This window comes from Lysinibacillus sp. NPDC056959, from assembly GCF_042674095.1.
Classification (GTDB): domain Bacteria; phylum Bacillota; class Bacilli; order Bacillales_A; family Planococcaceae; genus Lysinibacillus; species Lysinibacillus zambalensis.
Window position 1 is genome coordinate 1 of the sequence record NZ_JBHURE010000013.1, and the last position, 57,671, is coordinate 57,671.

The window sequence follows — 57,671 nt, forward strand, 5'->3', positions numbered from 1 at the left end:
CTGTAGTCGGTCCCAAGGGTTGGGCTGTTCGCCCATTAAAGCGGTACGCGAGCTGGGTTCAGAACGTCGTGAGACAGTTCGGTCCCTATCCGTCGTGGGCGTAGGAAATTTGAGAGGAGCTGTCCTTAGTACGAGAGGACCGGGATGGACACACCGCTGGTGTACCAGTTGTCTTGCCAAAGGCATCGCTGGGTAGCTATGTGTGGACGGGATAAGTGCTGAAAGCATCTAAGCATGAAGCCCCCCTCAAGATGAGATTTCCCATTACGCAAGTAAGTAAGATCCCTCAAAGACGATGAGGTAGATAGGTTCGAGGTGGAAGTGTGGTGACACATGGAGCTGACGAATACTAATCGATCGAGGACTTAACCAAAATGTTTGAAACATTCAATGCACCGTTTATCCAGTTTTGAAAGAACAATTCTTTCATCAAGGGTTTCAAGATACGAGTAGTTCGAGGAAGCGATGGAGAGAGGGAAGGAGCGTACTCAAGTACGTGACTGACTGAACGACTGAAGCTGACGAAGAAATGCGATGTATATTGAAAGCCGAAGAGAGCTTCAAGACACAAGTAGTACAAGGAAGCAAACGAGTGAATGAGGGAGCGTACCACTGTACGTGACCGATTGAACGAGAGAAGCTGACGCAGTAATACGCCGTGTATTGGAGGTCGACAATAGTCTAGTGATGATGGCAAAGAGGTCACACCCGTTCCCTTACCGAACACGGAAGTTAAGCTCTTTAGCGCCGATGGTAGTTGGGGGCTTCCCCCTGTGAGAGTAGGACGTCGCTAGGCACCTAGAAAAGTCGAGGATTAATTCCTCGGCTTTTTTGTTTTATAAAATAATAATAAAATGATATACTCATTTAAATGTTAAAATTTACATAATGTTAGGTTATATAATATATTAACGAATCGACATACCCGCCGAAAAAATGGGCAAAGCAGACTGATTGTGGAATGTTTCAGCGGGAGAACACATTTGTGCCCGTAGAAACAAAAACGACTGATAGAATCAACTAAGAGGCGGATAGAACACCATCAAGAGAGATTCTTACAACTTGCTGGAATGTCTAAAAATAGAAATGGGTAGCCGCCAGAACGTTTCGGGCGGCTGCTTCACATTGTATATTGCCTCAACATTTGATATATCCATCACTTTTTGCTTAAAGAATAAAGTAGGACGAGCTTTATTAGCGAATTTTAGATTGAAATTAGATCTATAACACACATCGTGATCTAATAAGGGAGAATAAAAAATGAGGCGTAACATTTTTTCTGCTATATCTATATTTCTCTTAATGATTGCATTCTTTATGTTTGGCTATGACTCATCAAAATGGTATGGTAGTTTTTTTAAATTTCTTTATGATCTAAGTATATTTACGCCATTTATATTAGTAGGACTAGGAGTAATTAGCGCAATTTTGGGCATTAAAGGCGATATCCGTATGATTTTGATTGTACTCAATGCTTTTTTAATGTTCCTGTTCCTAGGTGCATATCTAATTGGAGTCTACGGATTTCAAAATCCTTAATAAAGAGCTGCAGATTTTATCTCTGCAGTTCTTTTAATTTGTCTTCGAATAGTACCGTTAAAGGAACAATTACTTTTTATTAGGGTGAGCAGTAGTGGAAAACCATCACTTCCTGTAATAACGCCATAGTGGCCAACATCGTGCCGCTACGTAGCACTACGCTTTCGCACAGAGAACATTTGTCGTTACCACTTCGCTTTCGCGCTAAAAACATCTGTTGGCCCAAGTGGCTCACCGGATACCCCAAAAAAGCACCTAGTCGGAACGAAAATCAACCTCACGTTATGGTGAAGAGCATATTATTAATGAATCATACATACTAAAGGAACAAACTAAAGGTATAATGGAAATCATACGAGAGAAAATAATTGGATATAAGATCGAAAGGAAGAAAGATTTGGGAAAAAAACAAATTTGGTATGAAGTAGAAGAAAATGAGTCAATTGAAGATTGTTTGGAAAGAATGCGTCAAGATGGCTATATGGCAGTTGGAAGAAAAGAAGAACCTATTTTTCACTTAGTCAATGGAGAACCAACGTATTTACGTCAAAAAATACAATTCAAAGCGATGAATTGCCAAGATTCTGAGTGGTTTTGACTAAAATCCGAACATTTATAAATGACTAAAATAAATTGTTCGCATTTTTGCATTGACGATAGTGAAATGACTTGTTAAAATGTGAGAAGGAAAAACAAATAAATCCCACATATATGCTAGAGGATTGGCTCTAGTGTCTCTACCCGGCACCGTAAATGCCGGACTATGCGGGAAAGCACTTTTGGCATGTTACGGAAGGGTGTGTGTACAGAAATGTACATTTGCATATTCTTTTATAATAAGTCCTCAAGTAAGCTGCTTTCACGTGTATGGTAGGGAGTAGTTTATTTGAGGATTTTCTTTGTTATAAAAAGAAAAAGTAAAGAATTGTAGTAGCTTTTATATATTTGATCATTTTTCTAACGTTAAAAAGGAGCGACAATCATGAATCCGAAAATCGGTGTCATTATGGGGAGTTCAAGTGACTGGGAAACAATGAAACATGCATGTGATATTTTAGATGAATTACAAGTACCGTACGAGAAAAAGGTAGTGTCTGCACATCGTACTCCTGACTTAATGTTTGAGTATGCAGAATCAGCACGTGAGCGAGGAATTCAAGTAATTATCGCTGGTGCAGGTGGAGCTGCACATTTACCAGGAATGGTAGCAGCTAAAACAACGTTACCGGTAATCGGAGTACCTGTGCAATCTCGTGCTCTTAACGGTCTTGATTCACTATTATCAATCGTTCAAATGCCTGGAGGTGTACCTGTAGCAACAGTAGCGATTGGCAAAGCAGGAGCGACGAATGCAGGCTTGCTTGCAGCACAAATTTTATCGACAACAAATGCACAGCTTGCTAATAAACTAGATACTAGACGTGAAGCCACGAAGCAACAAGTACTGGAAAGCACAGGTGACTTAGTGTGACAAAGATAATTTATCCAGGGCAGACGATAGGCATTATCGGAGGAGGGCAACTTGGACGTATGATGGCACTTGCTGCAAAAGAGGCCGGCTTTAAAGTTGCTGTTCTTGAACCATTAATGGATTCACCATGTGGACAGGTTGCGGATGTTCGTATTGTAGCACCATATGATGATGAGGCAGCTTTAGAAGAACTTGCTGAGGTAAGTGACGTTATAACGTATGAGTTTGAAAACATCGATTATGATGGCTTAAAACGTTTAACACAAATGGCTTACGTACCACAAGGAGCAGAGCTAGTACGCATTACACAAAACCGTGTGACTGAGAAAGAAGCGATTATGAACGCAGGTTGTCCGGTAGCCCCTTATTTGGTTGTAAATACATATGAAGAATTACTAGCCAATATCGATAGGATTAGTTATCCTTGTATAGTCAAAACAGCAAGAGGTGGTTACGATGGCAAGGGGCAGCAGCTTTTAAGATCTGCAGAAGACCTAACGTTAGCAAATGGGCTTTTCACTCATTCACAATGTATTGTTGAGGGATTTGTACCTTTCGTTAAAGAGGTGTCTGTCATTGTTCAAAGAAACGGTAATGGTGAATCATATTGTCAGCCAGTTGGAGAAAATATTCATGTTCATCATATTTTACATGAAACGATTGTGCCAGCTCGTATAAAAGAGGAAACAGCACAGGCTGCAGAGCACGAAGCTTTGAAAATTGCTGATTACTTAAATTTAGTGGGCACATTAGCAGTAGAAATGTTTGTATTAGAAGATGGTGGAATTGTTATTAATGAATTAGCACCAAGACCTCATAATTCAGGTCACTATTCAATAGAAGCATGTAATGTTTCACAGTTCCATCAGCATATACGCGCTATTTGTGGTTGGCCATTACGTAAACCACAACTATGGGCACCATCAATTATGATAAATGTTTTAGGGCAGCATGTCATGCCACTTAGTAACTCAATTGCTAAATATCCTGAATGGTCTATACATCTTTATGGGAAAGCTGAAGCTAAGGTTAACCGTAAGATGGGCCACGTAACGATTATGACGAAAAACTTAGAAGAAACACTACAACAAATCGAGAGTTCTGGTATTTGGCCAGAATAGAAGGAGAAACGCAATGATCGAACGTTACACAAGACCCGAAATGGGCGCAATTTGGACAGAACAAAATAAATATCAAGCTTGGCTAGAGGTTGAAATTTTAGCATGTGAGGCTTGGGCAGAATTAGGCGACATTCCAAAAGAAGATGTAGCTAAAATCCGTGAAAATGCTTCATTTGATGTGGATCGTATTTTAGAGATTGAAAAAGAAACACGTCATGATGTTGTAGCATTCACTCGTGCCGTATCTGAAACACTTGGTGAAGAGCGAAAATGGGTGCACTATGGTTTAACTTCAACGGACGTAGTTGATACAGCCCTTTCTTTTTTAATTAAGCAAGCGAATGATATTTTACGTAAAGACATCATGAATTTCATTGACATTATCGCAGCGAAAGCGAAAGAGTATAAGCATACGGTCATGATGGGACGTACACACGGTGTTCATGCTGAGCCAACAACTTTCGGTTTAAAATTAGCTTTATGGTATGAAGAAATGAAGCGTAACTTAGAACGCTTTGAAGCAGCAGCAAAAGTAATTGAAACAGGAAAAATGTCTGGTGCAGTTGGAACATATGCCAATATCGATCCTCGAGTTGAGCAATATGTATGCGATAAATTAGGACTTGCAGCATCACCTATTTCAACACAAACATTACAACGTGATCGCCATGCACAGTATTTTGGGGCGTTGGCATTAATCGCAACATCAATAGAGAAATTTGCAACAGAGATTCGCGGCTTGCAAAAATCTGAAACACGTGAAGTTGAGGAAGGATTTTCAAAAGGACAAAAAGGCTCGTCAGCGATGCCTCATAAACGTAATCCAATCGGATCTGAAAACATGGTTGGTATGTCACGTTTAATGCGTGGCTATATGCTAACGGCTTATGAAAACGTAGCATTATGGCATGAGCGTGATATTTCACATTCATCTGCAGAGCGTGTTATTTTACCGGATGCAACAATTACCCTTAACTATATGTTAAATCGCTTCGGTAACATTGTGAAAAACTTAACAGTATTCCCTGAAAACATGAAACGTAATATGGGTCGCACTTTTGGTCTAATTTACTCTCAACGCATCTTATTAGCACTTATCGATAAAGGGTTAGTGCGTGAGGAAGCGTATGATACAGTACAACCTTTAGCGATGCAGGCGTGGGATGAGCAAGTTCAGTTCCGTACGTTAGTCGATGCAAGTGAAAAAATTACATCGTATTTAACGAAAGAAGAGCTAGATGAGTGCTTCGACTACAACTACCATTTACAGCATGTGGATATGATTTTTGAGCGTCTTGGACTTAACTAACGATCTTCTATTTCAGTAGGTAACCAAACACCTACTGAAATAGAAGAACTCAGTCTAAAAACGCCACGTCCTGTGGCAACGACTGAGTGACCAACATCATGTTGTTGCTGACGCTACGTTAGCACTGCGCTTTCGCACAGAAAACATTTGTTGGCCTAAAGCCTCCGGCGGATGTCACGGATTTTGAAAGGAATGAATTGTGCCAGCACAATTCAAAATCCGGACGCAATTACGCCAAGGCGAAATTGATAGAGTAAGCCACTAGCGGATGTTACAGAATTGAATCGTATACGACGATTCAATTCTGAACAATACGCGTGTATTTCATAATATCAGGGGGAGTAACGAAATGACTACAGGTCAACTTTTGTATGAAGGTAAAGCAAAAAAATTATATACAACAGAGGAGCCAGATGTGTTACTCGTTGAATACAAGAATAGTGCAACAGCATTTAATGGTGAGAAAAAAGAAGAAATTGAAGGTAAAGGCGTATTAAATAATCGCATTACCTCTCTAATTTTCGAAAAATTGCAAGCTAACGGAATTGCGTCACATTTCGTAAAACAATTATCTGATACGCAGCAGCTTGTAAAAAAGGTAGATATTATTCCAATAGAGGTCGTAGTTCGTAATATAGCAGCAGGTAGCATAGCGAAACGTCTCGGTTTGGAAGAAGGCACACCATTAAAACGCCCAATCGTTGAGTTTTATTATAAAGACGACGAACTAGGCGATCCGCTCATTACGACGGAGCATATTGACGTACTTGATCTTGCAACACCTGAGGAAGTGACAGCCATTTATGATGGAGCACTTGCAGTTAACGAAGTTATGCAACCTATATTTGCAGATGTCAACGTTACACTAATTGACTTTAAATTAGAGTTTGGACGTGACAATGATGGAAATGTACTGCTGGCAGATGAAATATCACCAGATACATGCAGACTATGGGATGCAACTACAAAGCAAAAGTTAGACAAAGATGTCTTTCGTAGAGACCTTGGTAATTTAACTGAAGTTTATACTATTATACTTTCTAGACTCGGAGGCAAATAACAATGAAAAAAGTTAAAATTTACGTAACATTACGTGAGAGCATTCTTGATCCACAAGGTTCAGCTGTACAAGGTTCTTTAGTGAAAATGGGTTACGCTGAAGTAGAAGATTTACGTATTGGTAAATATCTTGAACTAGCAATTAAAGATACAGAACGTGATATTGATACTCTAGTAAAAGAAATGTGTGAAAAGGTTTTAACTAACGTTGTGATCGAAGACTACCGTTACGAAGTCGAGGAGGCTAACTAATCATGAAATTCGCAGTACTCGTGTTCCCTGGGTCAAACTGTGATATCGATATGTATCATGCGATTAAAGACGAGCTAGGTGAAGAAGTAGAATATGTATGGCATACAGCAACTGATTTAAGCGGCTTTGATGGTATTTTAGTACCGGGAGGCTTCTCTTATGGAGATTACCTTCGCTGTGGTGCGATGGCCAATCAATCTAATATTATGGCAGAGGTCAAAAAGGCAGCAGATGCTGGTAAGCCGGTATTAGGAGTATGTAATGGATTCCAAATCCTAACTGAAGCAGGTTTATTACCAGGTGCATTACTTCGAAACAAAAATTTGAAATTCATGTGCCGCACAATTCAGCTTAAAGTTGAAAACAATAATACATTATTCACAAACCAATATGAGCAAGGTCAAGTAATTAATATTCCAATTGCACATGGTGAAGGTAACTACTACTGTGACGAGGAAACATTACAAGCATTAAAAGATAACAATCAAATCGTGTTAACATACTCAGGAGAAAATCCAAACGGTTCTTTAGAAGATATCGCTGGGATTATAAACGAGCGCGGCAATGTCCTAGGTATGATGCCTCACCCAGAGCGAGCTGTTGATGCACTGGTGGGCGGAGCAGACGGTCTAGCAGTATTTAAATCAATTGTGAAGCAGTGGAGGGAAAATCATGTCAACAACTAAGTTTGAGCCAACAGCACAGCAGATTAAAGATCAAAAGCTATACGCTGGTATGGGAATGTCAGACGAAGAATTTGCAATGGTAGAAGGTATTTTAGGACGTCTACCAAACTGGACAGAGACAGGTCTTTTCTCAGTAATGTGGTCTGAGCACTGCTCATACAAAAATTCAAAACCAGTGTTACGTAAATTCCCTACGAAGGGTCCACAAGTTTTACAAGGTCCAGGTGAAGGTGCTGGTATCGTAGACATTGGTGATGAACAAGCAGTTGTATTTAAAATGGAATCGCATAACCATCCTTCAGCAATCGAGCCTTATCAAGGTGCTGCCACAGGTGTTGGTGGTATTATCCGTGACGTTTTCTCAATGGGTGCACGTCCAATTGCTATGCTGAACTCACTACGCTTTGGCGAATTAAAGTCAGCGCGTGGTAAATATTTATTCGAAGAAGTCGTTGCTGGTATCGCAGGTTACGGTAACTGTATCGGAATTCCTACAGTAGGTGGCGAGATTCAATTCGATCCTTGCTATGAAGGCAATCCATTAGTTAATGCAATGTGTGTAGGTTTAATTGACCACAAAGATATTCAACGTGGAATCGCAGCTGGTGTAGGGAATACAGTCATGTATGTTGGTGCGAAAACAGGTCGTGACGGTATCCATGGTGCAACATTTGCCTCTGAGGAGTTAACTGAAGAATCTGAGAACCAACGTCCTGCAGTACAAGTAGGAGATCCATTTATGGAGAAACTTTTACTTGAAGCATGTTTAGAAGTTGTAAAATCTGACGCTCTAGTAGGTATTCAAGACATGGGTGCTGCTGGTCTTACTTCTTCATCAGCAGAAATGGCTTCTAAGGCTGGTTCTGGTGTAGAAATGAACTTAGACTTAGTACCTCAACGTGAAACAGGTATGACAGCATATGAAATGATGCTATCTGAATCTCAGGAGCGTATGCTACTTGTTGTGAAAAAAGGTCGCGAAGATGAAATTAAAGCGATTTTCGATAAATATGATTTAGATGCTGTGGCAATTGGTCGCGTGACTGATGATAAAATGCTTCGCCTTTTACATAATGGTGAAGTTGTAGCGGAAGTACCTGCTGATGCACTTGCAGAAGATGCACCAGTTTATCATAAGCCATCTGCAGAGCCTGCTTACTATGTAGAGTTCCAGGCGATGGAAAACACAGAACCAGCGGTAACAGATTACAAAGAAACATTAAATGCACTTTTAAAAGCACCAACAGTTGCTTCAAAAGAGTGGGTTTATGATCAATATGATTATCAAGTTCGTACATCAACAGTCGTTGCTCCAGGTTCTGATGCAGCCGTTATCCGTGTGCGCGGTACGAACAAAGGATTAGCGATGACTACAGACTGTAACTCTCGTTATATTTTCCTAGATCCAGAAGTAGGCGGTGCCATTGCAGTAGCTGAGGCAGCTCGTAATATCGTAGCAACTGGTGGTACTCCATTAGCGATTACTGACTGCTTGAACTTCGGCAATCCTGAGAAACCAGAAATCTTCTGGCAAATTGAAAAATCAGCTGATGGTATTTCAGCGGCTTGTACAGCACTGAATTCACCAGTAATCGGTGGTAACGTGTCTCTTTATAACGAACGTTCTGGTGAAGCGGTTTACCCAACACCAACAATCGGTATGGTTGGACTAATTGAAGATTTAGCACATGTAACAACTCAAGAAGTAAAAGCTGCTGGTGATGTAGTATTTGTGATCGGCGATACAAAAACTGAATTCGGTGGTTCGGAGCTTCAAAAGTTATTCAATAATGGGGTTATTTCAGGGAAAGCACCAGCGATTGACCTACAGATTGAAGCTGCCCGTCAACAAGCATTACTTAAAGCAATTAAAGCAGGAATCGTACAATCTGCACATGATGTAGCAGAAGGTGGTCTTGCGGTGGCGCTAGCTGAAACAACATTTGGCGCTAATGACTTAGGTCTTGAAGTGACATTAACAGGCTCTGCTACAACAGCATTATTCAGTGAAACACAATCTCGTTTCGTTGTAACAGTGAAAGAAGAAAATGCATCTGCATTTGTAGAAATTGTAAAAGACGCAAAGAAAATCGGTGTCGTAACAAACGATGCGCTTGTTAAAATCAACGGTGACAACGGTGTGCTTGTAGAAGGTACAGTGGAGGAATTCCGTTCTAATTGGAAAGGAGCAATCCCATGCTTGCTGAACTCAGAGGCTTAAACGAAGAATGTGGGGTGTTTGGTATTTGGGGTAACCCGAATCCAGCACACCTTAGTTATTACGGGCTTCATGCTCTTCAACATCGTGGCCAAGAAGGCGCTGGAATCGTCGTTTCTGACGGTCAGCATCTTCGCGCGGTGAAAGGCGAAGGACTAGTTAATGATGTTTTCAACGAAGACAAATTAAAGGCAGTGGACGGAAAAGCAGCAATTGCCCATGTCCGTTATACGACTGCTGGAGGTGGCGGTATTGAAAATGTACAGCCGTTATTATTCCACTCGTCAACTGGTAGCCTTTCAATTGCTCATAACGGTAATTTAGTCAATGCAACGCACTTAAAACAGTATTTAGAGCGCCAAGGGAGTATTTTTCATTCTAGCTCCGATACTGAAGTGCTTGGGCATCTTATTAAGAAAAGCTCGCTTTCACCATTCCGTGCAAAGGTGAAAAATGCCCTTTCATTATTAAAGGGTGCTTACTCGTTCTTAATTATGACTAAAGATGAAATGCTTGTCGCACGTGATCCACATGGTTTACGTCCATTATCTCTTGGGAAGCTAGGAGATGGTTGGGTTGTAGCCTCTGAAACTTGTGCATTTGATTTAATAGGTGCAGAATTTGTTCGCTCTGTTGAACCTGGTGAGTTATTAATTATTAACGATGAAGGTGTAAAATCTGATCGTTTTGTAGAGATGGATAAACGTGCAATGTGCGCGATGGAGTACGTATATTTAGCGCGTCCTGATTCTGATATTGATGGTATTAACGTCCACATGGCGCGTAAACGTATGGGAAAACAGCTTGCTCGTGAATGTGCACATATTGAAGCTGATGTTGTTACAGGTGTTCCTGATTCAAGTATTTCAGCAGCAATCGGCTTTGCAGAGGAAAGTGGAATTCCGTATGAACTAGGTCTTATTAAAAATCGTTATGTAGGCCGTACATTTATCCAACCGACACAGGAATTACGTGAACGTGGTGTGAAAATGAAGCTTTCTCCAGTTGTTCAAGTTGTAAAAGGTAAACGAGTAGTGATGGTGGACGATTCGATTGTTCGAGGTACAACTTCACGACGTATTGTAAAAATGTTAAAAGATGCAGGGGCAGCAGAAGTTCATGTTGTGATTTCTTCGCCACCGATGACGGATCCTTGCTATTATGGCATCGATACTTCAACACATGAAGAATTGATTGCCTCTAGCCACAATGTAGATGAAATCCGTGAAACTATCGGAGCCGATTCACTAACATTTCTTTCCGTTGAGGGCATGGTGGAGACGATTGCAAGACCTTATGAAGATGAAAACCGAGGATTATGCCTAGCATGCTTTACAGGTAAATATCCAACAGAAATTTTCCCAGATACAATCTTACCGCATGAAAAAGAACTATTACGTTAAGAAAAACATCTAAATACATCTAGCCATGATGACAGATCTAGATTTGGATGATAAGGAGGAACTCTGCGTGTCAAAAGCATATGAACAAGCAGGTGTAAATATTGAAGCAGGCTACGAAGCCGTAAAACGAATGAAGTCTCACGTTGAACGTACAAACCGTCTAGGTGTGATGGGCACGTTCGGTGGTTTTGGTGGTATGTTTGACTTGTCAGAACTAAATCTTAAGGAACCTGTTCTTATTTCAGGTACAGATGGTGTTGGGACAAAGCTAAAGCTAGCGTTTATGGTGGACAAGCACGACACAATTGGTGTGGACTGTGTAGCGATGTGTGTCAATGATATCGTAGCGCAAGGTGCAGAACCATTGTACTTTTTAGATTATGTAGCCCTTGGCAAGGCAGAGCCAGCGAAAATTGAGCAAATTGTAAAAGGCGTTGCAGATGGCTGTGTGCAATCTGGCGCAGCATTAATCGGTGGAGAAACTGCAGAGATGCCAGGTCTTTACGAAGAAGATGAGTATGATTTAGCTGGTTTTGCAGTAGGAGCTTGTGAAAAATCAGCCATCGTAACAGGTGAGAACATCGTAGAGGGTGACGTGCTTGTTGGTATTGCTTCAAGTGGGGTGCATTCAAACGGTTATTCATTAGTGCGAAAAATTGTCTTTGCAGATAATCAGTACGCTGTTGATTCGATTGTGGAAGGCTACGAGGATCTCGGCCATATCGGGGAAGCCTTGTTAGTGCCAACAAAATTATATGCGAAACCTGTACTTGCAGCTTTAAAAGCAGCAGACGTTCATGGCTGTGCCCATGTAACGGGCGGTGGCTTTTATGAAAACCTACCACGTATGATGCCAGAAGGTTTAGCAACTGAAATTGACTTAGGTTCTTGGCCAGTCTTACGTATTTTTGAGTTTTTAAAAGAAAAAGGACAGTTAGAGGACAAGGATTTATATAATGTCTTTAACATGGGCATTGGCTTCGTGTTAGCTGTACCAGCAGCTGAAGTAGATAAAGTCCTTGCTACAGTAGAGGAAAATGGTGAAAAAGCATACAAAATTGGTCGCGTTGTGAAAGGCGAAGGTGTTGTATTCAATGGCTCACATGATGGGAGTTTAGTGTAATGACCGCTCCGACTAAAATTGCCGTTTTTGCTTCAGGTAGCGGCAGTAACTTTCAAGCTATTCAAGAGGCCATTGAACGTGGCGAACTACATGCAAAGATTGAACTTGTTGTGACAGACAAGCCTAGCGCATTTGTAGTGACACGTGCTGAAAACTATAGTATTCCAGTGCTAGCTTTAAGTCCGAAAGAGTTTTCATCAAAAGCAGATTACGAAACTGCTATTATCGAGGCTCTTCACGAACGTCATGTAGAATGGATTGTGCTTGCAGGTTATATGCGCTTAATTAGTGAAGTATTGCTAACTGCCTACCCACAGCGCATTGTGAATATTCATCCTTCACTATTACCGTCCTTCCCAGGTAAAGATGCCATTGGTCAAGCGATGGAACACGGAGTTAAAATAACAGGTGTAACCGTCCATTTCGTAGATGAAGGTATGGACACAGGGCCAATTATTGCCCAATCGGCAGTTCAAGTTGTTGAAGGTGACCGTGAGGCAACAGAAATGGCTATTCATAAAGAAGAGCATGGACTATATACAAAAGCTTTACAGCAATTATTAAAGTAATTCAGTGGTGAGGAGTTAGGTCTTCTGGAACAATACAGCCTAACTCTACTCTATCAATAATAGCAAGACATATTCGTGGCAAACACGATGAAAATTGGTTCATCACCAAAAGTTGTGGATGACTTTTGATAAAACGTCTACTATGAAAATAAGTTGATTGGAGTGGAGGCTGGGCGACTCCTTGGGGATTAGCGTCATAGATGAGACCCTGGAGCGAGCAGGCAGAGGAACGAAGGCTAAAAACATCACATCCTGTGATAACGCCTTCGTGACCAACATCATGTTGGCCCAAGCGGCTCATCGGACGCCCCCAGGAAAACGCCCAGCCGGAACGGAAATCAACTACATGATTTGGTGGTGATCCCAAAAATTAGGAGGATATTGTTGTGACAAAACGTGCATTAATCAGTGTTTCCAATAAAGATGGTATTTTAGAATTTGCAAAAGAACTAGTAGCATTAGGTTATGAAATTTTATCAACTGGTGGTACGAAAAAAATGTTACAAGACAATAATGTTGCCGTAACAGCAGTAGATGAAGTAACTAAATTCCCTGAAATTTTAGATGGCCGTGTAAAAACTTTAAATCCAATGATTCACGGTGGACTATTAGGAAAATTTGACGATGCTTCTCATCAAGCACAAATGAATGAGCATGGAATTGAGCCAATCGAGATTGTTTGTGTCAATCTTTATCCGTTTGTTGAAACAATTTCAAAGCCTAATGTAACATGGGATGATGCGATTGAAAATATCGATATCGGTGGTCCAACAATGTTACGTTCTGCAGCAAAAAACCATCAATATGTAACAGTAATTGTGGATAGCAATGACTATGCGAACGTATTAGAGGAACTGAAAGCTAATGGTGCAACGACTATTGAAACACGTCGTAAATTAGCTGCAAAAGTTTTCCGTCACACAGCCGCTTATGATTCATATATATCAAACCACTTAACAGAAGAAGAATTCCCAGAGAGCTTAACAATGACATATGAATTAAAACAAAACTTACGCTATGGTGAAAATCCTCATCAAAAAGCAGCGTTCTATCAAAAACGTCTAGGTTCTGATTTTTCATTAGCTTATGCAACGCAATTGCATGGTAAAGAGTTATCATACAACAATATTCAAGACGGGAATGCAGCATTGCAAATTGTGAAAGAGTTTGAAATGCCTGCTGCTGTAGCTGTAAAGCATATGAATCCTTGTGGTGTTGGAACAGGCGCAACATTAGAAGAAGCGTTTGATAAAGCATATGAAGCAGATTCAACGTCTATTTTTGGTGGCATTATTGCTTTGAATATGGAAGTTGATGCAGCAACTGCTGAAAAATTAAGCCATATATTTTTAGAAATTATTATTGCACCAGCTTTCTCTCAAGAAGCACTTGATATTTTAACGAAGAAGAAAAATATTCGTTTATTAACAATTCCTTTCGGGCAAGCAAAACAAGACAAATTCAATGTTGTTTCAGTTGAAGGCGGCCTTCTTGTACAAGAACCAGATCGCTACGGTTTTTCTAATGCAGATATTAAAGTTGTCACAGACCGTGAACCGACAGCACAAGAGTGGGAAGCATTACAACTAGGCTGGGCAGTTGTGAAGCATGTTAAATCTAATGCTATCGTCGTTACAGATTCTCAAATGACACTGGGTGTTGGCGCTGGCCAAATGAACCGTGTTGGAGCAGCTAAAATCGCATTTGAGCAAGCTGGCGAAAAAGCAAAAGGTGCAGCGCTAGCATCAGATGCATTCTTCCCAATGAGCGATACTGTAGAAGCAGCTGTAGCGGCTGGTATTACAGCCATTATTCAACCAGGCGGCTCTATCAAAGATCAAGATTCAATCGATAAAGCAAATGAATACGGCATTGCAATGGTATTCACTGGCGTACGTCATTTCAAACACTAATCAGAACACGTTAAAAATTAGACCGAGATGTTAGTTCATCTCGGTCTTACTTACAAATAGGAGGATTCCCTGAAATGAAAGTATTAGTTATTGGAAGCGGCGGTCGAGAACATGCTATCGCCAAACAATTTAGTATTTCACCATCTGTGAATAAAGTATTTGTAGCTCCTGGTAATGATGGCATGAGAAATGATGCGGAAATCGTTGCAATAGATACGATGGATTTTGCAGGTCTTGCACAATTTGCAAAAGAAAATGCGATAGATTTAACATTTGTAGGACCTGAGCAACCACTTGCTGAAGGTATAGTAGATTTCTTTACTGCTCGAGGTTTACGAGTATTTGGTCCAGCAAAGGCAGCGGCACAAATCGAAAGCAGTAAATCATACGCGAAAGATATTATGAATAAATTTAATATCCCAACTGCGGCCCATGAAACGTTTACTGAGGCTGCAAAGGCTATCGCTTATATTAAAGAGCAAGGTGCACCAATTGTGATCAAAGCAGATGGATTGGCAGCTGGTAAAGGTGTAGTTGTTGCAATGACCGAAGATGAAGCAGTTGAAGCTGTGGAGGATATGATTGGGAACCAACGTTTTGGTGAATCATCTTCACGTGTTGTCATTGAAGAATTCCTGGACGGAGAAGAATTCTCCTTTATGTCATTTGTCCATAAAGGTCAGATATATCCAATGGTCATTGCTCAAGATCATAAACGTGCTTATGATGGCGATAAAGGACCGAACACAGGTGGTATGGGCGCCTATTCGCCGGTGCCTCAAATTTCACAATACGTAGTGGATGAAGCTTATAAGACAATTGTCGAACCGACCGTGAAAGGTATGGAGGCAGATGGTGTATCATTTACAGGAATTTTATATGCAGGATTGATCTTAACGAAAAACGGTCCAAAAGTGATTGAGTTTAATGCACGCTTCGGCGATCCAGAAACACAAGTAGTTTTACCACGTATGGCATCTGACTTTGGCGCATTTATGATGGCATTAATGGATGAAAAGCCATTTGATTTGCAATGGTCTGAAGAAGCAATGCTTGGTGTAGTTATTGCCGCTGAAGGCTATCCAGGGGACGTTGAAAAAGGAAATACATTACCTAACTTAGAAACTCTATCAGCTTCACATGCAGTATTCCATGCAGGTACAAAGCTCGTAGATGAGAAGTTTGTTGGTAATGGTGGCCGAGTTTTATTAGTTGGAGCAAAAGCCTCCACTTTAAAGGAAGCACAAGAAAAAGTATACGCAGGCATTGCAACAGAAAAATGGTCCAATTTCTTCTTCCGTAAAGATATCGGCTGGCGTACGTTTAAGTAGTAGTTGAGTAACTGATAAATAGAGTAGGGAAATATAGAGATCTATAATTGCCCGATAAAAGGATAACTTTTTTACATTTTGCTTTATTACCATAGCGTGTGGTTGATTTCCGTTCCGACTGGGCGCTTTCCTGGGGGCGTCCGATGAGCCGCTTCGCTACGCTGCAGGTCTCATCTGTGACGCTGATCCCCAAGGAGTCGCCCAGTCTCCACTACAATCAACTTATTTACATCGCGAATGTTTTAATAAATGTCCCAAAGTTTTATTATTGAGGGATAAAAGGATTTTTTATTGCTATTTTGGCAAATATATTTCCATTTTTAACTGATTGTAGCGTAGGACTACTCGACTCCCGCGGGAAAGCGAGATAGACGAGACCCTGAGGCCAAAACGATGTTGGTCAAGAAGGCATTGTCACAGGACGTGACGCACTTAGCCTTCGTTCCTGTAGCGTAGGAAGCGGCTCGACGTTCTCCCGCAGGAAGCCTTGCTCTTGTGCGAAAGCGAAGCGGCAGCAACAAAGCGAGTAGCCCGTAGCGGAAATCAACCCTTCGTTATGATGATGGTCACTATAATTTAATATTTTAATCATACTATGAAACTTCTTGTTGTTTTTAAACGTATGATTTACAAGGGTGAAAGCCGTCTCAACTGTATAGTTGAGACGGCTCCTTTGACTAAGAAGGATTTTGTGCATTATTTGTGGAACTTTTACTTTCTGAGGAAGTTTGATTGGAAGTGCTGGAGTCAGATTGCTTTGACGCAGTTGCGGTTGATCCTGACATATTTCCAGTTATAACAGAGGAGAAATCCTTCATGAGTTTTTCGATTTGTTCAGATGACATAGAATTTTGGCCACTGAGCATACTTTGCATAAAAGAGTTGCTATTATTGTTGCTATTGTTCATAGCACTCTCCATGCTTGAGCTCAGTAAAGATTTAGTTGGGCAATACTTAAAAATACCCTCAGCCATTTTCATGGCACCAAAAGCAATCATCAATCGACCTGCCGTACAGTTAGGATTTCTTGAGACCTTAGCGATACCAAATGCCGTTAAGCTCGTACCCATTGCAAAGCGACAGAAGGCATTTTTTTCGCTTAAATTCGTTTCCTGCATCATCATATTTCCTCCTTTAGTCATTGTGGAAAAAATAAAGCGGGGGGCACTTTGCTTTATGAAAGTGCTGTGTTACGATTGAAACAAGATGATTGCATAAAGCACTAAATTTATGGAAGAAAGCGTTTATGCAGTAGTAGTATGTGATTTCAAATAGGATTTACACGATGAAATTTTACGTAATTTAGGAAGGGGCGAATAGAATGGAACCAGTATGGAAAATTACAGAATTACGCCAACAATTAGCTGTAATTGATGGTAAAAAAGCACCTGATATTGTATTAAAAAATGCGCGTTATTTACATAGCATGCTCAAACAATGGGTAGTAGGGAACATTTGGATTTTAGGAGATCGTATTGTCTATGCTGGTGATAGAATGCCTCCGTTATCAGAGGGAACAGAGGTGGTCGATTGTACGAATAAAACAATTGTGCCAGGATATATTGAGCCACATGTTCATCCGTTCCAGTTATACCATCCACAATCTTTTGCTGACTTTTGTGGACAGTTAGGCACTACAACTTTTATTTCAGATAATTTAAGCTTCGTTTTATCTTTAGAAAATAAGAAAGCGTTTTCAGTTTTGGATGATTTGAAAAAGCTACCGTTTTCATTTTATTGGTGGACTCGTTTTGATTCGCAAACTGAAATGGAGCAGGAGGAAGAGATTTTTTCTAATACGTCCATTTTAGAATGGTTAGAACGAGATGACGTTTTACTTGGTGGAGAATTAACAGGCTGGCCAAGGTTGTTACATGGAGATGACCAAATGCTTTATCGCATGCAAATGGCTAAGGACTACGGAAAAAAAATAGAAGGGCACTTCCCTGGCGCATCAGAACGAACTTTAGCACGTATGAAGCTACTTGGTGCAGATGGTGATCATGAAGCTATGACAGTGGAAGAAGTGGAGCGACGTATTATGCAAGGATATGCTGTAACGTTGCGTTATTCTTCAATACGTCCTGATTTACCACATCTATTAAAAGGAATTGTCGAAAAAGAACTGCCTATTTTTGATCATTTAATGATGACAACAGATGGCTCAACACCATCTTTCCATGAAGATGGCGTGATGGATAAATGTATTCAAGCAGCTTTAGATGCAGGTGTAGCACCAATCGATGCTTATCAAATGGCTTCCTATAATGTGGCACGCTATTATAATATGACCAGCTTACATGGCTTTATCGCAACTGGTCGATTTGCTTCCCTAAATATTTTACAAGATGAATGGCACCCAGTTCCTGAGAGTGTACTATCGAAGGGTGTTTGGTTAAAACGCGATGGAGAGCAAGTGCAAAGACTTGCTGCAATTGACTATTCAGCGTTACCTGCGTTTGACTTAGATTTTTCTTTAACGTCTCATGATTTTCAATTTTCGATGCCGTTTGGAATTGAGTTAGTAAATGATGTTATTACCAAACCATATAACTCCTTAATTACTAGAGAAGGGCAGCTTGCAGATCATGATGAATGTTATTTAATGCTTATTAATAGAGATGGCAATTGGCATGTTAACACGATGATTAAAGGTTTTGCTACTAGTGTACAAGGCTTTGCTTCATCTTATTCGAATACAGGCGATATTTTGCTAATCGGGAAAAATAAAGATGATATGATTACAGCTTTTGAAGAAATGAAGGCAATGCGTGGTGGGATTGTACTTGCTGAAAAGGGTGAAGTAATTGCAACTATTCCGTTAACGATTGGTGGTCTTTTACATGATGGAGATGTTAAGGAACTATCGGAAAAAGAGAAGGTCTTAAAACAAGCATTAGCGGAACGTGGTTATCACTTAGGAGACGCAATTTATTCGTTATTATTCTTACAATCTACACATTTACCATATATTCGGATAACACCAAAAGGGATTTTTGATGTTATGAAGAATAAGTTATTATTACCAGCAGTGATGCGCTAGTTGAAGCTTCCTTATGGTATAGCCACAACAATTACAGTTAGATGTAATTGATTAAAGGAGAGTAATGCTTGTGTTCAAATCGAAGAAACTATTTATCGCAATGGCTTTTAGTACTTTGTTGATAGGAGGATGTTCTAAAGATTCGTCGGAAGTAAAGGAAGACGATACGAACAAGGTTGATGAAGAAACTGCTATTGAAGAGCCTGCTCAAAAGGGGGATAAGGTTGCTCCATTAACAGGTGAAGCTGTGAAGGAAGAAATTACGCAACGCCCAATTATGGTTACAATTAATAATCATCCGAAAGCACGTCCGCAATCAGGAATTGAAGCGGCGGATATTATTTATGAAATGCTAGCTGAAGGCGATGTTACGCGTTTATTAGCGGTGTATCAAAGTGAACTGCCAGAAACTGTAGGGCCAGTTCGTAGTGCTCGTTCTTATTTTATTGATCTTGCAAAAGGCTTTGATGCATTTTATGTAGCACACGGCTATAGCCCTGAGGCAAAATCGATGCTTATTAATAATGTAGTCGACAATATAAATGGCATGGATTATGATGGGACACTTTTTAAACGTTCAAAAGATCGTGTTGCTCCACACAACTCATATATTACGTCTGAAAATATAGTAAATGGAGCGGAAAAAGTGAACGCTTCAATGAGTTACCGTGAAAAAGTAAGTCAGGCTTTTTATGAACCCGATGAACGTGGTAAAATAGGCATTGAAACAAGTCGAGTTGACGTTACCTACGGAAATAGTGAGTATTTCCATAATTCGTATTTGTATGATCATCAAAGTAATCGTTATGGACGACAATCGGCTGGCGTAGACACAAAGGATATGTTAACAGGCGACACATTATCAATTGCAAATGTTCTATTTTTTGAAATGAAACATCGAACGATTGATAATGAGGGGCGCCAAGAAATTGATTTAACTTCTGGTGGAAATGCGTATGTATTTCAAAATGGCTATATGAGAGAAGTCAAATGGGCTAATATTGATGGAATACCAATGGCTGTAGAAGAGTCTGGGGAACTTGTGAAGCTAGTACCAGGGAAGTCTTGGGTCCACTTCATACCAACCTCACCAGGGTTAAAAGCAATGGTGAAAACGCAGCCTTAAAGGGAGGAAGATTGCATGCAAATCGAAAAAATTCGTGGGCATCAAACAGATCAATTATTTAAAGCAGTGTTAGAGCTGAAAGACATCGAAGAATGCTATAAGTTTTTTGATGATTTATGTACGATTAGTGAAATTCAATCGTTAGCACAACGCTTTGAGGTTGCGCATTTACTACGATTAAAGAAAACCTACGAATCCATTAAAAAGGAAACAGGTGCAAGTACAGCAACTATTTCGCGTGTACGTCGTTGCTTTGATTATGGGAACGATACATATGATGAAATGTTAGGTCGTTTGTATCCAGATGAAAAGCCATTTCAAGCACCAAAAGAATAGTAGGTAAAGAGGCTGGGTAGAGGTTCTGCTCAGTCTTTTTCATTTTTTTGTAGACAGTCATAAGCTATACTTGTAAACGAATAGATAGAAAATGATAGGTGGTAAAATAGATGGATTATTTAGAATGGAGACATGTGTTCAAGCTCGACCCAGCTAAGGAAATCTCAGATGAGGCACTAGAAAGAATTTGTGAATCAGGGACAGATGTTATTATAGTTGGCGGAACAGACAATGTAACTTTAGATGGCGTATTAGATTTGCTTGTTCGTGTAAGACGCTTTGGAGTACCGATAGCGCTTGAAATTTCTAATATTGATTCGGTAACACCAGGTTATGACTATTATTTCATTCCAACCGTGTTAAATAGTGATGATCCAAAGTGGATTAAAAATCTACACCATGAAGCAATTAAAGAATATGGAGATATTATGGTATGGGATGAACTAGTAGCTGAAGGTTATTGTATTTTAAATCCGACTTGTAAAGTAGCGGAAGTAACGAAGGCGAAAACCGATATTTCCATTGATGATGTTGTTGCCTACGCACGTATGGCTGAAAATTTCTTTAGATTACCTGTATTTTATGTAGAGTATAGCGGTACTTATGGTGATATTGAGGTTGTAAGTGCTGTTAAAAATGAACTGAAAAATACCCGACTGTTTTACGGTGGCGGCATTACATCTGCTAAGCAAGCAGCAGAAATGGCAAAATATGCAGATACAGTAGTAGTTGGTAATATTATTTACGAAGATTTAAAAGCTGCACTTGCGACTGTTAAGGCTGTAAAAAATACGATATAATTTAACTTTTTGAGCAGGTGTCCAAACACCTGCTCAAAAAGTTAAAGCCTCCGGCGGATGTCACGGAATCGGAAAGGAGTTCTTTGTGCAAGCACAAAGCCGATTCCGGACGCAATTATGCCGAGGCATAATTGATAAATAAACGTTTGTAAGGCGGTGCGAAATGGAGCAGTTAACGAAAAACTTATTAGCAGGTATGAACACAGAGCAGGAAAATGCGGTTAAAACAACTGAAGGACCGCTTCTAATTATGGCGGGTGCTGGATCAGGGAAAACACGTGTATTGACACATCGTATTGCATACCTAGTCATCGAAAAAGAGGTATATCCATCAAAGATTTTAGCAATCACATTTACAAATAAAGCTGCACGTGAAATGCGAGAGCGTATAGATGGCATTCTCGGTAATGGAACTGGCGATAGTATGTGGGTATCGACCTTCCACTCCATGTGTGTGCGAATTTTACGACGCAATATTGATCAGCTAGGGATATCACGTAACTTTTCAATTTTAGATTCGACTGATCAGCTATCAGTTGTTAAAAATGTTATGAAGGATGAAAATATTGACACGAAACGTTTTGAACCGCGTGCGATTTTAAATGCGATTAGTTCGGCAAAAAACGAATGTATAGCTGCAGACGATTATGCGGGTCAAATCAATGAAAATAATCCTTACGAAAAAACGATCGCCCGAGTTTATAAAGGGTATGAAAAAAGACTACGCCGCAATCAATCACTCGATTTTGATGATTTAATTATGACGACTATTACATTATTCAAGCGTGTACCAGAAGTACTTGAATACTATCAAAATAAATTCCAATATATCCATGTAGATGAATATCAAGATACGAATAAATCTCAATATTTACTTGTTCAGATGCTTGCCAAGAAATTTAAAAATATTTGTGTTGTAGGTGATTCTGACCAATCGATTTATCGTTGGCGTGGTGCGGACATTGGCAATATTCTTTCATTCGAAAAGGATTATCCAAGTGCTAAGGTCATTATGCTTGAGCAAAATTATCGCTCAACAAAACGCATCCTACAAGCAGCAAATGACGTCATTCAAAATAATACAACACGTTATCCAAAAGAACTGCGTACAGAAAATGCTGAGGGTGAAAAAATCGTATTGTACAAAGCGTATAACGAGCAAGAGGAAGCACAATTCGTTGTACAAACAATCCAACAGCATATTCAAGAAGAAAATCGTTCATTTGATGACTTTGCAATACTCTATCGTACAAATGCGCAGTCTCGTGTGATGGAGGAAGTGCTTGTTAAGTCTAATATGGCTTATCAAATAGTTGGTGGTACTAAGTTCTATGATCGTAAAGAGATTAAGGATTTACTTGCCTACTTGCGTCTTATTGCCAATAATGATGATGATTTATCACTTGCTCGTATTATTAATGAACCAAAGCGTAGTATAGGTGCAACTTCCTTTGAAAAAATGGCGCGCTATGCGATTGATCAAGAGCGCTCAATTTTTGATGCCATGAATGATCTTGTATTCATGGGGCTTACAGGGAAGGCTGCTAACTCAGCTGATCAATTTTATGCGATGATTAAAGGTTTTACAGAGATGCAAGAATATTTATCGGTGACAGAAATTGTAGAGCAGGTCATTGACAAATCTGGTTATCGTGCAATGCTACAAAACGAAAAGACGATTGAAGCAGAAAGCCGCTTAGAAAACATTGAAGAATTTTTATCTGTAACAAAGGCTTTCGAGGAGCGTAGTGATGATAAGAGCTTAGTTGCCTTTTTAACAGATTTAGCGCTAATTGCAGATATTGATGCACTTGATAAAGATGATGCATCGAAGGGCAATATTATTTTAATGACAATGCATGCTGCAAAGGGCTTAGAATTCCCAATCGTCTTTATCATTGGAATGGAGGAAAATATCTTCCCGCATTCTCGTTCACTTGATGATATGGATGAAATGGAGGAAGAACGTCGTTTAGCGTACGTAGGTATAACACGTGCAGAAGAACGTTTATATTTAACGAGTGCACAAAGTCGTACGATTTTTGGTCGTTCTAGCTATAACAATGTCTCGCGTTTCTTAGGTGAAATTTCGGAGGATATTACACAATCGATTTCCAAAGGTGGTGCGAAGCCAGAAGTTCCGTTTGCCTCTAGCAATCGTTCAGCAGGCGGCTATCAAAAGCGTACACTTGGAGCAATTCAGAAAACACAGCCTGCAACAGCTCGTTTACAAACAACTGGTGGAGACCAATTTGGCTGGAAGGCTGGAGACAAAGCAATCCATAAAAAATGGGGAACAGGTATGGTTGTTAGTGTAAAAGGTGAGGGTGATAGTACAGAGCTAGATATTGCCTTTCCACAACCTATTGGTATTAAGCGATTACTAGCACAATTTGCGCCTATTGATAAAGGGTAACCGGGGGAACTTAAATGAACGAAATTGAACAGCGCGTTGTTGAATTAAATAAATTGTTACATGAATATGGTCATGCCTATTATGTGTTGGATAAACCTGTCGTAGCAGATAGTGTTTATGATCAATTATTACATGAACTTATTGCGTTAGAGGAAGCGAATCCGTCACTTATTTATCCAGATTCACCGACACAGCGTGTTGGCGGAGCGGTGGTAGAAGGCTTTAAAAAAGTGACGCACGATTACCCTATGCTAAGTCTATCAAACGCTTTTAATGAAGAAGACTTACGTGAATTTGACCGTAAAGTGCGTCAAGCAATCGGTGATAAATTCTCCTATGTTTGCGAGCTGAAAATCGATGGTCTTGCTATTTCTTTAAAATACGAAAACGGCGTTTTTGTACAAGGAGCAACACGAGGAGACGGTGTTGTAGGGGAAGATATTACAGCAAATTTAAAAACGATTCGAGCAATACCACTTCGATTGAAGGAGCCACTTACAATTGAAGTACGTGGTGAGGCGTATATGCCTAAAAAATCATTTGAAAAATTGAATTCTCTTCGTTCTGAAAATGGAGAAGAATTATTTGCAAATCCGAGAAATGCGGCTGCGGGCTCTTTACGCCAGTTAGATCCTAAAATAGCAGCGAGTCGTCAACTATCTACCTTTATTTATGCAATTGGGGGAGATGGTGAGGCATATGGTATTGACGGTCATGCAGAGATGCTTGATTATTTAGAGGGACTAGGTTTCCCATCAAACAAAGAGCGTCAACGCTGCTCAACGATTGAAGAGGTACTAGCATTTATCGGAAAATGGACTGAAAACCGTCCGAATTTAGCCTATGGAATTGACGGTATTGTCATTAAGGTGGATCGTTATGCCCAGCAGGATGAGCTAGGTTATACAGCAAAGAGTCCACGTTGGGCAATTGCTTATAAATTCCCTGCTGAGGAAGTAGTCACAACATTACTTGATATTGATTTAACGGTTGGGCGAACAGGGGTTGTTACACCAACTGCTATATTATCGCCTGTTCAAGTGGCAGGTACGACGGTTCAACGTGCATCATTACACAATGAGGATTTAATTCGTGATAAAGATATTCGTCTAGGGGATACAGTCATTATCCGAAAAGCCGGAGACATTATTCCACAAGTTGTCGGTGTAATACTGGAGCAGCGACCAGAGGACTCAGTACCGTATGTAATGCCTGAAAATTGTCCTGTTTGTGATAGTGAACTTATTCGAATTGAAGGGGAAGTGGCCTTACGTTGTGTAAATCCTGCATGTTTTGCACAAATCGCGGAGAGCATTAAATATTTTGTATCGCGTAATGCGATGAATATCGACGGACTTGGTGATAAGGTCGTTGAGCAATTATTACGTGCAGATTTAATTCATGATATTTCTGATTTGTATCACTTAACTGTAGAACAGCTTGTCGAGCTTGAGCGTATGGGAGAAAAATCGGCAACGAATTTAGTCAGTGCTATTCAGGCTTCCAAGGAAAATTCGATGGAGCGTTTACTAATTGGATTAGGGATACGACATGTTGGTGAAAAAGCAGCGAAAATTGTTTCAGAGGAGTTTGAAACGATGGAAGCGGTGATGGCAGCAACAGAGGAGCAATTAGTGGCAATTCATGAAATTGGCGATAAAATGGCTTCATCACTTGTCGAGTATTTTTCAAATGAGGATGCACGTGCAGTCATCGGGCGCCTTGCTGAAGTAGGCGTCAATATGACGTATAAAGGTAAAAAGGTAGAGGTAGCTGTAGGGGATAATCCTCTTGCAGGAAAAACAGTCGTATTAACTGGTAAACTTGAGCAATTGACACGTAACGAAGCAAAGGCGAAAATAGAAGAGTTAGGTGGTATTGTTACAGGCAGTGTCAGCAAAAAAACTGATCTTGTTATTGCAGGAGCAGATGCGGGTTCTAAACTAACAAAAGCCGAGCAGTTAGGTATTGAAGTTTGGAATGAAGATCGCCTGATCGAACAATTTAACTTTGTCCAATAATGGATACTATTAAAATTGAAAAAGATGAATTAACTTATTTACTTGATGGAAAGTAGAGGCATTTTATAAATGTCTCCTTCTGTCCACAGGCAGGTATGAACAATTCGTCAAGCAAAATCTGAACATCAGTAAAGGAGTACTAAAATAATGAAGTCATTTCGACTCATTCCAGCAATTATCGCTGCTGCAATGCTAGTCGGCTGTGTGCCTTCTGATAAGAAGGAGACAGAGCTAACACAGGAGACGCAACAGGAAAAAGCGGAAACAACAATTATTCCAAGCTTACAGATTGATAAATCATATTATAGAACGCTAACACCCTATAAAGAAAGTGCTAGCAGAGGATTAGTAGTTTCAAATATTTTTACAAAATATGATATGAAGGAAGTTGAAACAGGTTTAATGCGTCTTTCTCAAAATGAGTTCGACACAGAAAATTATTTCTTCCAAGAAGGGCAATATTTAGCGAAAAACACAGTAGAAAATTGGCTTGCCCGTAGTTCACAAAAGAAGGATGGCTTAAATCCTCCAACGACGGACTCAATGCCGGCAGAGGAACGTGCAACAAAGGCCCCAATCTATTTATCACATATTGTTGAGCAAAATTATTTAACAAAAACTAGTGATAACAAAGTTAAATTAAGCGGGATTTCGATTGGACTTGCCTTAAACTCTATTTATTACTATCAAAAAGAACAGTATGGGGAATACTATGAGAAACCAATTTCGGAGGCAGAACTGATTGAGCAAGGGAAGAAGATGGCCTCAGAAATTGTGTCTCGTCTAAGAACCCAAGATGAATTGAAAGATGTACCGATTGTAGTAGGTTTATTTAAACAAAAAGCGCGTAATGATATTATTCCAGGAACGTATTTTAACTATGGCGTAGCTAAAGCTGGACAAAACGAGGTAACTGACTGGAAAGCTATGGACGAAGAATATGTACTGTTCCCTACGAGTGAATCACAGGATGTATATCGTGATGATAGTAAAAACTTTGAGAATTTTAAACAAGATGTAGATAAGTATTTTTCAAACTATACTAGTGTAGTAGGAACAGGCTTCTACCAAAACAAAAAAATTCAAAAGTTATCGATTGAAATACCCATCCAATTCTTCAGTAAACTTGAAATTATTGGATTCACTCAATATTTAACAGGTGTTCTAATCAATCAATTTAATAACATTCATGTTGAAGTAAGCGTCACTTCAATGAATGGTCCAGAGGCATTAATCGTAAAGAATGCCAACGAAAAAGAACCATACGTTCATATCTATTAAAAATATAGTCAGCCTTGTGCTGACTATATTTTTTTTATGGGATGAATATGGGTTAAAAGCGACGGAAAGAACAATCGAAACGACGGAAAGCCTCCCCGAAATGATGGATAGAAAAGCAAAAATGGATAGACTCCTCAAAGTGACGGATACATAAGAAAGCACAACAACGCGATCGTTGCTCTGCTCACAAAGAGCAAAGTCTTAATGGAGGACTCTAAAAACAGTCCATAAAGACGACACTTCGTCATAGTAGTGAAAGTTTCTTTATTTTTGGTGAAAGTTGTGATTTTTAATATGAAAAATGTTATGATTATTTGCATGGTTAACTTTATTCAACCCTATTGTTATCGACAAAAGCAATGAATTGAATGAGTATTCGGAGGTGTGAAAAATGGCAAAATTAACAAAAGAAGAAGTTAAGCACGTGGCAAACTTAGCACGTCTTGCAATTACGGAAGAGGAAGCAGAGAAATTTGCTGAACAGCTTGGTAAAATTACTGACTTCGCAGAGCAACTAAACGAGTTAGATACAACGAATGTTGAACCAACAACTCACGTTTTACCACTAGTAAACGTAATGCGTGAAGATGTGGCAACAAAAGGTTTAGACCGTGAAGTAATGATGTTAAACGTAAAAGAACAAGAAGATGGTCAAGTAAAAGTACCAGCTATCATGTAAAACTAAAACATAGGAGGATTCCTCATGACGTTATTTGAACGTTCAGCGAAGGAGCTACAAGCTGATATTAAAGCGGGTAACTTAACAATCGCTGATTTAACAAAAGAAGCATTCGAACGTGTGGCGAAGCTTGACGGCGATGTACAAGCTTTCCTTGCTTCAAATGAAGAAAAAGCAACTGCACAAGCAGCTGAAATGGATAAAGTGCCATTTGAAGAGCGTGGACCACTTTTCGGTCTTCCTATCGGTGTTAAAGACAACATTGTGACAGAAGGCTTAGAAACAACTTGTGCTTCTAAAATTTTAGAAGGCTTTATGCCAATTTACGATGCAACAGTAGTTGAAAAGCTACGTGACGCAGGTATGGTCACTATCGGTAAATTAAACATGGACGAGTTTGCAATGGGTTCTTCAAATGAAAACTCATACTATAAAACAACAAAAAATCCATGGAACTTAAACCACGTACCAGGTGGATCTTCAGGTGCGTCTGCAGCAGCAGTAGCAGCAGGTGAAGTACCATTCTCACTTGGTTCTGATACAGGTGGTTCAATCCGTCAACCAGCTGCTTATTGCGGTGTTGTAGGGATGAAGCCTACATATGGCCGTGTATCTCGTTTTGGTCTAGTTGCATTTGCATCTTCTTTAGATCAAATCGGACCAATTACACGTAATGTTGAAGACAATGCCCTTTTACTTGAAGCAATCGCAGGATTAGATGCTAACGATTCAACTTCTGCAGACGTAGAAGTACCAAACTACGCAGCAGCACTTACTGGTGACGTAAAAGGATTACGTATCGCTGTGCCAAAAGAATTCCTTGGTGAAGGTGTTGGCGAAGCAGCACGTCAATCAGTGCTTGATGCATTAGAAGTATTAAAAGGCTTAGGTGCTACAGTAGAAGAAGTATCGCTTCCTCACTCGAAATATGCACTTGCAGCTTACTATATTCTGTCTTCTTCTGAAGCGTCTTCTAACCTTTCTCGTTTTGACGGTATCCGTTATGGTTTCCGTGCAGAAAACGTTAATAATTTGATGGACCTTTATAAAGAAACACGTGCACAAGGCTTTGGCGATGAAGTAAAACGTCGTATCATGCTGGGTACTTACTCGCTAAGTGCAGGTACGTATGATGCTTACTACAAAAAAGCTCAACAAGCACGTACACTTATCAAAGCAGACTACGACAAAGTATTCGAAGACTTTGACGTAATCATTGGACCAACTTCTCCTACACCAGCATTTAAAATTGGTGAAAACGTTGATGATCCAATGACGATGTATGCAAATGATATTTTAACGATTCCTATGAACTTAGCTGGTGTACCAGCCATCTCAATCCCATGTGGTATTGAAAATGGTCTACCACTAGGCTTACAAATTATCGGTAAATATTTCGATGAAGCAACAATTTACCGTGTAGCTCATGCTTTTGAACAAGCAACGGAGTTCCATAAACAAGTTCCTCAAATTTGGGAGGGAAAATAACATGAACTTTGAAACAGTCATTGGTTTAGAAGTACACGTTGAGTTAAAGACGAACTCAAAAATCTTCTCACCAGCACCAGCTCACTTCGGTGCTGAACCAAATACAAATACTACAGTTATCGACCTAGGCTATCCTGGTGTCCTACCTGTACTTAATAAAAATGTTGTAGATTTCGCAATGCGTGCAGCACTTGCACTAAACATGGAAATCGAACAAGAAACAAAATTTGACCGTAAAAACTACTTCTATCCAGATAATCCGAAAGCTTATCAAATTTCTCAATTCGATAAACCAATCGGTAAAAACGGCTGGGTTGATATCGAAGTAGATGGTTATACAAAACGTATTGGTATTACACGTCTTCATATGGAAGAAGATGCTGGTAAACTGTCTCACAGTGGCGACCACTCTTTAGTTGACTTTAACCGTCAAGGTACACCACTTGTAGAAATCGTTTCTGAGCCAGATATTCGCACACCAAATGAAGCGTATGCGTATCTTGAAAAAATAAAATCAATCATCCAATATTCAGATGTATCGGACTGTAAAATGGAAGAAGGTTCACTTCGTTGTGACGCCAACATTTCAATTCGTCCATATGGTCAAGAAGAATTTGGTACAAAGACAGAGCTTAAAAACCTTAACTCTTTCAACTATGTTCGCCGTGGTTTAGAGCACGAGGAATTACGCCAAGCTGATGTCCTTCTTTCAGGTGGGGTAATTGAGCAAGAGACTCGCCGCTTCGATGAAAAAACAGGTAAAACAATTCTTATGCGTGTTAAAGAAGGAACAGACGATTATCGTTACTTCCCAGAGCCAGATCTAGTTCGTCTATCAATCGATGATGAATGGTTAGAACGAGTAAAAGCAGAAATTCCAGAACTTCCAGATGCTCGTAAAAAACGCTATGTTGAAGAATTAGGCTTAACGCCATACGACGCAGGAGTTCTTGTTATTTCAAAAGAAATCTCAGACTTCTTCGAGGCGATGGTAGCTAAAGATGCGGATGCAAAACTTTCAGCAAACTGGCTTATGGGTGATGTTTCTGCATACTTAAATGCAGAACAAAAAGACCTTAAAGATACTGCATTAACGCCAGAAAACCTTGCGGAAATGGTGAAACTAATCACTGACGGTACAATTTCTTCTAAAATCGGTAAAAAGGTATTTGCTGAATTAGTAGAAAATGGCGGTTCTGCAGGAGAAATCGTTAAAGCAAAAGGTTTAGTTCAAATTTCTGATGAAGGTGCATTACTTGCTATCGTTACAGAAGTTCTAGACAACAATGCACAATCGATCGAAGACTTCAAAAACGGTAAGGATCGCGCTATCGGCTTCTTAGTTGGTCAAATTATGAAAGCAACTAAAGGTCAAGCGAACCCACCTATGGTCAATAAATTATTACAACAAGAAATTGCAAAACGTTAATTGCAATTGCAATGGAAGGTCAAGAAAGTAAATTTGCTTTCTTGGCCTTTTATATTTAAAAATTAATACATACTAAAGAATCTTTAGGGGCATCTATACCAAGATAAAATGCTCATTACCATAAAGTATCAACAGGTAGTAGCTTAGAAAGGTTACATATGACCTTTCCGATGCAGAGTTATTTTAAAAAACGGCTCATTGAACTTAATTTTATGGTTCATCACCAAAAGTTGTGGATGACTTTTGTTAAAACGTCTACTATGTAAATAAGTTGATTGGAGTGGAGGCTGGGCGACTCCTTGGGGATTAGCAATAGAGGAACGAAGGCTAATAGCATCACATCCTGTGATAACGCCTTCGTGACCAACATCGTGCTGTGTTGCTGTCGCTTCGCTTTCGCACAGACAAAAACACGTTGCTGCCGCTACGTTGCACTCATGCTTTCGCGCAAAAGACATCTGTTGGCCCGAGACTCTGGAGCGAGCAAATAGGGGAACGAAGGCTAATAGCATCACATCCTGTGATAACGCCTTCGTAACCAACATCATGCCGCTGTCGTTACGTTAGCACTACGCTTTCGCGCAAAAAGACATCTGTTAGCCAAAGTGGCTCATCGGACGCCCCCAGGAAGCTCTGCTCTGCGCGAAAGCGAAGCGTCAACGGCAAATGTTTTAACTGTGCGAAAGCGAAGCTACAGCAACAAAGCGCCCAGCCGGAACGGAAATCAACCACACATTATGGTGATAATCTAATCTAATTTTATCGTATTAAGACTAAAAAATACCAAATTAGCACTTTATAGTTGTCTAAATGGAGTATTCATAGCAAAATATAGAATAGAACATGATAAAAACTTAAGGAGGTCTATCAATGAAAACTGAACAACAATATTTCAATGATGCGATTTCAATTCAACAATATATGGATCATATGACGACGTTAAAAGAGGAAAGCTTCCGTATTTATGATGGTTTCGAAGTGTCATTAAACGATGGCTTTATCGAACTATTGAAGAATAAGCAACCAAAAATATTAACAATTACTGAGGACTGGTGCGGGGACGCGATGTTAAACAATCCAATCATTCGCCGAGTTGCAGAGGCAGCAGAACTAGACATGCGCGCAGTATTACGTGATGCGGATACAGATTTGATTGATCGTTATTTAACAAACGGTGGCCGTGCAATTCCAGTTTATATTTTATTAGATGATGCTGGTCAGGTCGTTGGAAAATGGGGACCACGAGCACCAGAATTACAGGAACTAGTAGTTAGTAAACGAGCTACTTTGCCTGATAAAGAAGATCCTACATTTGAAGATGCACAAAAAGCGCTATATGCAGAAATTCGTGAAGAGAATATGACGAATAAATCATATTGGACATATGTTTACGAGGATTTTAAAAAGCAAGTAAAAGCTGCATTGCAATAATTGTAAATCACAAGGCTGCATGTCAGAAAAATGAGGACATGCCTTGCTATTGTTGACTTCAATGCAACATTTAAAAGAATAATTCGTTGGAAGAAATAGAATCTTATGAAGCAGGAAGGTATGTTATGAAACGAGCAAGAATCATTTATAATCCTACATCTGGGCGTGAAGTGTTTAAAAAGCATCTACCAGAAGTATTGGCAAAATTAGAGGTAGCAGGCTATGAGACATCTTGTCACGCAACAACCTGTGAAGGCGATGCGACCATTGCTGCAAAAAATGCAGTAGAACGTGGCTTTGATATAATTATTGCAGTTGGTGGAGATGGCACATTAAACGAAGTTGTTGCAGGTGTAAGTCCATTTGAGAACCGGCCGAAAGTAGGTCTAATTCCGATGGGCACAACGAATGACTTTGCCCGTGCTGTGCACATTCCTCGAAATATTGAAGCTGCCGTTGACATTATTATTAAAGGGGAATCGTTACCAGTAGATGTTGGTTTATTAAATGGGGAACGCTATTTCATCAATATTGCTGCTGGCGGACGTATTACAGAATTAACTTATGAAGTGCCAAGTAAAATGAAAACAATGCTAGGACAGTTAGCTTATTACTTAAAAGCAGTGGAAATGATCCCATCGATTAAAGCTTCTCACATGCGTATTGAATACGATGGCGAAGTGTTTGATGGGGATGCTATGATGTTTTTATGTGGTTTAACAAATTCGGTGGGAGGCTTTGAAAAACTTGCACCAGACGCAAGTATTAATGATGGCTACTTTACTTTAATCGTATTGAAAAAAGTAAACCTGCCTGAATTTATTCAGCTTGCTGCGATGGCATTAAGAGGCGAGCATTTAAATGATGATCGTGTAATTTATAAAAAGGCAAGTGTCGTCAAAGTATCTACTGAAGATGAAATTCATTTAAACCTAGATGGTGAGTATGGTGGGGACGCGCCTGCAACATTTGAAAACTTAAAGCGTCATATTGAAATTTTTGTTCCACTAGCAGATATGCGTGAGGAAGACCGTATCCAATAAACATAAAAAGGACTCTGCTTAATTTTAGGTATAGTCCTGTTTATTTTTGTGGAGATTAATGGTTCATCACTTAAAGTTGTGAGTAACTTTTGATAAAACGTTTACTATGTAAATAAGTTGATCTTCGTTACGGGTGGACGCCCTCAGGAAGCTCTTCGCGAAAGCGAAGCGGCAGCTATAAAGCGCCAAGTCGGAACGGAAATCAACCACACGTTTTGGTGATGATTCATATTAATGGGTTAAAATCCATATATATGAACATTATTATCCTTTAAATGGTATTGTGAATGAATTAAGAAAAATGTTTGGCAAATGTGAGTATAATACTTGAACAAAATTTGAAACCTTAATAATAGGCCGAAAATCCGGTCCATTATTAAGGTTTTTTTCGTTGCAATAGTGGAAAATGGGGGTATGGATAAGGGAAAGGAAGTGTTGCCGTTGTATAAGTCACAGGAAAGAAAGCTTATTTGGCTAAGCTTTGGTGTTGCAATTATCATGCTACTTTCCATACTAGGAAGAATATTTGGAGGTTAGGGGGGCAATGAAATGGTGAATGAATCAGCAGTCTTTTGGAGTAGAGCATTAACGGAGCTAACTTTATCGTTCCATATTATTTATGCAACGATTGGTGTTGGTGTCCCATTAATGATTATGATCGCACAATGGACTGGGTATAAAAAGAATGATGAGCACTATATTTTAATGGCAAGACGTTGGGCGCGCGGCTTTGTTATTACAGTTGCCGTCGGAGTTGTAACAGGGACAGCAATTGGCTTACAGTTGTCTTTACTATGGCCGAATTTTATGCAACTTGCTGGCCAAACGATTGCATTACCACTTTTCTTGGAAACGTTTGCATTTTTCTTTGAAGCCATCTTCCTAGGCATCTACTTATATACTTGGGATCGCTTCGATAGTCAGAAAAAGCATATGCTACTATTAATTCCGGTAGCTGTCGGTGCATCAATGTCAGCTGTGTTTATTACAATTGTCAATGCGTTTATGAATGCACCACAAGGATTTGACATTGTAGACGGACAGCTTGTAAATATTCAACCTTTTTTAGCGATGTTTAATCCAGCGATGCCGACAAAGGTGGCACATGTACTCGTTACAGCCTACATGACGGCCGCATTTGTGTTAGCATCCATTGCAGGATACCGTTTACTTAGAGGTTCAAAGCATGTATACCATAAAAAATCTTTATACCTACTTATGAAGATTGGTCTGATTTTCTCTATTGCAGCAGCGATTATTGGAGACTTTTCAGGGAAATATTTAGCTGAATATCAACCAGAAAAATTAGCTGCAGCTGAGTGGCACTTTGAAACGGAAGATAAAGCCTCTCTTATACTATTGGGTGTATTAGATGGTGAAGAAGTAAAATATGCTATTAAAGTACCTTATGCTTTGAGTGTTTTAGCACATAATAATCCAAATGCAGAGGTAATTGGTTTAGATCAATTTGCAAAAGAAGATCGACCACCACTGTATATTCATTACCTTTTTGATCTCATGGTGTTTATTGGCATGTTCATGGCACTCGTTTCACTGCTTTATGTGACCGGGAAAGCACGTGATTGGCAGTTTATTCATAGCCGTTGGTTTAGAAGGATTGTTGTTGCAGGTGGACCACTTTCCATTATTGCAATTGAAGCAGGATGGTGGCTTGCAGAAGTGGGACGACAGCCTTGGATATTACGTGGATTAATGCGAACACCAGAAGGAGCCACAACGAGTAACCATGTGGATTTAATGCTGGTATTGTTTGCAGGTGTGTATATTGTATTGGGAATAGGAAGTATTGTAGTTTTAGTCCGTATGTTCAAAAAGAATCCAATTGAGCGTGAAATAGAAGATCGCCATGATGAAAAAGGCGGTGACATCTTATGACATTAGAGATTTTAGGTATTTCAGTTTTATGGATTTTCCTATTTGGTTATGTCATTGTAGCTTCAATCGATTTTGGTGCAGGCTTTTTTAATGCCTACAGCCTACTCATCGGAAAAAATCATATATTAACGAATATTATTAAACGTTATTTATCACCTGTTTGGGAAGTAACCAATGTCTTTTTAGTATTCTTCTTTGTGGGGATTGTTGGATTTTTCCCACAAACAGCTTTCTATTATGGAACGATTTTACTTGTTCCAGTTAGTATTTCGCTAGTGCTTCTTGCAATACGAGGTTCCTACTATGCATTTGAATCATATGGCGCACGTGGGCATATTGGTTACACGTTGACGTATGGTATAACAGGATTACTCATTCCAGCCTCACTCTCTGTTGTATTCGCGATTGCTGCTGGTGGCTATGTTGATCTTGTTGACGGGCAACCAGTCTTGAATTTTTGGACGTTGTATACGAGCCCGTTTGCTTGGAGTATTGTCGTGTTGAGCATTGCAGCGGTACTTTATATTTCAGCCGTGTTTTTAACTTGGTATGCACATAAAGCAAAGGATCGAGAAGCTACAAATTTAATGCGAAATTACGCACTTGCTTGGGCAATACCGTTAATGGTGAGTGCGCTCGGCATTATGTACGAAATGAAATTCATTAACCCTGAAAGTTACAATAACATGGTTAATTTATGGTGGATGTTTGCCATATCTGCCGTGCTGTTTATTATTACTGTAGTGTTAATATGGATGCGAAAAAATTACGGTCTTGCGGTTAGTTTATTGATTGCCCAATTTGCAGTGGCATTCTTTGCATATGGAATTGCCCAATATCCATATTTACTGTATCCGTATTTAACAATTTACGATAGCTTTACTAGTACACAAATGGCGATTGCGCTCGTCATTGCGTTTGTTTTGGGACTATGTCTGCTTATTCCATCACTGTTCTTGTTGTTGAAATTATTCCTTTTCAACAAAAATTATGTGACAGGAAAAGAAGACAATCACGCATAGGAGGGATACAACTATGACAAGTTTTTTGATTTTTTATGCACCATTTATAGTCGTCATTCTAGGTGTAGTTGCTGCTTTCTGGTGGGCACCTAGAGATTACCATACAGTAAGGAAAGAGGGGAAGAGTCGCGAATAGCGGCTCTTTTTTCTACTCATGTAAAGGTGATCAGTTTGAAGAGAGCTTGTCTTACCTGATCAGTCTAGAAGGAGAGCCGACCACATTTGAGCCTAATATGAAGCCAAGTTCTTTTTTCATCCGCCTCAACATGCTACAATAAAGAGATTGAAATGGAGGATGTACGAATGTCAGCACCCGTGAAAAAGAATGACCGAGTAACAGTTTATATAGAAGATTTAACACATGATGGCAATGGCGTCGCAAAGGTCGATGGCTATCCATTATTTATCCAAGGTGCACTTCCTAGTGAAACGGCGGAAGTACATGTTGTAAAAACGTTAAAAAACTATGGCTTTGCAAAGGTCGTAGAAATTCTCGAACCATCATCAGATCGTGTAGATGCGCCTTGTGAATATTTTAAACAATGTGGCGGCTGCCAATTACAGCACCTGTCTTATGAAGGACAGTTAAAATGGAAAGAAAACATGGTGCGTAATGTCATGCAGCGCATTGGAAAAATTGATGCGCCTGTTCTACCAGTGAAGGGCATGGAAGAGCCTTGGCATTACCGTAATAAAGCGCAAATACCTTTCTCCTCAAATGAAGCAGGACAAGCAATTGCTGGTTTCTACAAAACGAAGTCTCATAGCATTGTGGATATGGAGCAATGCTTAATTCAGACTGGAGAAGCGGACGCTATTCTTGCAGGTTTGAAAAAGGAACTGGCGGCAATCGGTGTTCGACCATACAACGAATTATCGCATGAGGGAATGCTGCGCCACGTAGTTGTTCGTAAGGCACGAGCAACTGGTGAAGTGATGGTTGTTCTCGTAACTAAAAAGAAAAAATTCCCGCAAAAAGATGCTGCTGTTGCGACAATCCAGAAGCTTGTCCCGAATGTCACATCCATTATGCAAAACGTTAATAGCGACAAAACGAACGTTATTTTCGGTGATGAAACCGTAAATTTGTGGGGCAAGGACGTTATTATTGATACAATTGGCGATGTTCGCTTTGAAATTTCAGCCCGTTCATTTTATCAAGTAAACCCTGAGCAAACGGAAGTTCTATACAAACAAGCATTAGACTACGCTAACTTACAAGGCGATGAACGAGTAATTGATGCTTACTGTGGTATCGGCACAATTTCATTATTCCTTGCACAACAAGCAAAGGCTGTTATGGGTGTAGAAATTGTCCCACAAGCGATTGAAGATGCAAAACGCAATGCAGCACTAAATAGGTTTACAAATACGTATTTCGAGGCTGGGCCAGCAGAAGAAGTCATTCCACGTTGGTATAAGGAAGGCAAAGAAGCGGATGTTTTAGTAGTTGATCCACCACGCAAAGGCTGCGATGAGGCGCTTCTTCAGACGATTTTAGAGCAACGTCCTAAGCGTGTTGTTTATGTGTCCTGTAATCCAGCTACACTAGCACGTGACCTTCGAATTTTGGAGGATGGGGGCTATCAAACACAGGAGATTCAACCTGTGGATATGTTCCCGCATTCGACGCATGTGGAGGTTGTTACGAAACTAACTCTAAAGGAGCGATCATAATGGACGCAGCAAAAAAATGGCTCTCTATCCCGAAAGATATCAGAGAAATGCTCGTGAAAAACGTATTTTGTGGCAATTGTGGTGTAACGACAATTGTGAAGTACACGATACAAGAGGGAGAATATGCCCCTGTATTGAAGGGGAAGTGCAAGACTTGTGGTAGGGATGTTGCTCGGGTGATTGATTAGTAAATGATAGAACTCTGAAAGGATGGAGTGAATATTCCATCCTTTTTGTGTAAGCATGGAAGGGTTTTGGTTGAATCTTATGCTTGAATAGAAGAGGTTACTTTTGATATATGTGATTAAAATTATACACCTCATAATTGGTATCAGAACATTATAATAGGCAGTTCAAGAACGTGGGTTTGATATCAAAGGGTTATAATTCGATTGCTTTATGATAAATTAACCGTTATCTTGAATTGCTTTTTTATGTTTTTGGAATAAAGTGTCCACTATTCGGGGTTCAGTTCAAAAAACTATGCCATCTGCTTTTTGTTTATAAGGACCGATTTTCGTTAAAATAAACATAGCTGATTTTTACAAATTATAAATGTCATATGTATTTGTGTTTGATAATCAGTTATTGAGCATGATATAAGTGTAAAAGAAGTGGAACATTCGGCTTTATATTTTATGACCGAGAGTTTAAAGTTGTATCCATATTGAGAGGAATTGAGTTTGAAATGATAGATAATTTTTGGCGTGATTTACCACGACCATTTTTTGTACTTGCACCAATGGAAGATGTGACGGATGTTGTTTTTCGTCATGTAGTAAGTGAAGCCGGTAAACCGGACGTATTTTTCACAGAGTTTACAAACTCGGATAGCTATTGTCATCCAGAGGGCATGAAAAGTGTGAGAGGCCGTTTGATTTTTACAGAAGATGAACAGCCAATGGTGGCACATATTTGGGGAGACAATCCCGAATATTTCCGTCAAATGAGTATTGGTATGGCGGAGCTAGGTTTTAAAGGCATCGATATAAATATGGGTTGTCCTGTCCCGAATGTAGCATCGAGAGGGAAAGGTAGTGGCCTTATTTTGCGTCCAGACGTTGCGGCAGAGCTTATTCAAGCAGCAAAAGCAGGAGGACTACCTGTCAGCGTGAAGACACGACTTGGCTTTAAAGAGGTAAATGAGTGGGAGGAGTGGCTGACGCATATTTTAAAACAGGATATTGCGAACCTTTCTATTCATTTACGTACAAGAAAGGAAATGAGCCAAGTAGATGCACATTGGGAGCTAATTCCGGAAATCAAAAAATTACGTGACCGTATCGCACCAAATACGTTGCTAACAATTAATGGAGACATTCCTGACCGTCAAACTGGGCTGCAGCTTGCTGAACAATATGGCATTGATGGCGTTATGATCGGGCGAGGTATTTTTAAAAATCCTTTTGCTTTTGAAAAAGAGCCGAAAGAGCATAGCAGTAAAGAGTACCTTGATCTTTTAAGACTGCAGCTGGATCTTCAAGATCAATATGCGGAAGTACTACCACGTTCAATCTCTGGGCTTCATCGCTTTTTCAAAATTTATGTCAAAGGATTCCGTGGAGCTGGTGAATTAAGAAATCAATTGATGAACACGAAATCAACGGATGAAGTGCGTGCATTGCTTGATAACTTTGAATCAAACAATGTTGATTGAGATGGATGGGTAGAATGATGTAATAGCAAAAACATGAAAGAACGAATTCCAATTAAATAAAAGGGATTCGTTCTTTTTGAAATTTATTATTATAATAAACCTTTTGAACGTTTTTCAGCCATTTCTACAAGGCGTTTTGTAATTTCTCCTCCGACTGAACCGTTTGCACGAGAAGAGGCTTCTGGCCCTAATTGTACATTAAATTCTTGTGCGATTTCATACTTCAATTGAGTAACAGCTTCATGTACACCAGGAACTAGAAGTTTATTTGAACTACGATTAGCCATTTTTCTCACCTCCTTGTGATTAGAATGGTCGAGAGTTGGCTAATCATACATTTAAAAAAGTAAAATGCGTATTCTAAATACTATAGTAAAGTAACTTTTGGAAAGCTAGCTAAAATTGTGAATGTCTCTGCTATAATAAAGTAATGCTTCAATCTAGAAGATACGATTGTTAGAAGCGCTTTACAGTTAAAATGGAGGTTTTTTAAATGACGAACAATGATATTTTAATTCGTTTAAGATATGCATTAGATATCAAAAATAAAGATATGGTTGAAATTTTTAAGCTAGGTGGTATGGACTTTACGAAGGAAGAAGTATTGAACATGCTTATTAAAGTTAATGATGAGGAAGAAGCACCAGAAGAATACATCAAATGTAATAATAAAATGGTAGAGGCTTTTTTAAATGGATTTATTACATTTAAACGAGGTCCGCAAAAGCCTAAATCTGGTCAGCCAGAAGGACCACCGCCTGTTTCAGGAAAAGAAAGCCCTAATAATATGCTATTAAAGAAAGTGAAGATAGCTTTAGCCTTAACGAGTGAGGAGATGCTCGATATTTTATATGATGGTGGCGTTAACGTCTCGAAAGGCGAATTAGGTGCTATTTTAAGAACTCCAAGCCATCGTAACTATAAAGAATGTGGCGATCGCTTTGTAAGGAATTTTTTAAGAGGGTTAACATATAAATATAGAGACTAAAATGGCTCGAACTAAAATATATTATTGATTAAAAAGAACGTGAGTTCGCAGCTCTCTATTGATCTTAGTCAAGTGGAAATTTAAGTGAATAGCCAATGAATTACTCATGAACAAAGCAGCTGCAATTTTGTAGCTGCTTTATTTATGAGGTTTTTACGTAAATATCTATAATAAGGCGAAAAATTTCTGTAAAAATCACGTTTTTCTTAGTCGAATGTAGTTGACAATTTGTGGCGGAATTGTGTACACTGAAATTGACATAAAGTTGTCACAAAGATGGAAAATAAATGTTCACGAACAGAGGGGTGCTTTTATGTTCAGTTTAAAAATTTTATTAGTTGCTATCGCATGTGTTACTATCCCACTTGTTGTTGCTGCAATTATGATAGACATTTTTTATGCAGAAAAGAAACAAGTTCGTTTTTCATTACGCCGTACATCTATGTGGTATGCGAGTATGTTTGCAGTGTCATTTATACCGGCAGTTTTAGTCATGACACTAAACGGATAAGTATTTTTAATATGAATAATCATTTAGGGGTAATTGATTATTTTAAATTATAGTAACAGCTACAATATTATGTTGTAGCTGTTTTAACTTTTTAAGGAAATATCTTTTGTAGCGAAAGCAATGCGTCGCCCCCTGCTGGATTAACTTGCGTGGAAAGCGTCAACTCGGAGTAGAAATCAACCTTTGCTTATTGATTTACATTATTTTATCTTTATTTTTATGTCGACAAGCTGACACGAAAGCATGGATGAAAAATCCGTTTCATGATAGTAGCGCAAATAATTCCTATAGAAATTAAGAATGAAAAGATAATCGTTAGAATAAAATTTCTATTAATATGGATGAAATAATCCTATCGATTATCTTTTTGAGGGTGGTAGATGGATGAAAACCTTTTTTATTTTATTTCTTGGGATGATCTATATATTACTAGCAAATTCAGTCGAAGCTATATTTAGTAAGGTATATTTTTTAATTGGCTTTGGGTTAGTAATAGCGGGAATTTTTCGGTATGTGAAAGAACGATTTATCTATATCAATACATTAAATGAAATGAAAGAGGCGAGTGAGGAGGAGCTTATGGCTATCCCTCATACACAGTGCATCATCTCAAATGATTGTTTAAGTGCTTTATTATTAAATGAACCTACAAATACACTTATCCTAGCAAGTAGAGAAGATTTAGAAGAAGATTTGATAAAAAAAGAAATTCCATTCGGAAAAATATATGAAGTAGCTATAGTAGAGGACGACATGTACATTGCTAGGACGAGCAATAACTTCATAAGTGGTTTATTACTTGGTGAAGATATGGATATAGAAGAAGAGGAATTAGGCGACGAGGACTCTGAGTCTGACACTATGTCTTCGCTGAAGTTGAAAATTGTAGCTGATAATTTATCTGACCCCATTTTAGAATTTGTTATTATGGATAACAGTGAGCCTCTATCAAGAGAAGAGGATGAGTATCAAGAAGTGCTGGAGCTATGTGAGGAATGGTTTCAGAAGATTAGCGTGATAATTAATCGCTATGAGCTGGAGAGGGTACCAATTAGGCATTAGTATTAATGTGAAAAAAGCTATCTCGACCGTAATGTCGAGATAGCTTTTTTAAGTGGAATCGCCCTGAAGTGATCAGGTATCACCTTGAACCTTAAATTTTAAATTGCTGTAATTGGCTATTTAGTTCTTCAGCCATATTAGCGAGATGATTTGCACCCCTTGAAATTTCCTCCATAGTAGCAGCTGTTTCCTCTACAGTAGCTGTTGTTTGTTCTACACCAGCTGCAGACTCTTGTGAAATAGAAGCCATTTCATCGATGGAGACATTGATGGATTCGGAATTTTGAGCAACTTTATGTAAATTGCTTGAAATAGTATTTATGTTAAGAATCATTTCCTCAACAGCTTCCGAAATTTGTTCAAATGTTTCATTTGTTTGATTTAGTTGTACAGTTCCTCTTTTTACTTCCTCGTAGCCGGATTGTAGAGCGGTTGTTACATTGCCAGTTTCACCTTGTATTCGGTTGACGATTGTTGAAATATCCGTGACAGAATACTGTACTTCTTCTGCAAGCTTCCGAACTTCATCGGCTACAACTGCAAAACCTTTTCCGTGCTCACCTGCGCGAGCTGCTTCGATGGCAGCGTTTAAGGCCAGTAAATTTGTTTGATTTGAAATATCATCAATGACAGAAACAAGCTTGGAAATTTCCGCAGACTGCACATTTAAGCCTTCAACTTTTTTCACTGAATCTAAAACAATTTCATTAATGGTTGTCATTTGTTGTGTTGATTGTACCATTAAGCCTTTACCTGTAGTTGTTAGTTCTTGTACATGATTTGAATGCGTTTTTAATTCAATGCCTTCTTGTGTTGTTTCATGAATACTACGTTGGAAAGAAGTCATTGTTTCGGCTAAATCACCGGCAGTAGATGCTTGTGTTTCAGTGCCAGAGGCTAGCTCCTGCATTGTTACGGTAATTTGCTCTGTACCTGATTGTACTTCATTAGCCGATTGGGCTAGCTCTTCGCTACTAGCTGCTACAGTTTCGGAAACAGTATGGATGGAGCTTATCGTTTGCTTTAACTTTTCATTCATATTATTTGCGGAAAGCATTAATTGACCAATCTCATCTCGATGAGTTATTGGAAGTGGTTCATGTTGTAGATTGCCATCTGCTAATTCGCTCATGCGTTTTGAGACAGTTGTAATAGGTTTAGAAATATTGCTAGCAGTAACAATGGCGACTAGGATACCTGCGATTGTCAATACAATGCTAACAATTAGCCCAACTGTTTTATTGCTTAAACTTGTTGATACTACGTCATCCCCTACCTTAGTAATGGCGACTGAGCGTTTATCGGCCAATTCTTCATAACCAACACGAACATCGATTACAAGATTATTGATAGCTGTTAAATTTTTTAATGCTAATTCTCTATCACCTTTTTTATAAACGTCGAATACTTCGGTATTTACGCGATTGCTCCATGTACGTGCCATTTCTACTAGAGCCTCACGCTCAGGTGTATTTTCGTATTTCTCTACAATACCGTTATTTTCCTCTGCGATTTTACGATATTCATTAAACATTTCTATGTATTTTTCATCACCAGATACAACATAACTTAAAGCTGCAGAGAGACGAACACTCATAGACATTGCTAAATCTTTACTTGCCGTTAAGACTTGTAAATCTTCTTTTACTAAACCTTCTGCTTGTTTTTCCATCTTATTATTAGAAATATACGTATAGGCTGTAAAACAAACAACTAATACGATCAATAGAAGAAATGCACTTAAAATTCTGCCTTTAAGTGTTTTAAACTGATAAATTCCCTTCATCTTTTCCCATCCCTTTATTGTTCATTTTCAATGTAGAACTGTAAAAAAATCGAAATAATAATTGTTATAGTACAAATATATTTTATAACTAATTAGATATATACATAAGCCCTTTTAATGGAAAAATTTAAAAATGGTTTTTTAGTACAATAACAAATCCTAGTTATGAATGATAGATAGTTAAATATATACGTCTAAATAGAAATTTTGATGTTTTTATAATGCTTTTATGTAGTTATACCTAACTGAGGAGCTTCTTTTAAATCGCTGCTATTATTATCCATATTTTAGTTTGAATGGTATAATTGTTTCGAAAAACAATGCGATTATAGGAGGGATATGGTATGAACAAATGGTTCAAAATAATAGGTTTCGTGATATTTGTGAGCTGTATTGGCAATACTTCAGCACATGCGGCTTCCTCTACTTCTCTTTTTGTCAACGGTAAAGCTGAGTATGACTTTATTACGCTTGAAGGAAGAACAATGGTTAAACTAAGGTCTCTGAGCGACCCATCATGGCCTGTGCTTGCTTATAATTCTAAGACAGGTGTCGTCACGATCCAAAATAAAGATAAGAGTAAGAAAGTACAGCTTGTGGCGGGAAAAAAGACAGCAACAGTTAATGGGAAAACAATAAAATTAGATGCTGCAGTAGTAAATAAAAACGGTAGCACTTATGTGCCAATTCGTTTCATTAGCGAGACACTTGGCGGTTATGTTTATTACAATAATAAAGATAAACGGGTCATTGTCCGTACACCTGCGGGTCAGGAAGAATACGAGACACTGATGCGCGGGGATCTCACGAAGGCACGTCATATTGTGCTCGGACTAGAAAAACTAACAGATGAAGCGCCGCCTCTACATGCTGGAGAAGGGTATAATTACTCCTATTACACGTTTCCAGAAGGAGAAGCATTGCGTTTCACGCTGAATCTCGCCGGCTATAGCGATGCTTATTATGAAGTGAATAATGAAGGTCTGGCAGTCATTAAATGGCAGAAGGATGATGTGGCTGAACGAGAGTGGGGAGCGAAACCAACCTTTAAAAGCTATGTTTATTTCTTGAACGAGTATATAGCTGGCTTATTCACTTATGGAATTGTAGACGCTCAAGGCAATGATACGGAGCTAGGAAAAATCCATCCGGATAATAGCAACAACCTAGTTCTACAAATTGAAGGGGAGAAACGAACGGATCAGAGGTAGAAAGATTGTGGTGAATTAGCGACTGAAAGCCACAGAAGCTTTAGAAATTATCGGATATATGTAACTAAAAGAAGGATGGATAAAGTCAATTTTATCTATCCTTCTTTTTTAAATTACTGTTTTTGCTTTGCTTTTTTTGCTTGTCGTTCCCATTGTAGTAATGATGGATATGGATCAAATGCCCATTCTGTACGTCCGTTGAATTTATAGATGCCATAGTGAAGATGAGGCGGGAATTTTCCAGACGTTCCTTCTTTACCGTAACCAGAGCTACCAACAGTACCGAGAACAGTTCCAGGTTCGACAAGGTCTCCTACTTTAATTTTCTTATTATAACTACCGAGATGGGCATAATAATGATAGGAGTTATGATTATCTCGAATTCCTATACGCCAACCACCGAATTGGTTCCAGCCCTTTATTTCCACTACTCCATAAGAGGTAGATAGCACTGGAGTACCATAGCTAGCGAAAACATCTGTGCCTTCATGAATACGGCGTCCACCCCAGCCCCTATTGTCACCCCATGTACTTCGATAGCTGTAATCGTAATTAGTAGGGAGTGGGAAAGTGTGATCGTCAAGCTCTGTTGTTTTGAAATAACTATACATTTTGGAAATGGTAAAGATTTGATTTACGGCCTGTTCGCTTCCGTAATACTCCCATAAAGCTAATTTAAAGTCTTCATCAGTTGTTCCAAATTTGCTTAAAAAAGTAGCCATGGAGAATATTGTATCGATATCATCCTTTGGACTGGCGACTCCATCACCGTTGCCATCTAGCCCCATTCCACCAAAGTAACTAATGGTTTCTGGACGAGTATCATCTCTGACAGGATTTAAAGCACCTGACCAATATTCATCAGAAAATTGAATGGAAATAATACCATCCCGTTTCGGAATATCTTTACGAACTGATTGCAAATTGCGTTCATATTGGTCAATTGCTGCTAAGAAATGCCACGGGATAAGTAATTCGTCAAATTGTACGTAATGGGCCATACGTTGCTGCACAATTTCTTCTTGTGTGGGCTCTTCTTTTGCGGACGCAACAGTGGGGAGAGTAAAACTCCATAATAACATCCATGATAAAAGGAATATAAAATGGCGATTCAATAGTGGACCTCCTTTCTACAGTTAGAATAACCGAAAAAATTTTTTTCATAAGTCAGTTTGTACACTGTAAATAATCATAAAATGTCAATCTATTAACGCTTATTTAATAGATTACTACCCAAGGCAAATGCTTTCTAATACATATGCTATTTATACGAAAGCGAGGTTATAGAATGGTAGTATATAACAACTCTATTACGATTCTAGGTAGTTGTGGAGGTGTTGCAAAAGCAGTACTTGCGATATTAAATAAAACAGTTCAAGACAAGTCTGATTCTATTAATCCAATCATCGAAAAAAGCTTAATTCATTTAGTAGACAAGAGGGAAATTGATCAGAAGTCTCTTGCGCATCTATATCCAAATTTAAGAAATCAGCTTGTCGTTCATCAATTTGATTTAATTGATCAACCGATATTAATGGAACATCTAAAAAAAACAAATACTACTGTTGTCATTGATGTTTCTTGGGCGGATACAGTGGAAATGATGCAATGTTGTAATAATCTGGGTATTGATTATATAAATACAGCTTTAGAAAATCCATTTATAGATGAAAATGAGGAATTGTATGAGGGCTTTGGTTTAATTGAAAGGATTAGGCATTTAGAAAAATACAAAGATGAAATTTCAAATGCTGTTGCAATAGTTTGCTCTGGCATGAATCCTGGTGTTGTACAATGGATGACATTTGAATTACAAAAGGAAGTAAACGATGATTCATTATTGGCCTGCTATATTGTTGAGCATGATACTTCTTTCTTTAAGGATAAAAGCAAAGCCAAGAAAAATGTTATTTATACAACTTGGTCACCAGAATGTTTCTTAGATGAAGCCATAATGAGCTATCCTATGTTCATGAGTCAAAGAACTCCACTTTTTCTTTATGAAAAAGTATATGATTTAGAATTTAAGGTGAATCTAGGGGATAAACAATTTTTTGGCTGTTTAATGCCTCATGAAGAGGTGTATAGCTTAGGGAAAATGTTGAATGTGGAAAGTGGGTTCCTATATAAAGTCAATGACCATACGACAGAGTTAATAGTATCTAATATCGATAATTTAGATAATTTATGGGATTTTAAAATGGAGGTGCTTGATCCACATAATGCTCTATTAGAAGGAGAGGATTTATGCGGTGTTCTGCTTGTCTATAAAGATCGTGAGAAATTTATGTACAATGTTATGAAAAACGAAGAAATCTTTTCTCAGTATCAAACGAATGCTACGTATTTTCAAGTTGCATGTGGTGTCTATGCATCTTTAGCTGTCGTACTAATGGATGAAATTGAAAAAGGTGCTTATTATGTTGATGAACTATTGAAAAACACAACAAATCAGTTTGGTAATTATTTAACTTATTATATGAAGGATTTTGTCATAGGCGAAAATAATCAGTCGGATGGATTATTATTAGAACGAATTAGGAGAAAGCGTTAAAACTAAATAATTTTAATCCATCTACTGGATATTATGTAGGTGGATTTTTTTATCTTCATTCTGGGCAATAAGTTGATTTTTCAAAGTAAAGCCCTTTTAAAACCCCTTAGTAAATGGTGTAATTAGGCACTTTACATAGAAATCTTTAAAGAATGCAAAAAAGTATTGGGTATCATAATGTCATTTCCTTCATACTATGTTATAAATCAAGCCCTGAATGGAGGGAAGGCTATTAACATTTTAGATAAAGTGAAAAGCTATCGCGAAGAAGAAAATCAGCTAAAGTGGGAAGGTACATTTGCAGATTACTTAAACATCATCAAGGAAAGACCTGAAGTCGCTCAAACAGCCCATTCACGCGTCTACAATATGATAAAGAATAGTGGTGTAGAGGAACGCGATGGGCAAAAAATGTACGAATTTTTTGGGCAAGAAATTTTTGGGCTTGAAACAGCAATTGAAAGACTGGTGGAGGAATATTTCCATCCAGCAGCACGAAGATTGGATGTTAGAAAACGTATTTTATTATTAATGGGACCAGTAAGTGGTGGTAAATCAACAATAGTGACCTTGTTGAAACGCGGACTTGAGCAATTTTCGCGAACAGATGAAGGCGCGGTTTTCGCAATTAAAGGATGTCCAATGCATGAAGATCCTCTACATTTAATTCCGCATCATTTGCGTAATGAATTTTACGAGGAGTATGGTATACGAATTGAAGGAAGTTTATCGCCTTTAAATACGATGCGTCTTGAAAAGGAATATGATGGACGCATTGAAAATGTGATGATTGAACGTATTACTTTTTCAGAAGACAAACGTGTAGGCATAGGAACATTTACACCATCAGATCCTAAATCGCAAGATATTGCTGATTTAACAGGTAGTATCGATTTTTCAACAATTGGCGAATTTGGTTCAGAATCTGACCCTCGTGCTTATCGTTTTGATGGTGAGCTGAATAAGGCAAACAGAGGTATGATGGAATTCCAGGAAATGTTAAAGCTTGATGAAAAATTCTTGTGGAATTTATTGTCTTTAACGCAGGAAGGTAATTTTAAAGCAGGTCGATTTGCGTTAATTAGTGCAGATGAGTTAATTGTTGCGCATACAAACGAAACGGAGTATCGCTCATTTATTTCAAATAAAAAGAATGAAGCACTACATTCACGTATTATTGTGATGCCTATTCCGTATAACTTAAAAGTTAGTCAGGAAGAATTGATTTACGAAAAAATGATTAAAGAAAGCGATATGTCCCATGTTCATATTGCACCACATGCATTAAAGGCCGCAGCAATCTTTTCGGTTCTAACAAGACTGGAAGTACCGAAAAAACAAGGTGTGGATCTTATTAAAAAAATGCGACTGTACGACGGAGAAAATGTGGAGGGATTTAATTCCGTTGACTTAGAGGAACTTAAAAAAGAGTTTCCTAACGAAGGCATGAACGGTATTGATCCACGGTATATTATTAATCGTATTTCTTCTGCTATTATCCGAAAAGAGGTACCATCCATTAATGCGTTAGATGTTCTGCGAGCACTAAAAGATGGGCTTGATCAGCATGCTTCGATTTCTCAGGAAGATCGAGAAAAATATATGAACTATATTGCCGTTGCTCGAAGAGAGTATGATGAAATTGCGAAGAACGAAGTGCAAAAAGCTTTCGTTTATTCATATGAAGAGTCTGCAAAAACATTAATGAATAATTATCTTGATAATGTAGAAGCGTTTTGTAATAAAAATAAAATTTTAGATCCATTGACTGGTGAGGAAATGAATCCAGATGAAAAATTAATGCGCTCTATAGAGGAGCAAATTGGCATTTCGGAAAATGCGAAAAAAGCATTCCGTGAGGAGATACTCATTCGTATTTCTGCTTATGCCCGAAAAGGTAAGCGTTTTGACTATAATTCTCATGAAAGATTACGAGAGGCAATACAGAAGAAACTATTTGCGGATCTCAAGGATGTCGTGAAAATTACAACATCTTCAAAAATGCCAGATGAATCACAGCTGAAGAAGATTAATGAAGTTGTAGCGAGACTTGTTGATGAACATGGCTATAATCCAACATCTGCTAATGAATTATTGCAGTATGTAGGAAGTCTGTTAAATCGTTAATAATTTTGACCTATTCAGAGGAAATTATAAGACTATTGATAGGAGTGAATAGGAGTGTCCATTTAAGGGCACTCCTTTTATCTTCATTTAGTGGGTGTCCAAACACTACTGAAATAGAGGAACTCGCCATGTCCTGTGGCAAATTTCTGTGCGACAGCAACAAGTTTATCTGTGCGAAAGCGAAGCGACAGCAACAACAGGGTTTTATCTGTGCGAAAGCGAAGCGACAGCGACAACAAGGTTTTATCTGTGCGAAAGCGACAACAACAATTACGTCAAGGCGAAATTGATCTTCATTCACTAAGTTTTTGCCATAGGTGAAGTAACCACGAAGTGTAATTGATTTTTCTAAAAAAGTTCAAGAAAGTGAATCACTAGCATAGTATAGAAAAACCGAATTTGATAGATGGGTGAGGATAAAAATGACTGAAAACGAAAATAAACGTTTTGCCATTTCTCAGGAAAATTGGTCCCTCCATCGTAAAGGGCACCAGGACCAGCAACGGCATATGGAAAAAGTAAAAGATGCTATTAAAAATAATTTACCTGATTTAGTTAGTGAAGAAAGTATTGTCATGTCCAATGGTCGCGAAGTTATAAAAATCCCTATACGCTCACTTGATGAATATAAAATTCGATATAACTATGATAACTCCAAGCATGTTGGGCAAGGGCAAGGAGACAGTAATGTAGGTGATGTGGTTGCGCGTGATGCTAGCAAAGGCAATCAGGCTAATGGGAAAGGAAAAGAAGCTGGTGACAAGCCAGGCCATGATTATTATGAAGCTGAAGTAAGTATTGAAGAGGTTCAAAATGTGTTATTTAACGAGCTTGAGCTACCGAACCTACAGCAAAAAGAAAAAGCGGATATTAAAACGGAAAAAATCGAGTTTAACGATATTCGAAAAAAAGGTTTAATGGGAAATGTCGATAAAAAGCGCACAATCCTTAATGCGCTAAAGCGTAATGCGATGAAAGGAAAACCAGAAATTACGCCGATTCATAATGATGATTTGCGTTTTAAAACGTGGGATGAAGTGGAAAAACCTGAATCGAAGGCAGTAGTTCTTGCCATGATGGATACAAGTGGCTCGATGGGTTCCTTTGAAAAATATTGTGCTAGGAGCTTCTTCTTTTGGATGACAAAATTTTTGCGCTCCAAGTATGAAACCGTGGAAATTGAGTTTATTGCACATCATACAGAGGCAAAAGTTGTGACAGAGGAAGAATTTTTCACAAAGGGAGAAAGTGGAGGAACGATTTGTTCATCTGCTTATATAAAGGCATTGGAGTTAATTCGGGAAAAGTATAATCCTTCTCGCTACAATATTTATCCAGTACATTTTTCAGATGGTGAAAATATATCAATGGATAATGAAAAGTGCTTGAAGCTAGTGGGAGAGTTGATGGAAGTATCGAGCATGTTTGGATATGGGGAAGTCAATCAGCATAACCGCTTCTCTACACTTATGTACACCTATAAAAAAGTAGATGATCCTAAGTTTAGGTATCATATTTTGAGAAAAAAAGGCGATGTATACGATGCCTTAAAGAGCTTTTTCAAAAAAAGTGAATCATAAACCATGTTCAAAGGAGGGGACTAAAAAGTGGAGATGAAAGAGCTTGAACGAGCGATTGATGAAATTACAGAAATTGCCTCAAGCTTTGGCTTAGATTTCTTTCCGATGCGTTATGAAATTTGTCCGGCAGATATTATTTATACGTTTGGCGCATATGGTATGCCTACTCGATTTTCACATTGGAGCTTCGGTAAACAATTCCATAAAATGAAGCTTCAATATGATTTAGGGCTAAGTCAAATCTATGAGCTAGTGATTAACTCAAACCCATGTTATGCATTTTTACTTGATACAAATACGTTAACACAAAATAAATTAATTATTGCGCATGTATTGGCGCACTGCGATTTCTTTAAAAATAATGTACGCTTCTCCAATACTAGAAGAGATATGGTGGAGAGCATGACGGCAACAGCTGAAAGGATAGCTGGTTATGAAAGAGAATATGGAAAGGATGAAGTCGAGCAGTTTTTAGATGCGATTTTAGCGATTCAGGAGCATATCGACCCATCCCTTTTACGACCAAAATTGGCTTGGAATACGGAGGATGAATTTGAAGAGGAGATTTCTCAATCAAAATCGCCGTATGATGATTTATGGAATTTAGATGACAAGGAAAAAGAGTATAAATCAATCAGGCGAAAAATAAAGCACTTTCCCCCAAAACCAGAAAAAGATTTATTGCTATTTTTAGAGGAGCATAGTCGAGAGCTCGAGGACTGGCAGCGAGATATATTAACGATGATGCGTGAGGAAATGCTTTATTTTTGGCCACAATTAGAGACAAAAATTATGAATGAGGGTTGGGCTTCCTTTTGGCATCAACGTATAATGCGTGAGCTCAAGCTAACAACAGCTGAAACAATTGAGTATGCGAAATTAAATGCAGGTGTTGTACAGCCTTCAAAGACAACGATTAATCCTTATTACCTTGGCGTGAAAATTTTCGAGGATATTGAAAACCGCTATAATAATCCGACAGAAGAGATGAGAAAGCTAGGCGTTCAACCTAACTCAGGTCGAGAGAAAATGTTTGAGGTAAGAGAGATAGAGTCGGACATATCCTTTATACGCAACTATTTAACGAAGGATTTAGCAAAGCGAGAGGATCTTTATTTGTTCCAGAAAAAGGGGAATGAATACCGTATTACTGATAAGGATCATGAAATGGTACGTGATCAGCTCGTATCGATGCGTGTAAACGGGGGATTCCCGTATATCGTCGTTAAAAATGGCGATTACCTTCGCAATGGAGAACTCTATTTATCGCATGGTTTTGAGGGAATAGAGCTTGATCCGCACTATTTAGAGAACGTTTTGCCATATATTTATCAGCTCTGGGGTCGTCCTGTTCATTTAGAAACATATGTGGATGGAAAGCCAATGCTTTACTCATATGATGGAACAAAAAATTATAAGCGTAATGTGTAATAAAAAACTTCTATCTGTTGGTATAAAATATTCCAGCAGATAGAAGTTTTAATTTTTGACAGAGCGCTTCCCAGGGGGCGTCAGAAGTTTTGGCGCTGATCCCCAAGGAGTCGCCCAGCCGTAACGAAGATCAACTTATAACAATTATGGTGCTTTGCCCTAATAAACTTTATTCGTTTTTATCTTCATCTAACAATGGAGGGGATTCATTTTCATCTTCACTACTTTCACTATGATTCGAAGATGAGTGGATATCGCTATCGAATACTAAGCTGTCTCTTACTTTTATTCCTTGTTGTCCGCCAGCTTCATCATTATTGTCACCAGCAATTCCGCTTCGGCCGTTTCCATCGGCAAATTGGGAGTTTACATTTCTAGTGCTACCGTTTATAGCATTTTGTCCGCCTTTGTTGGCATTAGTTCCTACATCTTTATTTATCTTCATTCAGGAGTAGATCCTACCTCTGAAGGTGGTAAGATGAATGCGGATGTGATTCCTTTTTAGTGGTTGGTCAATCACCTACTGAAAAGGGGAATTCAGGCTAAGAACTTCACATCCTGTGAAAACGCCTGAGTGACCAACATCGTGTTGGCCCAAAGCTTCCGGCGGATGTCACGGATTTTGAAAGGAATGAATTGTGTGGGGCACAATTCAAAATCCGGACGCAATTACGCCAAGGCGTAATTGATTGGTCCTTCACCTTCAGCCCTTTGCTCAACATGGATATCTGTATTGCCCATGTTAATAGTAATATGATTTTTTGAAGGATCTTTTGAACGTTCATTATCACCTTTATAGTCAGACATAGTCTTCACCTCCATTATTTCAGCATTACTATTAGTTATTAATTTTTCTCAAGTTTACTTTAATGTGAGGGGATGGAGACTGAAAAACTGTTCCTTATCGTAAAATTTGTTAAAATGAATAGGATTTGAATATATGAAGAACTGGAACGGTGAATCAACGTTGAGAACATTTAAAAAGGTTTATATAGAAATAACGAGTGTCTGTAATTTAGCATGTAGCTTTTGTCCTCCAACTGCTCGTGCAAAGGGACTTATTAAAGTAGAACAATTTAATAAAATATTAGATGAAATACGACCTCATACGAAATATATTTATTTGCACGTAAAAGGAGAGCCGCTTTTACACCCGCGTATTGATCAGTTGCTTGACGCAGCGCATGAGAAAGGTTTTAAAGTTAATATTACAACGAACGGTACACTGATTAAAAAGAATCGTGAAAAGATATTGGGGAAACCAGCATTACGCCAAATCAATTTTTCATTGCATAGTTTCGACGGTCATGAGGGATCGGAAAATCGTGAGAAATACTTAGGGGATATATTAGACTTTGTGCGTGATTCAAAAGACTATAATACGATTATTTCATATCGTTTATGGAATTTACAAAAGGATAATGTGACAGATATTGCGGCACGAAGAAATCGAGAAACACTCGAAATTCTAGAAAATGAATATAATCTGGATTATCGCATCGAAGAAAAAGTACAGCCTGGTAAAGGCGTAAAGATTGCTAATAATATTTATTTAAATCAGGATCATGAATTTAAGTGGCCAAGCTTATTGGAGCCTGAGGATGAAGGAAAAGGCTTTTGCCATGCACTTAGAAGTCAAGCTGCTATTTTAGTGGATGGTACAGTAGTGCCTTGCTGTCTTGACGGTGAGGGTGTCATTAATTTGGGGAATGTGAACGAGAAATCCTTCACAGACATTGTTCAAGGAGAACGTGCAAATAATATTGTCGAAGGATTTTCACGTAGAGAAGCAGTTGAAGAGCTATGTAGAAAATGCGGCTATCGCCAAAAATTTGGAATGTAATAAATAGATCCATTTGGTTTCAGACTAAATGGATTTTTTTGTATAGTGGATTTTACTCTATTCAAGCAAATAGAAAACGAGTGATTCCACAGCAATTAAATTATAGTTCGCTAAAATAGCTCCAACGTTATTGATTATTGGAGCTATTTTTCTTTGATTGTGAATCAATAGTATTTAAAAAATCATTCGTAATACGTACTACATATTTCACTTCGTCTAAATTGCGCTCCCTTAAAACTGATCGATGTATGTCAAGCACAATGTTCTTTTCTTCAATATCAGTGACACCTGATAATTTTTGAAAATTAAAAAGCTCCTCAGGTGCAATATCTAATGCTTTCATTAGCGTTTCTAAAGTGCTTAATGTGATATTAGATTGTCCGTGTTCAATGTTTGAGATTCGTCCTTTACTAAAACCTAGTTTCCCCGTTTTTTCTGCTACTTCTTCCTGACTAAGCCCCTTGGAAACTCTAATAATACGGAGTTGTTCACCTACTAGCTTTAAAAAGTCTGACATATGATTCACCTCTATGTAAAAAGTTAGTGAAAAACATTAAAAATGCCTATACCATTATAGTGGTATAATAGACAAAATGTTATAGTAAAATGGTACAATGGTTAGTAGGGATTTTTATTATGAGAAAAGACTTGTGTAAAACAGTGTGGATGATTCTTCAGTAGCTTGTTTTAGAGTATACCTAATTAAGTGAAGGATTGGAGGATTTAGGCATGGTAAAGCGTTATCGATTAGATGAGGTTGCTAAAATAGAAGAGGGAAAAATAATTCCGAGCAAAAAGTATTTTACAAACATCGGTGTACCTCTCATTACAGCAGATAATTTAAAAAAGTTAATGCTCGACGGTGATATTGAGCAATTACCAAAAGTTAATATTACCTTTGAAAAACATTGTAAATGTGCACCAGTACCAGCTAAAACCATCATTCTTACTAAGGCTAATTTGAAGGACTCTAATAAATATATATATCAGAGTGAAACTGAACTATATATTGCAAGCGATGTCGTTGCAATTATTCCAAATGAAACAATTATTTTAAGTGATTATTTATTGCATTTTCTTAGAGTGTATAAAATGAATAGAGAATGGCAGCATCTGTACCATATACCGATTGATATTCCGATGATAGATATCCAACATAAAATGGTGCAAACTTTAAAAACGATTCAGCTTTTATTAAAAAGTAAAGAGCCGTTGCTGACAGTAGTAGAGGGGCTACCGCGGCATTTTGACAATGTTTCTGTGCAAATTGAACATCACTCAAAAAGTTTACATCATGGGTTTCAACAGGCTCAGTATCTTTACAATCATATGTTATATAAAATTTTTAATAGTGAGCATAAATAAATCCATCACAGCCTTAATTTACGGGATAAAAAAAGTCGGTGTTTGGGCCTGTGCCTTTACACCGACTTTTTTAAATTTCAATGATTATAGGTAAAATCATTGGTTTCCTTTTTGTTTGTGAAAATAGATACTGGCCGACAGCTCTTTTGATTTCTCTTTTTAAAACATGTATTTGCTGCTTATTTTCTTCTTGAAGCTCATTTACCGTTTCTTCAACGAGAATATTTACTTTCGTTAAAAGCTCCTCAAAGTCTTTGGCATAAACAAAGCCTCGTGAAATTGTATCTGGTTCTGAAATAAAGGCTCCATCTACTTTATTAAGTGTGATGACGATAACAAGCATGCCGTCTTCAGAAAGCTGTTTACGATCGCGTAAAACTATACCTTCGACTTCACCGATACCGATACCGTCGACATACGTATCCCCTGAAGGGATTTTACGTGTTTGTCTAGCCGTGGAGTTTTCAATATCAACAACATCCCCGTTTTTCATAATAAACGTATGCCCTCTTTTGACACCAACGGATTCAGCTAGTAAACGATGCTGATGTAACATACGGAATTCACCATGAATCGGTATGAAAAATTTAGGTTTCATTAATGTCAGCATTAGTTTTAAATCTTCCTGATGACCATGACCTGAAACGTGCATACCTGTATGACTAGAAGAACCATAAATAACTTTCGCACCTAGCTGGAATAAATTATCAACGATCCGTGAAACACCTTTCTCATTCCCTGGAATAGGGGATGAAGCTAAAATAACTGTGTCATCAGGTAAAATTTTCACTTCGCGATGATTGCCACTTGCTAAGCGAGAGAGTGCAGCTAATGGCTCTCCCTGACTTCCCGTACATAGCACAACAACTTCTTCAGGGGGGAGATATTTCACCTCGCGTGCATCAAGTAACAAATCCTCTGGAACGTCTAAATAGCCTCGTTCAAGTGCGACATCTACAACATTCACCATACTACGGCCGAGCAATGCAAGTTTTCTATTTGTAGCAATCGTTGCATTTACAATTTGCTGTATGCGATTAACATTAGAAGCGAAAGTAGAAATAACGATTTTACGGTCGGCATGTAAAAAAGCATCTTCAATATGATTACCGACAAGCTTCTCGGAAGGCGTTAGACCAGGTCGTTCTGCATTTGTACTTTCAGAAATAAGTAATAGTACACCTTCTGATCCAATCTCGGACATCTTATGAATATCTGCAAACTGATCATTGACAGGCGTTAAATCAAATTTAAAATCGCCAGTGTGTACAACATTTCCTTCAGGTGTATTCATAACGATTCCTAGGCAATCAGGTATACTATGGTTTGTTCTAAAGAAACTAACATCAACCTGTCCAAAATTTAAAGATGAATCGGAATTAATTTCAATTAATTCTGTCTCCCTTAAAAGCTTATGCTCTTTCAACTTTAGCTGGATTAATCCAAGCGTAAAGCGTGTTGCATAAATAGGGACATTTATTTTTTTAAGCAGATATGGGATACCGCCAATATGATCTTCGTGACCATGTGTCACAATTAACGCTTTAATTTTCTCTTTATTTTCCTGTAAGTACGTAATATCAGGAATGATTAAATCAATGCCCAATAAGCTTTCGTCTGGAAATTTAGCACCACAGTCGATAATTAAAATATCATTCCCATACTGTACTACATACATATTTTTACCAATCTCATTAATGCCACCTAAGGCGAAAATCGATAGTGTATTGTCTTTTGTGGACAAGTATATCCCCTCCTAATTTTCAAGTGTCTTGGATATCATTGAATTTTTTTCGCATTATGTAGTATAGCTTTAAGTGTTTCATCCTATACGAAAAGAACGTTTGGCAATAATATTAGGTTTTCAAGAAGAA

The 57,671-nt window shown here is 38.5% G+C and carries 50 protein-coding genes, 2 rRNA genes and 1 riboswitch; of the genes, 44 read left to right on the forward strand and 8 right to left on the reverse strand.

Features of this window, described 5'->3' with window-relative positions:
• The 16 genes from ACFTQ7_RS15020 to purD all read left to right on the forward strand — a co-directional run.
• A 23S ribosomal RNA gene (locus tag ACFTQ7_RS15020) occupies positions 1–373 on the forward strand; the annotation flags it as partial.
• Between the two features lie 307 nt (positions 374–680).
• Positions 681–796, forward strand: a 5S ribosomal RNA gene (gene rrf / locus ACFTQ7_RS15025).
• 464 nt (positions 797–1,260) lie between these two features.
• On the forward strand, positions 1,261–1,539 hold the full coding sequence (locus ACFTQ7_RS15030; protein ID WP_386829746.1) for a hypothetical protein: 279 nt from the start codon (positions 1,261–1,263) through the stop codon (positions 1,537–1,539).
• Positions 1,540–1,936: 397 nt separating this feature from the next.
• Positions 1,937–2,137 carry an NETI motif-containing protein gene (locus ACFTQ7_RS15035; protein WP_386829748.1) on the forward strand — a complete coding sequence of 67 codons (201 nt, stop codon included), beginning with the start codon at positions 1,937–1,939 and terminating at the stop codon, positions 2,135–2,137.
• An 87-nt stretch (positions 2,138–2,224) separates the two neighbouring features.
• Positions 2,225–2,323: riboswitch (purine riboswitch) on the forward strand.
• A gap of 198 nt (positions 2,324–2,521) precedes the next feature.
• Positions 2,522–3,010 carry a 5-(carboxyamino)imidazole ribonucleotide mutase gene (gene purE, locus ACFTQ7_RS15040; protein WP_386829750.1) on the forward strand — a complete coding sequence of 163 codons (489 nt, stop codon included), beginning with the start codon at positions 2,522–2,524 and terminating at the stop codon, positions 3,008–3,010.
• Complete coding sequence (purK, locus tag ACFTQ7_RS15045; RefSeq protein WP_386829751.1) at positions 3,007–4,131, forward strand: 5-(carboxyamino)imidazole ribonucleotide synthase; 1,125 nt, start codon at positions 3,007–3,009, stop codon at positions 4,129–4,131. Before purE ends, purK begins: the two co-directional genes overlap by 4 nt.
• Before the next feature lie 13 nt (positions 4,132–4,144).
• Positions 4,145–5,440 (forward strand): adenylosuccinate lyase, encoded by a 1,296-nt coding sequence (purB, locus tag ACFTQ7_RS15050; RefSeq protein WP_386829753.1) that lies wholly within the window; start codon positions 4,145–4,147, stop codon positions 5,438–5,440.
• Between the two features lie 349 nt (positions 5,441–5,789).
• On the forward strand, positions 5,790–6,500 hold the full coding sequence (gene purC, locus ACFTQ7_RS15055; RefSeq protein WP_386829755.1) for a phosphoribosylaminoimidazolesuccinocarboxamide synthase: 711 nt from the start codon (positions 5,790–5,792) through the stop codon (positions 6,498–6,500).
• A 2-nt stretch (positions 6,501–6,502) separates the two neighbouring features.
• Positions 6,503–6,751 carry a phosphoribosylformylglycinamidine synthase subunit PurS gene (gene purS / locus ACFTQ7_RS15060; RefSeq protein WP_079562648.1) on the forward strand — a complete coding sequence of 83 codons (249 nt, stop codon included), beginning with the start codon at positions 6,503–6,505 and terminating at the stop codon, positions 6,749–6,751.
• A gap of 2 nt (positions 6,752–6,753) precedes the next feature.
• The gene (gene purQ, locus ACFTQ7_RS15065) at positions 6,754–7,437 is read left to right on the forward strand and encodes a phosphoribosylformylglycinamidine synthase subunit PurQ (RefSeq protein WP_386829757.1); all 684 of its coding nucleotides are present in this window, start codon (positions 6,754–6,756) and stop codon (positions 7,435–7,437) included.
• On the forward strand, positions 7,424–9,658 hold the full coding sequence (purL, locus tag ACFTQ7_RS15070) for a phosphoribosylformylglycinamidine synthase subunit PurL (RefSeq protein ID WP_386829759.1): 2,235 nt from the start codon (positions 7,424–7,426) through the stop codon (positions 9,656–9,658). Before purQ ends, purL begins: the two co-directional genes overlap by 14 nt.
• Positions 9,634–11,058, forward strand: a complete 1,425-nt coding sequence (purF, locus tag ACFTQ7_RS15075) for an amidophosphoribosyltransferase (RefSeq protein WP_386829760.1) — start codon at positions 9,634–9,636, stop codon at positions 11,056–11,058. Before purL ends, purF begins: the two co-directional genes overlap by 25 nt.
• Before the next feature lie 67 nt (positions 11,059–11,125).
• Positions 11,126–12,181, forward strand: a complete 1,056-nt coding sequence (gene purM, locus ACFTQ7_RS15080; protein WP_386829762.1) for a phosphoribosylformylglycinamidine cyclo-ligase — start codon at positions 11,126–11,128, stop codon at positions 12,179–12,181.
• Positions 12,181–12,750 carry a phosphoribosylglycinamide formyltransferase gene (gene purN / locus ACFTQ7_RS15085; protein WP_386829763.1) on the forward strand — a complete coding sequence of 190 codons (570 nt, stop codon included), beginning with the start codon at positions 12,181–12,183 and terminating at the stop codon, positions 12,748–12,750. Before purM ends, purN begins: the two co-directional genes overlap by 1 nt.
• Positions 12,751–13,136: 386 nt before the next feature.
• Entirely contained in the window at positions 13,137–14,663 is a 1,527-nt protein-coding gene (gene purH / locus ACFTQ7_RS15090) for a bifunctional phosphoribosylaminoimidazolecarboxamide formyltransferase/IMP cyclohydrolase (protein ID WP_386829765.1), read from the forward strand.
• 74 nt (positions 14,664–14,737) lie between these two features.
• Positions 14,738–15,994 (forward strand): phosphoribosylamine--glycine ligase, encoded by a 1,257-nt coding sequence (purD, locus tag ACFTQ7_RS15095; RefSeq protein WP_386829767.1) that lies wholly within the window; start codon positions 14,738–14,740, stop codon positions 15,992–15,994.
• 677 nt (positions 15,995–16,671) lie between these two features.
• Here the strand turns inward: purD and ACFTQ7_RS15100 are convergent.
• Positions 16,672–17,115, reverse strand: a complete 444-nt coding sequence (locus ACFTQ7_RS15100) for a hypothetical protein (RefSeq protein WP_386829769.1) — start codon at positions 17,113–17,115, stop codon at positions 16,672–16,674.
• A gap of 200 nt (positions 17,116–17,315) precedes the next feature.
• Here ACFTQ7_RS15100 and ACFTQ7_RS15105 point away from each other — a divergent pair, with 200 nt between their 5' ends.
• The 18 genes from ACFTQ7_RS15105 (at position 17,316) to ACFTQ7_RS15190 (ending at position 39,339) form a co-directional block, all read left to right on the forward strand.
• A complete protein-coding gene (locus tag ACFTQ7_RS15105) occupies positions 17,316–19,037 on the forward strand; it encodes an adenine deaminase C-terminal domain-containing protein (protein ID WP_386829770.1) in 1,722 nt (573 codons plus the stop codon).
• A 70-nt stretch (positions 19,038–19,107) separates the two neighbouring features.
• Positions 19,108–20,163 (forward strand): DUF3048 domain-containing protein, encoded by a 1,056-nt coding sequence (locus ACFTQ7_RS15110; protein ID WP_386829772.1) that lies wholly within the window; start codon positions 19,108–19,110, stop codon positions 20,161–20,163.
• Positions 20,164–20,178: 15 nt separating this feature from the next.
• On the forward strand, positions 20,179–20,499 hold the full coding sequence (locus tag ACFTQ7_RS15115) for a YerC/YecD family TrpR-related protein (protein ID WP_004225717.1): 321 nt from the start codon (positions 20,179–20,181) through the stop codon (positions 20,497–20,499).
• Positions 20,500–20,609: 110 nt separating this feature from the next.
• Positions 20,610–21,299, forward strand: coding sequence for a heptaprenylglyceryl phosphate synthase (gene pcrB, locus ACFTQ7_RS15120; RefSeq protein ID WP_386829775.1), 690 nt, complete (start codon positions 20,610–20,612; stop codon positions 21,297–21,299).
• A 163-nt stretch (positions 21,300–21,462) separates the two neighbouring features.
• Positions 21,463–23,715, forward strand: coding sequence for a DNA helicase PcrA (gene pcrA, locus ACFTQ7_RS15125; protein ID WP_386829777.1), 2,253 nt, complete (start codon positions 21,463–21,465; stop codon positions 23,713–23,715).
• Between the two features lie 14 nt (positions 23,716–23,729).
• Complete coding sequence (ligA, locus tag ACFTQ7_RS15130) at positions 23,730–25,736, forward strand: NAD-dependent DNA ligase LigA (RefSeq protein WP_386829779.1); 2,007 nt, start codon at positions 23,730–23,732, stop codon at positions 25,734–25,736.
• Between the two features lie 147 nt (positions 25,737–25,883).
• Positions 25,884–27,017, forward strand: coding sequence for a CamS family sex pheromone protein (locus ACFTQ7_RS15135; protein WP_386829781.1), 1,134 nt, complete (start codon positions 25,884–25,886; stop codon positions 27,015–27,017).
• Positions 27,018–27,408: 391 nt separating this feature from the next.
• The gene (gene gatC, locus ACFTQ7_RS15140) at positions 27,409–27,696 is read left to right on the forward strand and encodes an Asp-tRNA(Asn)/Glu-tRNA(Gln) amidotransferase subunit GatC (protein WP_010857153.1); all 288 of its coding nucleotides are present in this window, start codon (positions 27,409–27,411) and stop codon (positions 27,694–27,696) included.
• A gap of 24 nt (positions 27,697–27,720) precedes the next feature.
• Entirely contained in the window at positions 27,721–29,184 is a 1,464-nt protein-coding gene (gene gatA / locus ACFTQ7_RS15145; protein ID WP_386829782.1) for an Asp-tRNA(Asn)/Glu-tRNA(Gln) amidotransferase subunit GatA, read from the forward strand.
• Position 29,185: 1 nt separating this feature from the next.
• Positions 29,186–30,613, forward strand: coding sequence for an Asp-tRNA(Asn)/Glu-tRNA(Gln) amidotransferase subunit GatB (gatB, locus tag ACFTQ7_RS15150; protein ID WP_349661042.1), 1,428 nt, complete (start codon positions 29,186–29,188; stop codon positions 30,611–30,613).
• A gap of 870 nt (positions 30,614–31,483) precedes the next feature.
• On the forward strand, positions 31,484–32,044 hold the full coding sequence (locus ACFTQ7_RS15155; protein ID WP_386829784.1) for a thioredoxin family protein: 561 nt from the start codon (positions 31,484–31,486) through the stop codon (positions 32,042–32,044).
• 125 nt (positions 32,045–32,169) lie between these two features.
• Positions 32,170–33,087, forward strand: coding sequence for a diacylglycerol kinase (locus ACFTQ7_RS15160; protein WP_349661044.1), 918 nt, complete (start codon positions 32,170–32,172; stop codon positions 33,085–33,087).
• 549 nt (positions 33,088–33,636) lie between these two features.
• On the forward strand, positions 33,637–34,983 hold the full coding sequence (locus tag ACFTQ7_RS15165) for a cytochrome ubiquinol oxidase subunit I (protein ID WP_386829786.1): 1,347 nt from the start codon (positions 33,637–33,639) through the stop codon (positions 34,981–34,983).
• On the forward strand, positions 34,980–36,005 hold the full coding sequence (locus ACFTQ7_RS15170; RefSeq protein WP_386829788.1) for a cytochrome d ubiquinol oxidase subunit II: 1,026 nt from the start codon (positions 34,980–34,982) through the stop codon (positions 36,003–36,005). Before ACFTQ7_RS15165 ends, ACFTQ7_RS15170 begins: the two co-directional genes overlap by 4 nt.
• A gap of 13 nt (positions 36,006–36,018) precedes the next feature.
• Positions 36,019–36,141: a cytochrome bd oxidase small subunit CydS family protein gene (cydS, locus tag ACFTQ7_RS15175; RefSeq protein WP_256469478.1), complete on the forward strand. Its 123-nt coding sequence runs from the start codon at positions 36,019–36,021 to the stop codon at positions 36,139–36,141.
• A 167-nt stretch (positions 36,142–36,308) separates the two neighbouring features.
• Positions 36,309–37,682, forward strand: a complete 1,374-nt coding sequence (rlmD, locus tag ACFTQ7_RS15180; RefSeq protein WP_386829790.1) for a 23S rRNA (uracil(1939)-C(5))-methyltransferase RlmD — start codon at positions 36,309–36,311, stop codon at positions 37,680–37,682.
• Positions 37,682–37,870 carry a hypothetical protein gene (locus ACFTQ7_RS15185; protein ID WP_132363450.1) on the forward strand — a complete coding sequence of 63 codons (189 nt, stop codon included), beginning with the start codon at positions 37,682–37,684 and terminating at the stop codon, positions 37,868–37,870. The genes rlmD and ACFTQ7_RS15185 overlap by 1 nt, the downstream gene beginning before the upstream one ends.
• 500 nt (positions 37,871–38,370) lie before the next feature.
• Positions 38,371–39,339: a tRNA dihydrouridine synthase gene (locus ACFTQ7_RS15190; RefSeq protein WP_197143588.1), complete on the forward strand. Its 969-nt coding sequence runs from the start codon at positions 38,371–38,373 to the stop codon at positions 39,337–39,339.
• A gap of 89 nt (positions 39,340–39,428) precedes the next feature.
• Here ACFTQ7_RS15190 and ACFTQ7_RS15195 read toward each other — a convergent pair whose 3' ends face one another.
• A complete protein-coding gene (locus tag ACFTQ7_RS15195) occupies positions 39,429–39,626 on the reverse strand; it encodes an alpha/beta-type small acid-soluble spore protein (protein WP_079562673.1) in 198 nt (65 codons plus the stop codon).
• Between the two features lie 206 nt (positions 39,627–39,832).
• Here ACFTQ7_RS15195 and ACFTQ7_RS15200 point away from each other — a divergent pair, with 206 nt between their 5' ends.
• The 3 genes from ACFTQ7_RS15200 to ACFTQ7_RS15210 all read left to right on the forward strand — a co-directional run bounded on the left by ACFTQ7_RS15200 (position 39,833) and on the right by ACFTQ7_RS15210 (position 41,900).
• Positions 39,833–40,327 carry a YehS family protein gene (locus ACFTQ7_RS15200; RefSeq protein WP_386829793.1) on the forward strand — a complete coding sequence of 165 codons (495 nt, stop codon included), beginning with the start codon at positions 39,833–39,835 and terminating at the stop codon, positions 40,325–40,327.
• Between the two features lie 313 nt (positions 40,328–40,640).
• A complete protein-coding gene (locus tag ACFTQ7_RS15205) occupies positions 40,641–40,838 on the forward strand; it encodes a hypothetical protein (RefSeq protein ID WP_079562675.1) in 198 nt (65 codons plus the stop codon).
• Positions 40,839–41,222: 384 nt separating this feature from the next.
• Positions 41,223–41,900, forward strand: a complete 678-nt coding sequence (locus tag ACFTQ7_RS15210) for a hypothetical protein (RefSeq protein WP_386829795.1) — start codon at positions 41,223–41,225, stop codon at positions 41,898–41,900.
• A gap of 91 nt (positions 41,901–41,991) precedes the next feature.
• Here ACFTQ7_RS15210 and ACFTQ7_RS15215 read toward each other — a convergent pair whose 3' ends face one another.
• Positions 41,992–43,686: a methyl-accepting chemotaxis protein gene (locus ACFTQ7_RS15215; protein ID WP_386829796.1), complete on the reverse strand. Its 1,695-nt coding sequence runs from the start codon at positions 43,684–43,686 to the stop codon at positions 41,992–41,994.
• Positions 43,687–44,030: 344 nt separating this feature from the next.
• On the opposite strand from ACFTQ7_RS15215, the gene ACFTQ7_RS15220 reads away from it, so the two are divergent.
• Complete coding sequence (locus tag ACFTQ7_RS15220) at positions 44,031–44,897, forward strand: copper amine oxidase N-terminal domain-containing protein (protein WP_386829798.1); 867 nt, start codon at positions 44,031–44,033, stop codon at positions 44,895–44,897.
• A gap of 113 nt (positions 44,898–45,010) precedes the next feature.
• Here the strand turns inward: ACFTQ7_RS15220 and ACFTQ7_RS15225 are convergent, their stop codons facing one another.
• Entirely contained in the window at positions 45,011–46,012 is a 1,002-nt protein-coding gene (locus ACFTQ7_RS15225; RefSeq protein WP_386829799.1) for a M23 family metallopeptidase, read from the reverse strand.
• 173 nt (positions 46,013–46,185) lie between these two features.
• Here ACFTQ7_RS15225 and ACFTQ7_RS15230 point away from each other — a divergent pair, with 173 nt between their 5' ends.
• The 4 genes from ACFTQ7_RS15230 (at position 46,186) to ACFTQ7_RS15245 (ending at position 52,589) form a co-directional block, all read left to right on the forward strand.
• Positions 46,186–47,451 (forward strand): saccharopine dehydrogenase NADP-binding domain-containing protein, encoded by a 1,266-nt coding sequence (locus ACFTQ7_RS15230; protein WP_386829801.1) that lies wholly within the window; start codon positions 46,186–46,188, stop codon positions 47,449–47,451.
• A gap of 231 nt (positions 47,452–47,682) precedes the next feature.
• Positions 47,683–49,578 carry a PrkA family serine protein kinase gene (locus ACFTQ7_RS15235; RefSeq protein WP_386829845.1) on the forward strand — a complete coding sequence of 632 codons (1,896 nt, stop codon included), beginning with the start codon at positions 47,683–47,685 and terminating at the stop codon, positions 49,576–49,578.
• Between the two features lie 422 nt (positions 49,579–50,000).
• Complete coding sequence (gene yhbH / locus ACFTQ7_RS15240; protein ID WP_349661055.1) at positions 50,001–51,158, forward strand: sporulation protein YhbH; 1,158 nt, start codon at positions 50,001–50,003, stop codon at positions 51,156–51,158.
• 33 nt (positions 51,159–51,191) lie between these two features.
• The gene (locus ACFTQ7_RS15245) at positions 51,192–52,589 is read left to right on the forward strand and encodes a SpoVR family protein (RefSeq protein WP_386829846.1); all 1,398 of its coding nucleotides are present in this window, start codon (positions 51,192–51,194) and stop codon (positions 52,587–52,589) included.
• A 169-nt stretch (positions 52,590–52,758) separates the two neighbouring features.
• Here ACFTQ7_RS15245 and ACFTQ7_RS15250 read toward each other — a convergent pair whose 3' ends face one another.
• The gene (locus tag ACFTQ7_RS15250) at positions 52,759–53,034 is read right to left on the reverse strand and encodes a hypothetical protein (protein WP_386829803.1); all 276 of its coding nucleotides are present in this window, start codon (positions 53,032–53,034) and stop codon (positions 52,759–52,761) included.
• A 224-nt stretch (positions 53,035–53,258) separates the two neighbouring features.
• On the reverse strand, positions 53,259–53,396 hold the full coding sequence (locus tag ACFTQ7_RS15255) for a hypothetical protein (protein ID WP_386829805.1): 138 nt from the start codon (positions 53,394–53,396) through the stop codon (positions 53,259–53,261).
• A gap of 160 nt (positions 53,397–53,556) precedes the next feature.
• Here ACFTQ7_RS15255 and ACFTQ7_RS15260 point away from each other — a divergent pair, with 160 nt between their 5' ends.
• The gene (locus ACFTQ7_RS15260; protein ID WP_386829847.1) at positions 53,557–54,432 is read left to right on the forward strand and encodes a radical SAM/SPASM domain-containing protein; all 876 of its coding nucleotides are present in this window, start codon (positions 53,557–53,559) and stop codon (positions 54,430–54,432) included.
• A 127-nt stretch (positions 54,433–54,559) separates the two neighbouring features.
• On the opposite strand, the gene ACFTQ7_RS15265 is transcribed toward ACFTQ7_RS15260, so the two are convergent.
• Entirely contained in the window at positions 54,560–54,949 is a 390-nt protein-coding gene (locus tag ACFTQ7_RS15265; protein WP_349661056.1) for a helix-turn-helix domain-containing protein, read from the reverse strand.
• A 212-nt stretch (positions 54,950–55,161) separates the two neighbouring features.
• Between ACFTQ7_RS15265 and ACFTQ7_RS15270 the strand changes: the two genes are divergently transcribed.
• Entirely contained in the window at positions 55,162–55,797 is a 636-nt protein-coding gene (locus tag ACFTQ7_RS15270) for a restriction endonuclease subunit S (RefSeq protein WP_349661057.1), read from the forward strand.
• A gap of 70 nt (positions 55,798–55,867) precedes the next feature.
• Here ACFTQ7_RS15270 and ACFTQ7_RS15275 read toward each other — a convergent pair whose 3' ends face one another.
• Positions 55,868–57,541, reverse strand: coding sequence for a ribonuclease J (locus ACFTQ7_RS15275; protein WP_386829807.1), 1,674 nt, complete (start codon positions 57,539–57,541; stop codon positions 55,868–55,870).
• Between the last annotated feature and the right edge of the window lie 130 nt (positions 57,542–57,671).

Bases quoted from the DNA above. Each gene is read 5' to 3' on its own strand.
- ACFTQ7_RS15030 (WP_386829746.1), top strand. From the start codon at position 1,261: ATGAGGCGTAACATTTTTTCTGCTATATCTATATTTCTCTTAATGATT.
- purE (WP_386829750.1), top strand. From the start codon at position 2,522: ATGAATCCGAAAATCGGTGTCATTATGGGGAGTTCAAGTGACTGGGAA.
- purB (WP_386829753.1), top strand. From the start codon at position 4,145: ATGATCGAACGTTACACAAGACCCGAAATGGGCGCAATTTGGACAGAA.
- purC (WP_386829755.1), top strand. From the start codon at position 5,790: ATGACTACAGGTCAACTTTTGTATGAAGGTAAAGCAAAAAAATTATAT.
- purS (WP_079562648.1), top strand. From the start codon at position 6,503: ATGAAAAAAGTTAAAATTTACGTAACATTACGTGAGAGCATTCTTGAT.
- purQ (WP_386829757.1), top strand. From the start codon at position 6,754: ATGAAATTCGCAGTACTCGTGTTCCCTGGGTCAAACTGTGATATCGAT.
- purL (WP_386829759.1), top strand. From the start codon at position 7,424: ATGTCAACAACTAAGTTTGAGCCAACAGCACAGCAGATTAAAGATCAA.
- purF (WP_386829760.1), top strand. From the start codon at position 9,634: ATGCTTGCTGAACTCAGAGGCTTAAACGAAGAATGTGGGGTGTTTGGT.
- purN (WP_386829763.1), top strand. From the start codon at position 12,181: ATGACCGCTCCGACTAAAATTGCCGTTTTTGCTTCAGGTAGCGGCAGT.
- purD (WP_386829767.1), top strand. From the start codon at position 14,738: ATGAAAGTATTAGTTATTGGAAGCGGCGGTCGAGAACATGCTATCGCC.
- ACFTQ7_RS15100 (WP_386829769.1), bottom strand. From the start codon at position 17,115: ATGATGCAGGAAACGAATTTAAGCGAAAAAAATGCCTTCTGTCGCTTT.
- ACFTQ7_RS15105 (WP_386829770.1), top strand. From the start codon at position 17,316: ATGGAACCAGTATGGAAAATTACAGAATTACGCCAACAATTAGCTGTA.
- ACFTQ7_RS15115 (WP_004225717.1), top strand. From the start codon at position 20,179: ATGCAAATCGAAAAAATTCGTGGGCATCAAACAGATCAATTATTTAAA.
- pcrB (WP_386829775.1), top strand. From the start codon at position 20,610: ATGGATTATTTAGAATGGAGACATGTGTTCAAGCTCGACCCAGCTAAG.
- pcrA (WP_386829777.1), top strand. From the start codon at position 21,463: ATGGAGCAGTTAACGAAAAACTTATTAGCAGGTATGAACACAGAGCAG.
- ligA (WP_386829779.1), top strand. From the start codon at position 23,730: ATGAACGAAATTGAACAGCGCGTTGTTGAATTAAATAAATTGTTACAT.
- ACFTQ7_RS15135 (WP_386829781.1), top strand. From the start codon at position 25,884: ATGAAGTCATTTCGACTCATTCCAGCAATTATCGCTGCTGCAATGCTA.
- gatC (WP_010857153.1), top strand. From the start codon at position 27,409: ATGGCAAAATTAACAAAAGAAGAAGTTAAGCACGTGGCAAACTTAGCA.
- gatA (WP_386829782.1), top strand. From the start codon at position 27,721: ATGACGTTATTTGAACGTTCAGCGAAGGAGCTACAAGCTGATATTAAA.
- gatB (WP_349661042.1), top strand. From the start codon at position 29,186: ATGAACTTTGAAACAGTCATTGGTTTAGAAGTACACGTTGAGTTAAAG.
- ACFTQ7_RS15155 (WP_386829784.1), top strand. From the start codon at position 31,484: ATGAAAACTGAACAACAATATTTCAATGATGCGATTTCAATTCAACAA.
- ACFTQ7_RS15160 (WP_349661044.1), top strand. From the start codon at position 32,170: ATGAAACGAGCAAGAATCATTTATAATCCTACATCTGGGCGTGAAGTG.
- ACFTQ7_RS15165 (WP_386829786.1), top strand. From the start codon at position 33,637: ATGGTGAATGAATCAGCAGTCTTTTGGAGTAGAGCATTAACGGAGCTA.
- ACFTQ7_RS15170 (WP_386829788.1), top strand. From the start codon at position 34,980: ATGACATTAGAGATTTTAGGTATTTCAGTTTTATGGATTTTCCTATTT.
- cydS (WP_256469478.1), top strand. From the start codon at position 36,019: ATGACAAGTTTTTTGATTTTTTATGCACCATTTATAGTCGTCATTCTA.
- rlmD (WP_386829790.1), top strand. From the start codon at position 36,309: ATGTCAGCACCCGTGAAAAAGAATGACCGAGTAACAGTTTATATAGAA.
- ACFTQ7_RS15185 (WP_132363450.1), top strand. From the start codon at position 37,682: ATGGACGCAGCAAAAAAATGGCTCTCTATCCCGAAAGATATCAGAGAA.
- ACFTQ7_RS15190 (WP_197143588.1), top strand. From the start codon at position 38,371: ATGATAGATAATTTTTGGCGTGATTTACCACGACCATTTTTTGTACTT.
- ACFTQ7_RS15195 (WP_079562673.1), bottom strand. From the start codon at position 39,626: ATGGCTAATCGTAGTTCAAATAAACTTCTAGTTCCTGGTGTACATGAA.
- ACFTQ7_RS15200 (WP_386829793.1), top strand. From the start codon at position 39,833: ATGACGAACAATGATATTTTAATTCGTTTAAGATATGCATTAGATATC.
- ACFTQ7_RS15205 (WP_079562675.1), top strand. From the start codon at position 40,641: ATGTTCAGTTTAAAAATTTTATTAGTTGCTATCGCATGTGTTACTATC.
- ACFTQ7_RS15210 (WP_386829795.1), top strand. From the start codon at position 41,223: ATGAAAACCTTTTTTATTTTATTTCTTGGGATGATCTATATATTACTA.
- ACFTQ7_RS15215 (WP_386829796.1), bottom strand. From the start codon at position 43,686: ATGAAGGGAATTTATCAGTTTAAAACACTTAAAGGCAGAATTTTAAGT.
- ACFTQ7_RS15220 (WP_386829798.1), top strand. From the start codon at position 44,031: ATGAACAAATGGTTCAAAATAATAGGTTTCGTGATATTTGTGAGCTGT.
- ACFTQ7_RS15230 (WP_386829801.1), top strand. From the start codon at position 46,186: ATGGTAGTATATAACAACTCTATTACGATTCTAGGTAGTTGTGGAGGT.
- yhbH (WP_349661055.1), top strand. From the start codon at position 50,001: ATGACTGAAAACGAAAATAAACGTTTTGCCATTTCTCAGGAAAATTGG.
- ACFTQ7_RS15245 (WP_386829846.1), top strand. From the start codon at position 51,192: ATGAAAGAGCTTGAACGAGCGATTGATGAAATTACAGAAATTGCCTCA.
- ACFTQ7_RS15250 (WP_386829803.1), bottom strand. From the start codon at position 53,034: ATGAAGATAAATAAAGATGTAGGAACTAATGCCAACAAAGGCGGACAA.
- ACFTQ7_RS15255 (WP_386829805.1), bottom strand. From the start codon at position 53,396: ATGTCTGACTATAAAGGTGATAATGAACGTTCAAAAGATCCTTCAAAA.
- ACFTQ7_RS15265 (WP_349661056.1), bottom strand. From the start codon at position 54,949: ATGTCAGACTTTTTAAAGCTAGTAGGTGAACAACTCCGTATTATTAGA.
- ACFTQ7_RS15270 (WP_349661057.1), top strand. From the start codon at position 55,162: ATGGTAAAGCGTTATCGATTAGATGAGGTTGCTAAAATAGAAGAGGGA.